At 61.6% G+C, this 56786-nt stretch carries 56 protein-coding genes and 1 pseudogene (1 of these 57 running past the window's edge); 35 read left to right on the top strand and 22 right to left on the bottom strand.

Going from position 1 to position 56786, the window contains the following annotated elements; genetic code table 11:
• Window positions 1-871 carry the 5' portion of an N-acetyl-gamma-glutamyl-phosphate reductase gene (gene argC, locus X751_RS163060; RefSeq protein ID WP_023743592.1) on the bottom strand. Its footprint begins 56 nt before the window's first position, so 871 of the gene's 927 nt are visible here — the first part of the coding sequence; it begins with the start codon at window positions 869-871; its stop codon lies off the left edge, out of view.
• A gap of 29 nt (window positions 872-900) precedes the next feature.
• Entirely contained in the window at window positions 901-1902 is a 1002-nt protein-coding gene (gene speB / locus X751_RS163065) for an agmatinase (protein WP_023669405.1), read from the bottom strand.
• Between the two features lie 98 nt (window positions 1903-2000).
• Between speB and X751_RS1000000167745 the strand changes: the two are divergent.
• Window positions 2001-2220 (top strand): annotated as a pseudogene (locus tag X751_RS1000000167745) (glycerophosphodiester phosphodiesterase); the annotation flags it as partial.
• Between the two features lie 200 nt (window positions 2221-2420).
• Here the strand turns inward: X751_RS1000000167745 and X751_RS163070 are convergent.
• Complete coding sequence (locus tag X751_RS163070; protein WP_023743591.1) at window positions 2421-3293, bottom strand: aldo/keto reductase family oxidoreductase; 873 nt, start codon at window positions 3291-3293, stop codon at window positions 2421-2423.
• A gap of 91 nt (window positions 3294-3384) precedes the next feature.
• Here X751_RS163070 and X751_RS163075 point away from each other — a divergent pair, with 91 nt between their 5' ends.
• Window positions 3385-4284: a LysR family transcriptional regulator gene (locus tag X751_RS163075; protein ID WP_023743590.1), complete on the top strand. Its 900-nt coding sequence runs from the start codon at window positions 3385-3387 to the stop codon at window positions 4282-4284.
• Window positions 4285-4551: 267 nt separating this feature from the next.
• Here X751_RS163075 and rpsI read toward each other — a convergent pair whose 3' ends face one another.
• The 3 genes from rpsI to X751_RS163090 all read right to left on the bottom strand — a co-directional run bounded on the left by rpsI (window position 4552) and on the right by X751_RS163090 (window position 6181).
• Window positions 4552-5034, bottom strand: a complete 483-nt coding sequence (rpsI, locus tag X751_RS163080; RefSeq protein WP_023669408.1) for a 30S ribosomal protein S9 — start codon at window positions 5032-5034, stop codon at window positions 4552-4554.
• Window position 5035: 1 nt separating this feature from the next.
• Window positions 5036-5500: a 50S ribosomal protein L13 gene (gene rplM / locus X751_RS163085; RefSeq protein WP_023669409.1), complete on the bottom strand. Its 465-nt coding sequence runs from the start codon at window positions 5498-5500 to the stop codon at window positions 5036-5038.
• 216 nt (window positions 5501-5716) lie between these two features.
• A complete protein-coding gene (locus tag X751_RS163090) occupies window positions 5717-6181 on the bottom strand; it encodes a PaaI family thioesterase (RefSeq protein ID WP_023743589.1) in 465 nt (154 codons plus the stop codon).
• Window positions 6182-6327: 146 nt separating this feature from the next.
• On the opposite strand from X751_RS163090, the gene X751_RS163095 reads away from it, so the two are divergent.
• The 6 genes from X751_RS163095 to X751_RS163120 all read left to right on the top strand — a co-directional run bounded on the left by X751_RS163095 (window position 6328) and on the right by X751_RS163120 (window position 10846).
• Window positions 6328-7149 carry an enoyl-CoA hydratase gene (locus tag X751_RS163095; RefSeq protein ID WP_023743588.1) on the top strand — a complete coding sequence of 274 codons (822 nt, stop codon included), beginning with the start codon at window positions 6328-6330 and terminating at the stop codon, window positions 7147-7149.
• A 12-nt stretch (window positions 7150-7161) separates the two neighbouring features.
• Complete coding sequence (locus tag X751_RS163100) at window positions 7162-7584, top strand: VOC family protein (RefSeq protein WP_023689472.1); 423 nt, start codon at window positions 7162-7164, stop codon at window positions 7582-7584.
• Window positions 7585-7592: 8 nt separating this feature from the next.
• Complete coding sequence (locus X751_RS163105; protein ID WP_023736498.1) at window positions 7593-8375, top strand: AAA family ATPase; 783 nt, start codon at window positions 7593-7595, stop codon at window positions 8373-8375.
• A complete protein-coding gene (locus X751_RS163110) occupies window positions 8372-8893 on the top strand; it encodes a CoA-binding protein (protein ID WP_023711525.1) in 522 nt (173 codons plus the stop codon). Before X751_RS163105 ends, X751_RS163110 begins: the two co-directional genes overlap by 4 nt.
• Before the next feature lie 167 nt (window positions 8894-9060).
• Window positions 9061-10341, top strand: coding sequence for an O-acetylhomoserine aminocarboxypropyltransferase (locus X751_RS163115; RefSeq protein ID WP_023743587.1), 1281 nt, complete (start codon window positions 9061-9063; stop codon window positions 10339-10341).
• Window positions 10342-10498: 157 nt separating this feature from the next.
• Window positions 10499-10846: a cupin domain-containing protein gene (locus X751_RS163120; RefSeq protein ID WP_023669416.1), complete on the top strand. Its 348-nt coding sequence runs from the start codon at window positions 10499-10501 to the stop codon at window positions 10844-10846.
• A 21-nt stretch (window positions 10847-10867) separates the two neighbouring features.
• Here X751_RS163120 and X751_RS01000000163335 read toward each other — a convergent pair whose 3' ends face one another.
• The 4 genes from X751_RS01000000163335 to X751_RS163130 all read right to left on the bottom strand — a co-directional run bounded on the left by X751_RS01000000163335 (window position 10868) and on the right by X751_RS163130 (window position 13546).
• Window positions 10868-11395 (bottom strand): transporter substrate-binding domain-containing protein, encoded by a 528-nt coding sequence (locus tag X751_RS01000000163335; RefSeq protein ID WP_280790547.1) that lies wholly within the window; start codon window positions 11393-11395, stop codon window positions 10868-10870.
• On the bottom strand, window positions 11280-11570 hold the full coding sequence (locus tag X751_RS1000000168385) for a transporter substrate-binding domain-containing protein (protein ID WP_280791137.1): 291 nt from the start codon (window positions 11568-11570) through the stop codon (window positions 11280-11282). Before X751_RS1000000168385 ends, X751_RS01000000163335 begins: the two co-directional genes overlap by 116 nt.
• Before the next feature lie 30 nt (window positions 11571-11600).
• Window positions 11601-12848, bottom strand: coding sequence for a cytochrome P450 (locus X751_RS163125; protein WP_023743586.1), 1248 nt, complete (start codon window positions 12846-12848; stop codon window positions 11601-11603).
• 107 nt (window positions 12849-12955) lie between these two features.
• Window positions 12956-13546 carry a hypothetical protein gene (locus X751_RS163130; RefSeq protein WP_023689466.1) on the bottom strand — a complete coding sequence of 197 codons (591 nt, stop codon included), beginning with the start codon at window positions 13544-13546 and terminating at the stop codon, window positions 12956-12958.
• Between the two features lie 310 nt (window positions 13547-13856).
• On the opposite strand from X751_RS163130, the gene clpP reads away from it, so the two are divergent.
• The 4 genes from clpP to X751_RS163150 all read left to right on the top strand — a co-directional run bounded on the left by clpP (window position 13857) and on the right by X751_RS163150 (window position 19210).
• Window positions 13857-14486, top strand: a complete 630-nt coding sequence (gene clpP, locus X751_RS163135) for an ATP-dependent Clp endopeptidase proteolytic subunit ClpP (protein WP_023682306.1) — start codon at window positions 13857-13859, stop codon at window positions 14484-14486.
• 295 nt (window positions 14487-14781) lie between these two features.
• Entirely contained in the window at window positions 14782-16056 is a 1275-nt protein-coding gene (gene clpX / locus X751_RS163140) for an ATP-dependent Clp protease ATP-binding subunit ClpX (RefSeq protein WP_023682305.1), read from the top strand.
• 273 nt (window positions 16057-16329) lie between these two features.
• Window positions 16330-18741: an endopeptidase La gene (gene lon, locus X751_RS163145; RefSeq protein ID WP_023682304.1), complete on the top strand. Its 2412-nt coding sequence runs from the start codon at window positions 16330-16332 to the stop codon at window positions 18739-18741.
• Between the two features lie 196 nt (window positions 18742-18937).
• Window positions 18938-19210 (top strand): HU family DNA-binding protein, encoded by a 273-nt coding sequence (locus X751_RS163150; protein WP_023669423.1) that lies wholly within the window; start codon window positions 18938-18940, stop codon window positions 19208-19210.
• 90 nt (window positions 19211-19300) lie between these two features.
• Here X751_RS163150 and X751_RS163155 read toward each other — a convergent pair whose 3' ends face one another.
• Window positions 19301-20323 carry an aldo/keto reductase gene (locus X751_RS163155; RefSeq protein ID WP_023669424.1) on the bottom strand — a complete coding sequence of 341 codons (1023 nt, stop codon included), beginning with the start codon at window positions 20321-20323 and terminating at the stop codon, window positions 19301-19303.
• Window positions 20324-20507: 184 nt separating this feature from the next.
• On the opposite strand from X751_RS163155, the gene X751_RS163160 reads away from it, so the two are divergent.
• Together X751_RS163160 and X751_RS163165 are read left to right on the top strand one after the other, a co-directional pair.
• Window positions 20508-21074: an SIS domain-containing protein gene (locus X751_RS163160; RefSeq protein WP_023689464.1), complete on the top strand. Its 567-nt coding sequence runs from the start codon at window positions 20508-20510 to the stop codon at window positions 21072-21074.
• Between the two features lie 3 nt (window positions 21075-21077).
• On the top strand, window positions 21078-21821 hold the full coding sequence (locus X751_RS163165) for a creatininase family protein (RefSeq protein ID WP_023689463.1): 744 nt from the start codon (window positions 21078-21080) through the stop codon (window positions 21819-21821).
• Between the two features lie 235 nt (window positions 21822-22056).
• Here X751_RS163165 and X751_RS163170 read toward each other — a convergent pair whose 3' ends face one another.
• The 3 genes from X751_RS163170 to X751_RS163180 all read right to left on the bottom strand — a co-directional run bounded on the left by X751_RS163170 (window position 22057) and on the right by X751_RS163180 (window position 25862).
• Window positions 22057-22974 (bottom strand): carbohydrate ABC transporter permease, encoded by a 918-nt coding sequence (locus tag X751_RS163170; RefSeq protein ID WP_023669427.1) that lies wholly within the window; start codon window positions 22972-22974, stop codon window positions 22057-22059.
• 9 nt (window positions 22975-22983) lie between these two features.
• On the bottom strand, window positions 22984-24099 hold the full coding sequence (locus tag X751_RS163175; protein ID WP_023689462.1) for a sugar ABC transporter permease: 1116 nt from the start codon (window positions 24097-24099) through the stop codon (window positions 22984-22986).
• Between the two features lie 98 nt (window positions 24100-24197).
• The gene (locus X751_RS163180; RefSeq protein WP_023669429.1) at window positions 24198-25862 is read right to left on the bottom strand and encodes a sugar ABC transporter substrate-binding protein; all 1665 of its coding nucleotides are present in this window, start codon (window positions 25860-25862) and stop codon (window positions 24198-24200) included.
• 272 nt (window positions 25863-26134) lie between these two features.
• Here X751_RS163180 and ugpC (X751_RS163185) point away from each other — a divergent pair, with 272 nt between their 5' ends.
• The 5 genes from ugpC (X751_RS163185) (at window position 26135) to X751_RS163200 (ending at window position 30465) form a co-directional block, all read left to right on the top strand.
• Window positions 26135-27190, top strand: coding sequence for a sn-glycerol-3-phosphate ABC transporter ATP-binding protein UgpC (ugpC, locus tag X751_RS163185; RefSeq protein ID WP_023697414.1), 1056 nt, complete (start codon window positions 26135-26137; stop codon window positions 27188-27190).
• A gap of 42 nt (window positions 27191-27232) precedes the next feature.
• Window positions 27233-27685, top strand: coding sequence for an RbsD/FucU family protein (locus tag X751_RS163190; protein WP_023743585.1), 453 nt, complete (start codon window positions 27233-27235; stop codon window positions 27683-27685).
• Window positions 27686-27689: 4 nt separating this feature from the next.
• Window positions 27690-28619: a ribokinase gene (gene rbsK / locus X751_RS163195; RefSeq protein WP_023689460.1), complete on the top strand. Its 930-nt coding sequence runs from the start codon at window positions 27690-27692 to the stop codon at window positions 28617-28619.
• Window positions 28620-28892: 273 nt separating this feature from the next.
• Entirely contained in the window at window positions 28893-29699 is an 807-nt protein-coding gene (locus tag X751_RS01000000163330) for an alpha/beta hydrolase (RefSeq protein ID WP_050592337.1), read from the top strand.
• A gap of 130 nt (window positions 29700-29829) precedes the next feature.
• Window positions 29830-30465: an SGNH/GDSL hydrolase family protein gene (locus tag X751_RS163200; RefSeq protein WP_023743584.1), complete on the top strand. Its 636-nt coding sequence runs from the start codon at window positions 29830-29832 to the stop codon at window positions 30463-30465.
• 61 nt (window positions 30466-30526) lie between these two features.
• Here X751_RS163200 and X751_RS163205 read toward each other — a convergent pair whose 3' ends face one another.
• Entirely contained in the window at window positions 30527-31540 is a 1014-nt protein-coding gene (locus X751_RS163205; RefSeq protein ID WP_023743583.1) for an NADP-dependent oxidoreductase, read from the bottom strand.
• Window positions 31541-31632: 92 nt separating this feature from the next.
• Between X751_RS163205 and X751_RS163210 the strand changes: the two genes are divergently transcribed.
• The 5 genes from X751_RS163210 (at window position 31633) to X751_RS163230 (ending at window position 36638) form a co-directional block, all read left to right on the top strand.
• Window positions 31633-32565 carry a LysR family transcriptional regulator gene (locus X751_RS163210; protein WP_023742812.1) on the top strand — a complete coding sequence of 311 codons (933 nt, stop codon included), beginning with the start codon at window positions 31633-31635 and terminating at the stop codon, window positions 32563-32565.
• 194 nt (window positions 32566-32759) lie between these two features.
• The gene (locus X751_RS163215; RefSeq protein ID WP_023682292.1) at window positions 32760-33164 is read left to right on the top strand and encodes an MAPEG family protein; all 405 of its coding nucleotides are present in this window, start codon (window positions 32760-32762) and stop codon (window positions 33162-33164) included.
• A 645-nt stretch (window positions 33165-33809) separates the two neighbouring features.
• Window positions 33810-34715: an SMP-30/gluconolactonase/LRE family protein gene (locus tag X751_RS163220; protein ID WP_023693321.1), complete on the top strand. Its 906-nt coding sequence runs from the start codon at window positions 33810-33812 to the stop codon at window positions 34713-34715.
• Between the two features lie 68 nt (window positions 34716-34783).
• On the top strand, window positions 34784-35956 hold the full coding sequence (locus X751_RS163225) for an alpha-hydroxy acid oxidase (protein ID WP_032892357.1): 1173 nt from the start codon (window positions 34784-34786) through the stop codon (window positions 35954-35956).
• Window positions 35949-36638 carry an aldolase gene (locus X751_RS163230; RefSeq protein WP_023743581.1) on the top strand — a complete coding sequence of 230 codons (690 nt, stop codon included), beginning with the start codon at window positions 35949-35951 and terminating at the stop codon, window positions 36636-36638. The genes X751_RS163225 and X751_RS163230 overlap by 8 nt, the downstream gene beginning before the upstream one ends.
• A 13-nt stretch (window positions 36639-36651) precedes the next feature.
• On the opposite strand, the gene X751_RS163235 is transcribed toward X751_RS163230, so the two are convergent.
• The 7 genes from X751_RS163235 to X751_RS163270 form a co-directional block, all read right to left on the bottom strand.
• Complete coding sequence (locus X751_RS163235; RefSeq protein WP_023669440.1) at window positions 36652-37605, bottom strand: PleD family two-component system response regulator; 954 nt, start codon at window positions 37603-37605, stop codon at window positions 36652-36654.
• A gap of 64 nt (window positions 37606-37669) precedes the next feature.
• Window positions 37670-38689 carry a chemotaxis response regulator protein-glutamate methylesterase gene (locus X751_RS163240; RefSeq protein ID WP_023682287.1) on the bottom strand — a complete coding sequence of 340 codons (1020 nt, stop codon included), beginning with the start codon at window positions 38687-38689 and terminating at the stop codon, window positions 37670-37672.
• A gap of 22 nt (window positions 38690-38711) precedes the next feature.
• A complete protein-coding gene (locus tag X751_RS163245; protein WP_023669442.1) occupies window positions 38712-40985 on the bottom strand; it encodes a hybrid sensor histidine kinase/response regulator in 2274 nt (757 codons plus the stop codon).
• The gene (locus X751_RS1000000165025) at window positions 40982-41686 is read right to left on the bottom strand and encodes a chemotaxis protein CheW (protein ID WP_081726107.1); all 705 of its coding nucleotides are present in this window, start codon (window positions 41684-41686) and stop codon (window positions 40982-40984) included. Before X751_RS1000000165025 ends, X751_RS163245 begins: the two co-directional genes overlap by 4 nt.
• Window positions 41686-42927, bottom strand: a complete 1242-nt coding sequence (locus X751_RS163260) for a protein-glutamate O-methyltransferase CheR (RefSeq protein WP_023734098.1) — start codon at window positions 42925-42927, stop codon at window positions 41686-41688. Before X751_RS163260 ends, X751_RS1000000165025 begins: the two co-directional genes overlap by 1 nt.
• Window positions 42924-43391 carry a chemotaxis protein CheW gene (locus X751_RS163265; protein ID WP_023700505.1) on the bottom strand — a complete coding sequence of 156 codons (468 nt, stop codon included), beginning with the start codon at window positions 43389-43391 and terminating at the stop codon, window positions 42924-42926. The genes X751_RS163260 and X751_RS163265 overlap by 4 nt, the downstream gene beginning before the upstream one ends.
• Before the next feature lie 23 nt (window positions 43392-43414).
• A complete protein-coding gene (locus X751_RS163270; protein ID WP_023743579.1) occupies window positions 43415-45052 on the bottom strand; it encodes a methyl-accepting chemotaxis protein in 1638 nt (545 codons plus the stop codon).
• A 1103-nt stretch (window positions 45053-46155) separates the two neighbouring features.
• Here X751_RS163270 and nanR point away from each other — a divergent pair.
• The 11 genes from nanR to X751_RS1000000168560 all read left to right on the top strand — a co-directional run.
• Complete coding sequence (gene nanR, locus X751_RS163275; RefSeq protein WP_023743578.1) at window positions 46156-46863, top strand: transcriptional regulator NanR; 708 nt, start codon at window positions 46156-46158, stop codon at window positions 46861-46863.
• The gene (locus X751_RS163280) at window positions 46863-47168 is read left to right on the top strand and encodes a putative quinol monooxygenase (protein WP_023743577.1); all 306 of its coding nucleotides are present in this window, start codon (window positions 46863-46865) and stop codon (window positions 47166-47168) included. The genes nanR and X751_RS163280 overlap by 1 nt, the downstream gene beginning before the upstream one ends.
• Window positions 47169-47215: 47 nt before the next feature.
• On the top strand, window positions 47216-47992 hold the full coding sequence (locus X751_RS163285) for an aldolase/citrate lyase family protein (RefSeq protein WP_023749392.1): 777 nt from the start codon (window positions 47216-47218) through the stop codon (window positions 47990-47992).
• Window positions 47993-48006: 14 nt separating this feature from the next.
• Complete coding sequence (locus X751_RS163290) at window positions 48007-49059, top strand: NAD(P)-dependent oxidoreductase (protein WP_023743576.1); 1053 nt, start codon at window positions 48007-48009, stop codon at window positions 49057-49059.
• A 120-nt stretch (window positions 49060-49179) separates the two neighbouring features.
• The gene (locus tag X751_RS163295) at window positions 49180-50835 is read left to right on the top strand and encodes an extracellular solute-binding protein (protein WP_023682276.1); all 1656 of its coding nucleotides are present in this window, start codon (window positions 49180-49182) and stop codon (window positions 50833-50835) included.
• 87 nt (window positions 50836-50922) lie between these two features.
• Window positions 50923-51864 (top strand): sugar ABC transporter permease, encoded by a 942-nt coding sequence (locus X751_RS163300; RefSeq protein WP_023743575.1) that lies wholly within the window; start codon window positions 50923-50925, stop codon window positions 51862-51864.
• On the top strand, window positions 51864-52712 hold the full coding sequence (locus tag X751_RS163305; protein ID WP_023827582.1) for a carbohydrate ABC transporter permease: 849 nt from the start codon (window positions 51864-51866) through the stop codon (window positions 52710-52712). The genes X751_RS163300 and X751_RS163305 overlap by 1 nt, the downstream gene beginning before the upstream one ends.
• A gap of 12 nt (window positions 52713-52724) precedes the next feature.
• The gene (gene ugpC, locus X751_RS163310; protein WP_023705660.1) at window positions 52725-53819 is read left to right on the top strand and encodes a sn-glycerol-3-phosphate ABC transporter ATP-binding protein UgpC; all 1095 of its coding nucleotides are present in this window, start codon (window positions 52725-52727) and stop codon (window positions 53817-53819) included.
• A complete protein-coding gene (locus X751_RS163315; RefSeq protein WP_023743574.1) occupies window positions 53816-55789 on the top strand; it encodes a hypothetical protein in 1974 nt (657 codons plus the stop codon). Before ugpC (X751_RS163310) ends, X751_RS163315 begins: the two co-directional genes overlap by 4 nt.
• A gap of 199 nt (window positions 55790-55988) precedes the next feature.
• Window positions 55989-56192: a hypothetical protein gene (locus tag X751_RS1000000166705; protein WP_156936346.1), complete on the top strand. Its 204-nt coding sequence runs from the start codon at window positions 55989-55991 to the stop codon at window positions 56190-56192.
• Window positions 56193-56473: 281 nt separating this feature from the next.
• Window positions 56474-56786, top strand: a 313-nt coding sequence (locus tag X751_RS1000000168560; protein WP_348524573.1) for a YidB family protein, incomplete at its 3' end; no start/stop codon positions are given.

The following is a 56786-nucleotide window of genomic DNA, read 5'->3' as shown; positions in this document are numbered from 1 at the left end:
CGAGATTGTCATAGACCGCAATCAGCAGCGCCTGCGCCCGGTCGTCATTGGCAAAGACATAGACCTTCATGCGGTTGGTGCCGTTATAGACCTCGGGATTGATCTCGGGCAGGCGCTCCACGTGCTCGTAAGGAGCTACCTCGACCACGCCGCCCTTGATGGCGGCAAAATGGTCGGCGATTGCCGCGTGCAGTTCGGCCCCGGCCGGCACATGGTCGAGCCCGCCGAGCTGCAGCGGCACCACTGTGATCATGCCTTGGGCGAAATTGCCGACCGCCGGCTGCATGATCGGATCGTGCGACAGCTTCGCATAGGTGCGCAGCTCCGGCACATGCTTGTGCTGCAGGGTCAGCCCATAGACCTGGAATTCAGAGGCATCCTCGCCCTTGGCGACATAGTCCTCGATCATCGGCCGGCCGCCGCCCGAATAGCCCGAAATGCCATTGACCGTGATCGGGAAATCCGCCGGCAGCAGACCGGCAGCGACCAGCGGCCGCAGCGTCGCGATCGGCCCTTGCGGCCAGCAGCCGGGATTGGCGACGCGTTTCGCATTGGCGATGATCTTGGCCTGATCCTTGTCCAGCTCGGCAAAACCGTATTCCCAGCCCTCGGCGACGCGATGCGCCGTGGAGGCGTCGATCACCTTGGTGGTGTCGTTGGCAATCAGCGACACGCTTTCCTTGGCAGCCGCATCCGGCAGGCACAGGATGGCGACATCGGCTGCATTGAGGAACTCGGCGCGCGCCGCCGTTTCCTTGCGGCGCTCGGCCGGGATCGAGATGATCTCGAGGTCGCCGCGCTCGGCCAGCAGCGCCCGGATTTGCAGGCCGGTGGTGCCGTGTTCGCCATCGATGAAGATTTTCGGTTTCATGTGCCCGTCAATTCCCTGCTAATTCAGGCCTATATGCCCTGGCCATGGTTTGCCGCGCCATGGTTGCCGCTGTTCAGCTCTTCCGCCCGCGCTTTTCGCTCGGCCACCAGGCCGAGATAGTGCATGGCCACCATCGAGCCGGCGATCGCCGTTATATCGGCGTGATCATAGGCCGGCGCAACCTCGACGACGTCGGCGCCGACAATATCGACCTGGCCGAGCTGGCGCAGCGTCGACAGGATTTTCGCCGAGGACGGTCCGCCGGCAACCGGCGTGCCGGTGCCGGGCGCAAAGGCCGGGTCGAGGCAGTCGATGTCGAAGGTGAGATAGGTCTTCCTGCCGCCGGTGCGGTCGACGATCGCATAGGCGATGTCGGAAGCCCGCATCTCCTCGATCTCGTGACCGTAAAGGATCTTGATGCCGAACGTATCGGGGGCATGCGTGCGGATGCCGATCTGGATCGAGCGGTCGGGGTCGATGATGCCTTCATTGACGGCGCGGCCGACGAACGAACCATGGTCGATGCGCTTGCCATCGTCAGGCCAGGTGTCCTGGTGCGCATCGAACTGCACCAGCGCCAGCGGCCCGTGGATGGCGGCATGTGCCTTGAGCAGCGGCCAGGTGACGAAATGATCGCCGCCGAGCGACAACAGGAAGGCACCCGATTTCAGGATCTTCGCCGCCTCGCGCTCGATCGTGCCTGGTGTCTTCTGGTGATTGCCCGAATCGAGCAGGCAATCGCCATAGTCGATGACGGCGAGATGCTCGAACAGGTCGCGCGAGAACGGATATTGCGGGTCGTTGTCGAGGATCGCCGAGGCGCGGCGGATCGCCTGCGGCCCGAAGCGCGCGCCCGGCCGGTTGGTGACGGCGGCATCGAACGGAATGCCCCACACGACGGCGTCCGCGCCCTTTGCATCCTTGGTGTATTTGCGCCGCATGAACGACAGCGCGCCGGCATAGGTCGGCTCGAAGGAAGGCCCCGTCTTGGAGCGGGCGGTGAACGCGTTGTCGATGGTCTGGTTCGCCATTACGGGTCCTTCTTTGTTCATCGGGCTGCCACAACTACAGAACCGGCACGCAAGATGCCAGTCACAGCTTGGCGAAGGACTTGTATCGCCAAGGTGCAAGGCCCGGCGGCTTCCTCTCCGGCGGCTGCGGCGATGAACTGGCGGTGCAGGCCGGCATGCCGGCCGAGACCACGGTTTCTGGGCCGAACGCGGCGCCACCATCATCCAGACCGACGAACCGAAGGCTGCCATTGGCTGGCTGGGGGCCAACGGGTTTAGGGTGCCTTATGTGGATGAGGCGAAGCCGGCCGAGCCGCGAATACGGCGAGTATCAATTAGAAATCGTACGTCGGCGCCATCACCCCACCCGGCGCTGCGCGCCGACCTCCCCATCGAGGGGAGGTAGGGCGTTGGCGCTTTAGATTCCGACAGTCGTAGCGATTGCGAGGCATGCAAGGCTGCCGCGACCTCCTACCTCCCCTCGATGGGGAGGTCGCGCCGAAGGCGCGGGTGGGGTGACAGCGCCGCCCGCAAAATCTTCACGCCGCTTTCGCCACCCCATCCAATTCCCTTAGCACATCGGCCGACAGCTCCAGTTCCGCCGCCGCCAGGTTCTCTCTCAAATGCCCGATCGACGACGTCCCCGGGATCAGCAGGATGTTCGGCGAGCGGCGCAGCAGCCAGGCGAGCGCAACCTGCAAGGGTGTGGCGCCGAGCCGCGCGGCCACATCCGACAAGGTCGACGACTGCAGCGGGCTGAAACCGCCGAGCGGGAAGAACGGCGTGTAGGCGATACCGGCGCGCGCCAGTTCATCGATCAACCCGTCGTCGTCGCGATGCGCCAGATTGTACTGGTTCTGCACGCAGACGATCTCGGCGATCCCACGGCCTTCCTCGACCTGCGCTGGGGTGACGTTGCTCAGGCCGATATGGCGCACCAGACCCTTGCGCTGCAGTTCGGCAAGCGCGGTCAACTGCGGCTCGATCGAGCCCTCGGCGGGACCCATCACCCCGAACATGACGCGCAGATTGACGACATCCAGCACCTCAAGGCCGAGATTCCTGAGATTGTCGTACACGGCCTGCTCAAGTTCCTTGGCGGAATAGGCAGGCAGCCAGGAGCCGTCGCTGCCGCGCCGCGCCCCGATCTTGGTGACGATGACGAGGTCTTGCGGATAGGGCGCCAGCGCTTCGCGGATCAGCTGGTTGGTTACATGCGGGCCATAGTAGTCGCTGGTGTCGATGTGGTTGACCCCGGAGGCCACCGCTTCGCGCAGCACTGCAATGGCCGCGTCATGATCCTTCGGCGGACCGAAAACGTGCGGGCCGGCAAGTTGCATGGCGCCGTAGCCGAGCCGTTTCACGGTGTGGCTGCCGAGGGTGAATGTGCCGGATTTTTGGATGGTGGACATGGTCGGTCTCCTTTGAGGAGGCGAAGATAGACGCTGCTCAACCTCGGGATAATAAGGTACAATCCGTACAGCTTGTGCGGAATGGCGAACAATGATGGACCTTGGCGATCTGAACGCTTTCGTGACGGTGGCGCGTGCCGGCGGTTTTCGGGAAGGGGCTCGCGCCAGCGGCGGCAGCGCGTCGGGCCTGAGCGAAGCGGTGCGCCGCCTGGAGACGCAGCTCGGCGTCAGGCTGTTCAACCGCACCACACGCAGCGTTGTTCCAACCGACGCAGGCCTCAGCCTCTTGGGAAGGCTTGGCCCGGCGCTGTCGGAGGTGGAGGCGGCCCTCGACGTGGTTAATGGCTTTCGCGACAGGCCGGCCGGTTCGCTGCGCCTCAACGTCCCGGTCAGCGCCGCGCGGCTGATATTGCCCGACATCGTTCCGGGCTTCCTCGCCGCCTATCCCGGCATTCGGCTGGAGGTCATCGCCGATGAGAACTTCGTCGACGTGTTGGCGGCCGGCTGCGACGCCGGCATCCGCTATGACGAGCGACTGGAGCAGGACATGATCGCGGTGCCGATCGGACCGCGCGTCCAGCGCTTCGCCACTGGCGCCAGCCCCGCCTATCTCGATCGCCATGGGCGGCCGCAGCACCCGAGCGATCTGCTTGGCCATGCTTGTCTGCGCGGCCGTTTTGCCAGTGGTTCGATGCTGCCGTGGGAATTCGAGCGCGACGGCGAGGTGGTGCGGGTCGACACGACGGGGCCGTTGATCGTGCGCATCGGCGGGGCGAGCGATCTTGCCGTCCATGCGGCGATTGCCGGCAGCGGCATCGTCGCTCTCTTTGAAGGGTGGCTTCGCCCTCACTTCGAAAGCGGCGCCCTGGAGCCCGTGCTCGAACCGTGGTGGCAGAGCTTTCCCGGGCCATTTCTGTACTATCCCGGACGGCGTCTGGTTCCGGCGCCGCTACGGGCGTTTATCGATTACATCAAGGCCGGCAAGTTCTGAGACTTGAACCGAGGCCGGCGCCATCACCCCACCCGGCGCTTCGCGCCGACCTCCCCATCGAGGGGAGGTAGGGTGCCGCGTTTTTATGGTCGAACTGGTTTGCTAGCCGCTGGACCATCGTGGATTGTCCGGGCGGCAAAACTGCCGCGACCTCCTACCTCCCCTCGATGGGGAGGTCGGCGCGAAGCGCCGGGTGGGGTGACTGCCGAGACCCAAAAGAAAAGGCCGCCCGGAGGCGGCCTTTCGATGTCTGGAACGTCGCAGCGCTTAGCGCTTCGAGAACTGGAAGGAACGGCGGGCCTTCGCCTTGCCGTACTTCTTGCGCTCGACGACGCGGCTGTCGCGGGTCAGGAAGCCGCCCTTCTTGAGCACGGCGCGCAGTGCCGGCTCATAGTAGGTCAGCGCCTTGGAGATGCCGTGACGAACGGCACCGGCCTGGCCGGACAGGCCGCCGCCGATGACGGTGGCGACGATGTCGTACTGGCCGGCGCGGTTGGAAGCGATGATCGGCTGGTTGAGGATCATCTGCAGGACCGGACGCGCGAAATAGGTCGCGAATTCCTTGTCGTTGACGACGATCTTGCCCGAACCCGGCTTCACCCAGACGCGGGCGATGGCGTTCTTGCGCTTGCCGGTGGCATAGGCGCGGCCCGACTTGTCGAGCTTCTGGACATGGACGGGTGCTGCCGGCTGGGTGTTGGTGTTGCCGGTGGCGGCGCCCAATTCTGCGAGCGAGGAAAGCTCAGCCATCTTATGCAACCTTCTTGTTCTTGGCGTTCAGCGCGCCGACGTCGAGGGTGACGGGCTGCTGGGCGACATGCGGATGTTCCGTGCCTGCATAGACGCGGAGGTTCTTCATCTGGCGACGGCCGAGCGGCCCGCGCGGGATCATGCGTTCGACGGCCTTCTCGACGACACGCTCGGGGAAACGGCCCTCGAGCAGCTGGCGCGCGGTGCGCTCCTTGATGCCGCCGGGGTGACCGGTGTGCCAGTAATAGACCTTGTCGGTGAACTTCTTGCCGGTGAACACCACCTTGTCGGCATTGATGACGATGACGTTATCGCCGTCGTCGACATGCGGGGTGAAGGTGGGCTTGTGCTTGCCGCGAAGATGATTGGCGATGACAGTGGCGAGACGGCCGACGACGAGACCCTCGGCGTCGATCAGCACCCACTTCTTCACCACATCCGCAGGCTTCTGCGAAAAGGTTGCCATGGATTTCTGCTTTCGATTTGGACCTTCCGAAGAAGGCGTTTCTTGTTGCTTGGATTGGCGACAAGACACTTGCCCGCCGCCAATAACAAAAACGGCGGCCTTTGCGGGCCGCTGCTTCGTGACGGCTTATAGGCGAGGGGAGTGGGCACGTCAAGGCGCGGGAAAAGCACGTCTGCTCGTAAAGTGCAATAAAAACAAAGGTTTGACTAAAAGGTATTATTTTACCACATCGGCGGCGAGCTTCGGCGGGATCGAATAGGTGCCGGTCGCATGCGCAACCGTGTGTTCCTTCGGTCCGGCGACGATGTCGATATCGAACACCATCAGGCTCTTGCCCAGCTTCAGGATGCGGCAATGGCCGTCGATCGGGCCGGCCTCGGCCTTGCGGACGAAATTGATGTTGAGGTTGACCGTAACCGAAAGCGCATCCGGCCCGGCATGGCTGAGCACGCAGACATAGCCGCCAATGTCGGCCAGCGTGAACAGCGAGGGCCCGGACACCGTGCCGCCGGGACGCAAATGCCGTTCGCTGGCGTTGAGCCGCACCGTGCAGCCGCCCGGAAACACATCGAGCGCCTCATACGACGTGAACTCGTCGTTGAGCTGCGGGTAGACGCTGGCCATCAGCGCATTGACTTCAGCCGCCGTCAGCACCGGCTTGAGATTGTCCTGGGCGGGCATGTCGGTCTCTCGTTCTATGCCGGGCCTGTATGAACGCAATGATGCGCTTCTGGCAACACCTCTGGCGCAAGCGATGGGTGTTGATGAAACTCGATCCGATATTAGATAGTCTGGCGGCGCCCGGCGGAATCGCGGAGACCCTTGTCATGGCCGAAATCCTTTCGATCAAACCTGTTGCCATAGACGGGCCGGTCATCGCCGGGCTGGACAAGGGCGTGCTGCGCCTGACGCTCGCCAATCCGCCCGCCAATGCCTTGTCGCTTTCCGTCATGGCGGCATTGAGCGCCGAGCTCGACCATGCCAAGGCCAACAAATCGGTCCGCGTCATCGTCCTGGCGGCCGCCGGGAAAGTCTTTTGCGCCGGCCACGATCTCAAGGAAATGACCGCGCGCCGCGCCGACGCCGACAAGGGCAAGGGGTTTTTCGAGCAGACATTTTCGGCTTGCGCGGCGTTGATGCAGCAGATCGTGCGCCATCCGCTCCCGATCATCGCCGAAGTCGATGGCCTCGCCACTGCTGCGGGGCTGCAGTTGGTTGGCAGTTGCGACCTCGCCATTGCCTCGCATGAAGCGACCTTCTGCACGCCGGGCGTCAATATCGGCCTGTTTTGTTCGACGCCGATGGTGGCGCTGTCACGCAACGTGTCTCACAAGCACGCCATGGAAATGCTGCTCACCGGCGAGACCATCGATGCCGCAACCGCCAAGGAATTCGGCCTGGTCAACCGCGTCGTGCCGCGCGAATACCTGAATCAGATCGTCACCAAATACGCGCAAACCATTGCCTCCAAATCATCTCTGGTGGTCAAGACCGGCAAGGAAGCCTTTTACGCGCAGGCCGAGATGGGGTTGGCGGACGCGTATGCCTATACCGGCCGCGTCATGGTCGAGAACATGCTGGCCCGCGACGCCGAGGAAGGCATCGGCGCCTTTATAGGCAAGCGTAAACCGGAATGGACGGACGAATAGGCTTTTCGATCCATGGAACCGCGCATCTCCATCATCACCATCGCCACCGACGATCTCGAGCGCGCCGTGCGCTTTTACGAGGGCATGGGCCTGAAGCGCCACGCCGGCATCACCGATGGCGTCGCCTTCTTCCAGATGGGCGGCGCCATTCTCGGCCTGTTCCCGAGGCCAAGCGCCGAGGAGGATTCAGGCATTGCCTTCGCCGCAGCACCGTCGGCGGTCTACCTCGCCTACAACACCCGCTCCGATGCCGAAGTCGACGACGTGCTGGCGGCCGCCGAGAAGGCCGGCGGCAGGATCGTCAAGCCGGCAGGCCGCGCCTTCTGGGGCGGCTGGTATGGATATTTCGCCGATGCCGACGGCCATGTCTGGGAAGTCGCACACAATCCGGCCTTCCCGATCGCGGATGACGGCACCATCTCGCTGCCGGACTGAGCGTCCGCATGGGCTATCGCAAGCAACTGACCCGGCTTAAGGCGCCTTATCTCAAACGCATCCTGATTGACCCCGAGCGCGTGGAAGATTGGGAAAAATATCCATGGAACCTGCCGCTGTTTCGCGGCCGTGAATTCGAGCTCGAATTCACCACGCCGATCACCATCATTGTCGGTGAAAACGGCACCGGCAAATCGACACTGCTGGAAGCCATCGGCGCGCTGGCCGGTTACGACGAGGCCGGCGGCGGCAAGGGCTATCGTCCGGTCGATCATTCCATCGCCATCGACAAGAGCGGTGCGGCACTGGCGAATACATTCCGCGGCCACTGGCTGCCAAAAGTCACCGCCGGTTGGTTCTTTCGTGCCGAATCTTTTTACTCGGTCGCGCGCTATCTCGACCAGGCGGCACTCGAAGACCCGTTCGGACCGCCGCCACCGGACTTTCTATCGTGGTCGCATGGCGAAGGGTTCATTCGCTTTTTCGAGGAGCGCTGCCGCCGGCAAGGCATCTACATCCTCGACGAGCCCGAAAGCGCGCTGTCGCCGTCGCGGCAGATCGAATTGTTGAAGATGCTGCGGCGCATGGACCAGTCAGGCACGGCGCAAGTGATCATGGCGACGCATTCGCCGCTGCTGATGGCTTGTCCCGGCGCGCGGCTCTTCCGAATCAGCCGTTTCGGCCTCGACCCCACAGATTTCACCGATACCGATCATTTTCGCATGATGCGCGACTTCTGCACGGACCCGCAGTCCTTTATGGAGGAAGCACTGAGGGAGACCGACGAGTGAATCACGATAGCTACGACAATGCCTATATCGGCGGCATCCTCAATTCTGTGAAGACCATCGCCATGGTCGGCGCGTCGGCCAACGATGTCAGGCCGAGCTTTTTCGTGCTGAAATATCTGCTGGCCAAGGGCTTTTCGGTGTTTCCGATCAATCCTGGGCAGGCCGGCAAGGAAATCCTCGGCCGCATGACCTATGCCAGCCTTGCCGATCTGCCGGAGCCGGTCGACATGGTCGACATCTTTCGCGCCTCTGCATCGGTGCCCGGCATTGTCGATGAGGTGCTGAAGCTCGACCCCTTGCCGAAGGTGATCTGGATGCAGCTTGGCGTGCGCGACGACGAGGCGGCCGCGCGTGCCGAGGCGGCCGGTATCAAGGTGGTGATGAACCGCTGCCCGAAGATCGAATATGGCAAGCTGTCGGGCGAGATCGGCTGGACCGGCGTCAACTCCGGTGTGCTTTCGTCGAAGAAGCCGCTGATGCGGTCGGGATTCCAGAGTTTCGGTGTGCGCCAGAAGTAAGGCAGTGAATGGTGAATGGTGAATAGAAGGATTTTCCTGGAAGCCGGGTAAAGCCGCATATGAGCGGCTTGCAATCAAGGTGGGACTGGCCGACTTTGCGACCACCATTCATCGCTCACCATTGACCATTTCATCATTCACACGTTTACCGCTCAGAGAGGTTTTCGATGACCCGCACGCCCGGTTTCAACACGCTCGCCGTCCATGCCGGCGCCAAGCCCGACCCGGCGACGGGCGCACGCGCCACGCCGATCTACCAGACGACCTCCTTTGTGTTCGACGATGCCGACCATGCCGCCTCGCTGTTCGGGCTGAAGGCCTTCGGCAACATCTACACCCGCATCATGAACCCGACCCAGGCGGTGCTGGAAGAGCGGATCGCGGCGCTCGAAGGCGGCACGGCTGCACTTGCCGTTGCTTCCGGCCATGCCGCACAGGTGATCGTGTTCCACAATCTCATGCGGCCTGGCGATAATTTCGTCGCCGCCACAAGGCTTTACGGTGGTTCGATCAATCAGTTCGGCCATGCCTTCAAGAATTTCGGCTGGGAGGTGCGTTGGGCCGACACCAACGACATCTCCACTTTCGAAAGCCAGATCGATGGCAAGACCAAGGCGATCTTCATCGAGAGCCTGGCCAATCCCGGCGGCACCTTCGTCGACATCGAGAAGATCGGCGACATCGCCCGCAAGCACGGCTTGCCGCTCATCGTCGACAACACGCTGGCCTCGCCCTATCTGGTGCGGCCGATCGAGCATGGCGCCGACATCGTCGTCCATTCGCTGACCAAGTTCATCGGCGGCCACGGCAATTCGATCGGCGGCGCCATCGTCGATGGCGGCACGTTCGACTGGTCGAAATCCGGCAAATATCCGATGCTGTCGGAGCCGCGCCCCGAATATGGCGGCCTTGTCCTGCACGAAACCTTCGGCAATTTCGCCTTCGCCATCGCCGCGCGCGTGCTTGGCCTGCGTGACATCGGCCCGGCCATTTCGCCGTTCAATGCCTTCCTGATCCTGACCGGGCTGGAGACCCTGCCGCTCAGGATGCAGCGCCATTGCGACAATGCGATCACCGTAGCCGGCTGGCTGTCCAACCACCCCAAGGTCGCCTGGGTCAACTATCCCGGCCTGCCCAGCGACAAGAACAACGCGCTGCAGAAGAAATACTCGCCGCAAGGCGCCGGTGCTGTCTTCACCTTCGGCCTGAAGGGCGGCTACGAGGCCGGCATCAAGTTCGTCGAGGCGCTCGAACTGTTCTCGCACCTCGCCAATGTCGGCGACACCAAGTCGCTGGTCATCCATCCGGCATCGACCACGCATCGCCAGCTTTCCGACGAGCAGAAGGTCAAGGCGGGCGCGGGACCGGACACGGTCCGGCTTTCCGTCGGCATCGAGGATGTCAACGACATCGTCGCCGATCTGGAACAGGCTTTGACCAAGGTTTGATTTTGAGCGAGTAGTGAGTAGTGGTCGGTATTCACTAGTTAGCAGTGACTAGTGATTAGCCACCCGTTCGAGGGAGCGCTTTCCGCTCACTACTCACTACTCACTACTCACTACTCACTGCACTACTCACTACTCACTAATCTGTTGGAGGCAAACCCTGTCCGCGCATTACTTGGCAATATCGACCGACAGCGTCGACGCCGAACATGGCGCCCCGGCGCCGGATCGTCTGATTGCGGGCGATCCGAAGTTCCGCACCTGGAATGTCGAGGAGCGCGATGGCCGCCTCTATGCCGGCATCTGGGAAGCGACGCCGGGCAAATGGCGCATCGAATATGACGAATGGGAGTTCTGCCACATCCTGTCCGGCGTCTCGGTGGTTGCCGAGGATGGCGGCGAGGCGCGCACGGTGCGCGCCGGCGACAGCTTCGTGCTCAGGCCAGGCTTCAGGGGCAGTTGGGAAGTGCTTGAAACGACCCGCAAGGAGTATGTGATCAAGCTCTGACCGCTCGGTCGCGCTTGGACTTCACAAAAGCCGATCGATGTCAGTGTCGGAAAAGCCGTATCCGCTCATCATCTCCCTGTGCCAGGGACTTCCAAGCAAATCACTGAGACATAAATCAACGCGCTGGAGCAGGGTGGCACTGCCTTTGGCGAGAGCGAAAGCGCCGGGCGCTGGCTGTTTTTCGACTGCCGGGACGTCGACGACGTCGAGAGGCGCGTCGGGTCGCCGGCTCAGATAGCCGCGATGCGCGAGCGCTACACTCGCATAGGCATGCACCACGCCGGCCGCGACGGCGTTAGCTGCTTCGGCCTGGGTGGCAAATATCCTTAGCCGTTCGGGCTGAATAGCGTTTTGCAGGGCCGTCCGGTGCTGGATCTGGCCCGATATGACGCCGATCAGCGCCGTCCGATCATTGGCGACGGACCGATAGCCATCAAAGGCGCGGGGATTGTCTTTCGCGACCAGCAATCCATCCGCCAGCATCCAGATCGGCCTTGTGAAGTCGACCAGCTTCCGGCGGTCTTCGGAAATGAACAGGCCGGTGGTCATGTCCCACCCCTTCGGCAAGCCCAGGCAGCAGCTCGGCAAACTCGGTCTCGATGGGCAAAAGTTCCAGCCCGAGCGTCAGGCAGACCCTCTTGGCCAGTTGGGCATCGCTGCCGCCCAGACGTCCCGATCCGTCGATAAAGCAGAAGGGTGGTTCCTGTAGAAAGGCGAATCTCATTTTCTCGGGCATGCGTCGGCTCCGCCGTCCTCACAAGCTCACAGTGAGCTTTTCCAGCCCATGGAAATGATAGGTGTCGCGGAAGCGCGGCTCCTCCGCAAGATGGAGTTGCGGCTGCCGCTCGAACAGGGTTTTCAGCGACACCTGCAACTCCAGCCGCGCCAGCGGCGCACCGATGCAGAAATGGATACCGGCGCCGAACGAGACATTCTTCTGGTCTGGTCGGCCGGGCCGGAAGGCGCCAGGTTCGGCAAGGGCAAGCGGATCATGATTGGCCATGCCGAGCAGCAGGCCGACCGTCTCCCCCGGTTGTACGACAACCCCGGATGTCACCTCGACCTCCTGATAGGCGTAGCGGGTGAACATGTGCAGCGGCGCGTCGAAGCGCAGGCACTCCTCGACCGTCGCAGCGGTTGCTTCCGGCGAGGTGAAGAAACGGCCGGGGTCGCCGCCTTGCGCCAGCAACGTGCGCACGGCGTTGCCGGTTTGATGGACGGTCGCCTCGTGGCCGGCATTGAGCAACAGAACGGCGGACGAGACCAACTCGTCTTCCGACAGCTTCTGGCCATCCTCTTGCGCCGCGATCAGCAGCGACAGCAGGTCGTCGCCAGGCTTCTTGCGCCGCTCAGCGACATAGCCACGCAAAAAGTCGGAAAAATCGTGCGCGGCGCGATTGGCCGCTTCTTCGATCTCGCGCGTCCGGCCATGCATGTACATGGCCACCATCCGGTGCGACCAGTCGAGCAGTTGCGGCCCCATTTCGACCGGCACACCGAGCATTTCGGCAATGATGGTGATCGGCAAAGGTGCGGCGAAGCTGGGCAATAGATCGACCTGGCGCGGTTCGAAACGGTCGATCAGCTCATTGGCCAGCGCCTCCACGCGCGGCCGCAGCCGCTCGACCTGGCGCGAGACGAAGGCGCGGTTGACCAGGGTTCTGAGCCTGGTGTGCACCGGCGGCTCCAGCTCCAGCATCGAATTGCTCTCGATGCCGTCGAAAGCGGCCAAATGCGAGCGATCCTCGCCGATGCCGCGGCTGTCGGGAATGCCGGCCGGGTTCTGGCGACCGAAGCGGCGGTCGCGCAACAGCCGGTTGACGTCGTCGAAGCCGCCAAAGCACCAAAAGCCGAATTCCTCCCAGAAGAAGGCAGTCGATGCGCCATGCAGGACGGCATAGGCGTCGTAGGGGTTCTGGAAAAACGCCGGTTCGTGCGGATCGAGCCGCAGGCGGCGCGTGGCTGGATCAAAGGCGAGGTAGGGCGGCATGGATGTGGTCATGCCAGACCATTACCGCGGCTTGCCGGCTTGGTGCCAGACCGGATGTTGGCACCCGACGGCCCTATGGATTGAGCCAACCGAGGCGGACCTCGGCGAAGTACCGAAGTCTAATCCTCGCAATGCCTGGCAATATGCACGCGGCGCCAGCTGGTCGAGCCTTCCTGCACCACCACCCGGCGCGCCATCCTCTGGTATGACGGCGCTATCTGGGTGACGTGCCGCCGCTCGGGCCGCACCAGCACTTCATGGGCGACGCTCTCATATTCGGCCGGCAGCACAACCCGGCGGGTGCGCTCCGGTTCAACCACCACTGTTTCGGCCACACGCGCGTAGCGGGCCTTGCGCCACACCTTGCACAGCACCTTGCGGCCGTGGATGACGCGCCATTCCCAGGCATAGCCGCCATCGTCGACCTGGACCGTGCGGTAAACGGTGCGGGTTCTCGCCGGTACGATGTCATAGGTGACTCGGGGCGGCGCGATCTGCTCGACGCGCTCCATGGTGCCATAGATCGGCGGATCATAGTCGACCAACTGCCCGCCGGGACTGACCATGACGTCTTCATAGACGGTGTCATAGAGCGCCGGCCTGTGCACCGGCTCATAGCATTCGGCGGCCCGGCCGCCGGCAACCGCATCGGACACCATGCCGAGACCGGCAAGGCCGGAGATGGCGAGGCAAGCAGTTTTCCTGATCATGGCACTCCCCCTGTTTGAACCCGAAACGTGAGGTTCAATGTTGAATTGTAGGGGAAGGTTCTCCGGGGGAAAGCGGTTTCGCCGCATTTCGTTAAGCGACGCGGTTAAGGAATTGCTACACCGCAAAAACGCCGCTGGCCGCGTTCGGACTTTCCCTTGCGCGGAAACCTTGATTCGACTTAACCAGATGGCTAGGAGGAGGCGGCCTTGCGCTAGGGTGAGCCGGCATCCTATTTACATTCTAACCATCAAGAACCGATTCTGCCCGATGTTCCGGCGCCGGAATCCCCATCTCCAAAAAGGGTAGTCCATGAAGAACCCCGTCGAAACCTACATGAACCTCGTTCCGATGGTGGTCGAGCAGACCAATCGCGGCGAGCGGGCCTACGACATTTTCTCGCGCCTGCTGAAAGAGCGCATCATTTTCATCACCGGCCCGGTCGAAGACGGTATGGCGACGCTGGTTTGTGCACAGCTTTTGTTCCTCGAGGCCGAGAACCCGAAGAAAGAGATCAATCTCTACATCAACTCGCCGGGCGGCGTGGTGACCTCGGGCATGGCGATCTACGACACCATGCAGTTCATCAAGCCGGCGGTGTCGACGCTGTGCATCGGCCAGGCGGCGTCGATGGGCTCGCTGCTTCTGACCGCCGGCCACAAGGACATGCGTTTTGCCACGCCGAACGCCCGTATCATGGTTCACCAGCCTTCCGGCGGTTTCCAGGGCCAGGCCTCCGACATCGAGCGGCACGCGCAGGACATCATCAAGCTGAAGCGCCGCCTCAACGAGGTCTACGTCAAACACACCGGCAAGAGCTACGAAGACATTGAAAAGACGCTTGACCGCGACCATTTCATGACAGCCGACGAAGCCAAGGATTTCGGCCTCATCGACAAGGTCATTTCGTCGCGCGAGCCGGTCGAAGGCGCTGCGGCATAATCGCTGCATGGCAGTTGGGTGGCGGGATAACGCGCTTTTGCTGGGATTTGCGGCATTTCGGCCACAATTGGCTGTTCCCTCGGTGGATGGGATTGCCTACGTTAAGGCTATGTTGATTTTCGACGGCTTAGCTTTGTGCAGGGTTGGCGCGAATCATTGCGACGTTTTCTGATTTGTGTTTCGTACGGAATGCGTTGCGGGAGCCGGGACACTGGCGGCGGCGAATTCCCGCGATAGATAGAATATGCGCCCTTTCAGCCAGACCATCGGCGGGCGGCCATGAAAGGACAGGAAAATGAGCAAAGTCGGCAACAACAGCGGTGATTCGAAGAACACGCTTTATTGCTCGTTTTGCGGCAAAAGCCAGCACGAGGTGCGCAAGCTGATCGCCGGCCCAACGGTGTTCATCTGCGACGAGTGCGTCGAGCTATGCATGGACATCATCCGCGAGGAGAACAAGACCTCGATGGTGAAGTCGCGCGAGGGCGTGCCGACCCCGCAGGAGATCCTGAAGGTTCTTGACGACTATGTCATCGGCCAGCCCTACGCCAAGCGCGTGCTGTCGGTGGCGGTCCACAACCACTACAAGCGCCTCGCGCATGCCGGCAAGAACAACGACGTCGAATTGGCGAAGTCCAACATCCTGCTGATCGGCCCGACCGGCTGCGGCAAGACGCTGCTTGCCCAGACGCTGGCCCGCATCATCGACGTGCCCTTCACCATGGCCGACGCGACGACGCTGACCGAAGCCGGTTACGTCGGCGAGGACGTCGAAAACATCATCCTGAAGCTGCTGCAGTCGGCCGACTACAATGTCGAGCGCGCCCAGCGCGGCATCGTCTACATCGATGAAATCGACAAGATCTCGCGCAAGTCCGACAACCCATCGATCACCCGCGACGTGTCGGGCGAGGGCGTGCAGCAGGCGCTTCTGAAGATCATGGAAGGCACCGTTGCCTCCGTGCCGCCGCAGGGCGGCCGCAAGCATCCGCAGCAGGAGTTCCTGCAGGTCGACACCGCCAACATCCTGTTCATCTGCGGCGGCGCCTTCGCCGGGCTGGACAAGATCATCTCGGATCGCGGCAGGAAGACTTCCATCGGCTTCGGCGCCATCGTCGCTTCGCCCGAGGATCGCCGCACCGGTGACGTGTTCCGCCTGGTCGAGCCCGAGGATCTCTTGAAGTTCGGCCTCATCCCCGAGTTTGTCGGCCGTCTGCCGGTCCTGGCGACGCTGGAAGACCTCGACGAGCCGGCTCTGATCCAGATCCTGACCGAGCCGAAAAACGCGCTGGTCAAGCAGTATCAGCGGCTGTTCGAGATGGAAAGTGTCGACCTGACCTTCCATGAGAATGCGCTGTCGGCGATCGCCAAGCGCGCCATCGAGCGCAAGACCGGCGCCCGTGGCCTCCGCTCGATCATGGAAGCGATCCTGCTCGACACCATGTTCGAACTGCCCGCCCTGGAAGGCGTGCGCGAAGTGGTGATTTCGGAAGAAGTGGTGACCGGCAGCGCCCGGCCGCTCTACATCTATTCCGAGCAGAAGGAAAAGAAGGGCAACGTCAGCGCCTGATCTGGCATCTGGCCTAACCTTTTTATGGAACGGCGCCCGCGGGGCGCCGTTTTGCTGTGGTGAGGTACCGATCCTTGTGACGGAGTGGATGAACGAACGTGTCGACCCTTGATCTTTGCCCCTCGTGCATCCAACTAACATCGGAAGGCCGTGGTGCCGAATTCTGTGCTGTAAAACTCCCGTCACAAACGGTGGTAGGCGGAACGATCCCCGGTCGTTAATATGAGATTCGCGGTTGGCTCGATTAGCGGCCGCGACATGAAAGGTTGGACAATGGCCAAAATATCCAAGGCTCCCAGCGACGGCGTCTTCGCAGTCCTCCCACTGCGCGACATCGTGGTGTTCCCGCACATGATCGTTCCGCTCTTTGTCGGGCGTGAAAAGTCGATCAAGGCGCTGGAAGAGGTTATGGGTCAGGAAAAGCAGATCCTGCTTGCCACCCAGATGAATGCCGCCGATGACGATCCCGAGCCCGATGCGATCTTCGACATCGGCACGCTCGCCAATGTGCTGCAATTGCTGAAGCTGCCCGACGGCACCGTCAAGGTGCTGGTCGAAGGCGCTTCGCGTGCCAAGATCGTCTCGTTCACCGACCGTCCGGACTTCCACGAAGCTACCGCCACGGCGCTGGTCGAGCCGGAGGAGGAAGAGGTCGAGGTCGAGGCGCTCGCCCGTTCGGTCGTCACCGACTTCGAAAACTACGTCAAGCTGAACAAGAAGATTTCGCCTGAAGTGGTGGGTGCCGCCAGCCAGATCGACGACTATTCCAAGCTCGCCGATACGGTTGCTTCGCACCTCGCCATCAAGATCCCCGAGAAGCAGGAGATGCTGGCCACGCTGTCCGTCAAGGAACGGCTGGAAAAGGCGATGGGCTTCATGGAAGCCGAAATCTCCGTCCTGCAGGTGGAGAAGCGCATCCGCTCGCGCGTCAAGCGCCAGATGGAGAAGACGCAGCGCGAATATTACCTCAACGAGCAGATGAAGGCGATCCAGAAGGAACTCGGCGAAGGCGAGGACGGCCGCGACGAGGCCGCCGAGATCGAGGCGCGCATCAAGAAGACCAAGCTCTCCAAGGAGGCCCGCGAAAAGGCGGAAGCCGAGTTGAAGAAGCTGCGGACGATGTCGCCGATGTCGGCGGAATCGACCGTCGTGCGCAACTACCTCGACTGGATCCTGTCGATCCCGTGGGGCAAGAACTCCAAGGTCAAGCAGGACCTGGCGTTTGCGCAGAACGTGCTCGACACCGATCATTTCGGCCTCGACAAGGTCAAGGACCGCATCGTCGAGTATCTCGCCGTGCAAAGCCGCCAGAAGAAGCTGAAGGGGCCGATCCTGTGCCTCGTCGGCCCTCCCGGCGTCGGCAAGACCTCGCTCGGCAAGTCGATCGCCAAGGCGACCGGCCGCGAGTTCATCCGCATGGCGCTTGGCGGCGTGCGTGACGAGGCCGAGATCCGTGGCCACCGCCGCACCTATATCGGCTCGATGCCCGGCAAGGTCATCCAGTCGATGAAGAAGGCCAAGAAGTCCAACCCGCTCTTCCTGCTCGACGAGATCGACAAGATGGGCCAGGACTTCCGTGGCGATCCGTCATCGGCTTTGCTCGAGGTGCTCGATCCCGAGCAGAACTCGACGTTCATGGACCATTACCTCGAGGTCGAATACGACCTATCGAGCGTGATGTTCGTGACGACGGCGAACACACTGAACATCCCTGCGCCCCTGATGGACCGCATGGAGATCATCCGTATCGCCGGCTACACCGAGGACGAGAAGATCGAGATCGCCAAGCGTCACCTGATGCCCAAGGTGATCCGCGATCATGCCCTGCAGCCGAAGGAATTCTCCGTCGGCGAGGACGCGATCCGCGGCATCATCCAGACCTACACCCGTGAAGCGGGCGTCAGAAGCCTGGAGCGCGAGCTGATGAAGCTCGGGCGCAAGGCGGTGACCGAGATCCTGAAGACGAAGAAGAAGACGGTGAGCATCACGGCGGCGAACCTCGCCGATTACCTCGGTGTTCCGCGCTTCCGCTTCGGCCAGGTCGAGGCTGACGATCAGGTCGGTGTCGTCACCGGTCTTGCCTGGACGGAAGTCGGCGGCGAGCTGCTGACGGTCGAAGGCGTCATGATGCCCGGCAAGGGCCGCATGACGGTGACCGGCAATCTGCGCGACGTGATGAAGGAATCGATCTCGGCGGCGGCCTCTTATGTCCGCTCGCGGGCCATCGATTTCGGCATCGAGCCGCCGCTGTTCGACAAGCGTGACATCCACGTCCACTTGCCCGAAGGCGCCACGCCGAAGGACGGTCCGTCTGCAGGTGCTGCCATGGCGACGGCCATCGTATCTGTAATGACTGGTATTCCGGTCCGGGCCGATGTGGCGATGACTGGCGAGATAACGCTTCGCGGCCGCATCTTGCCGATCGGCGGCCTCAAGGAGAAACTGCTCGCCGCACTGCGCGGCGGCATCAAGAAGGTGCTGATCCCGGAAGACAACGCCAAGGATCTGGCGGAGATACCGGACAATGTGAAGAACGGTATGGAGATCATTCCGGTCTCACGTGTCGGCGAGGTTCTGAGGCACGCGCTGGTGCGCATGCCGGAGCCAATCGAGTGGGTCGAGCCAGTCAATCCGCCGGCTTCCACCGATACCGTTGACGATGCTGGAAAGTCGCTTGCACATTAGAAACTACTAAAGTTGCAGTGCACAAAGAGAGAGCCGGGCCTTGAGCCCGGCTTTTTCATGTGAAAAACCCACCATTTCCGGGCTTTTTTCAACTTTTTTCCGGCTTTTTGACTTGGGTTTGCGAGCGCTTCTTTCTAAAGTCCCTCTCCTGCCGGATGAGTCGAAAGTTCCGGTTTTCTCATGGAAGGGAATTTTTATGAACAAGAACGAACTGGTTTCCGCTGTCGCTGAATCCGCGAGCATTTCGAAGGGTGACGCACAGTCGGCGGTTGAGGCGGTGTTCTCCGTCATCACTGGCGAACTGAAGAAGGGCGGCGATGTACGGCTCGTCGGCTTCGGAAATTTCACCGTCTCCAAGCGTGCGGCATCGACTGGCCGCAACCCGCAGACTGGCGCGGAAGTGAAGATTCCGGCGCGTACCGTGCCGAAGTTCTCGGCCGGCAAAGGCCTCAAGGACGCGGTCAACTAAAAATTTTTCAGAGAATGTTGAAAAGCCGGGTTCGCCCGGCTTTTCTTTTGCCTCGATGGCGGCAGGCCGTCAGCCCGCTGAGGCGAGCCTTCAGCCCACCGGCGCATCCGCGCGCATCAGGCCTTCCTGCTTGAGGTCCGCCCACAGCGCCGCAGGCAGCTTGGCATCGAGCAGGGCGCGGTTGCTTTCGACTTCACTCGGCCGCTGGCCGCCGGGGATGACCGACACCACGGAAGGGTGCAGCAGCGGAAACTGCAGCGCCGCCTCGATCAGCCTGACGCCATGGCGCTGGCAGACGGCCTCGATGCGCCCGACGCGATCCATGATGTCCCTTGGCGCCTCGGAGTAATTGTAATAGGCGCCTGGCTTCGGCCCGGTCGCCAGGATGCCGGAATTGTAAGGACCGCCGAGAACGATGCCGATGCCGCGTTGCTCACAGAGCGGCAGGAAGGTGGCAAGCGCTTCCTGTTCCAGCAGCGTGTAGCGCCCGGCCAGCAGGAACAGGTCGAAGTCGCCACGCTCCGCCAGCGTCTGGCAAACCTCCCATTCGTTGATGCCGCCGCCGAAGGCCTTGATCACGCCCTGGTCGCGCAGCGCAACCAGTCCGTTGTAGCCCGAGGCCATGAATTCCTCGATGCGCTGGTCTGACGCCTCCTTGCTGCCATGGGTGAAGATGTCGAGGTCATGGACGAAAAGGATGTCGATGCGGTCGACGCCAAGCCGTTCCAGCGACGCCTCGAACGAGCGCATGACGCCGTCGTAGCTGTAGTCGTAGACCTCCTTGCGCGTCGGTGTGTCGAAGAACTTGCCGATGCCGGTTCGTTCCTCCGGCGGGCAGGCGCGCAACAGGCGACCGACCTTGCTCGACAGCACATAATCGTCGCGCTTCCTGCCGCGCAGGAAGGCATTGAGCCGTGTTTCGGCAAGGCCCAGGCCATAGAGCGGCGCGGTGTCGTAGTAACGGCAGCCGGTCGCCCACGCCGCCTCCAGCGTGGCGTTGGCATCCGCGTCGGGGACGGCGCGGTAAAGGTTGCCGAGCGGCGCGCTGCCGAAGCCAAGCTCGGTGAAGTCGAGGCCGCCATTGCCGATGCGGTCGAAATGCCGTGTCTTCATGTCGTGCTGATTTCCTGGATTGATTGTCTGACATGACACTATCACGCCGCTGGCTCAGCAAAAGCCGCCATGGCCGTTGGACAGGCATTTTCGCGGTGATAGCATGAACAAAAACAAGCCTTTTTCCGAAAGCGCGCAACCCGAAATCACCGGCCACAAACCCAGCCGGACAGATGGGACTCTCATGACGAATGCCGGCTCGGATATGTTTTCGACCGCCCTGCAAGAGCTGGGCGCCGTACTGGCGCGCGTCGACGAAGCCGGCATCGACACCGCCTGCGAAACCCTGGCCCGCGCGCAAAAGATCGTCGTCTATGGCTGCGGCCGCGAGGCCTTGCAGCTCAAGGGTTTCGCCATGCGCCTCTATCACCTTGGCCTTGAGGTGTCGGTGGTCGGCGACATGAACACGCCACCGCTTCGCCCAGCCGATGTCTTCCTGGTCAGTTCCGGCCCGGGCGAGACGACGACGGTGCTTACCTTGATGCAAGTCGCCCGCCAGGCCGGCGCCACCGTGCTTTTGCTCACCGCCGAGGCAGGCAGTAGTGCGGTCGCGCTTGCCGACTTCACCTTGCTGATCCCGGCGCAGACCATGGCGCGTGACCAGGGGCCACAAAAGACATCGCTGCTGCCGATGGGCTCGGTCTTCGAAGGGGCGCTGTTCCTGCTGTTCGAGGTGATGGTGCTGAAGCTCAAGGCGCTGACCGGCCAGTCGTCCGAGGCCATGCGCACCCGCCACACCAACATGGAATAGATCATGCGCTACGAACTGATGTTGCCGCACCAGATCCGCAAGGCGATCGCCGAGAACTGGCCGGTCGCTCTCCCGCTCGGCGTGCTCGAATATCACGGCGAGCACATGGCTGTCGGCATGGACACGCTGGCCGTCGTCAAGACGCTGGAGCTCTACGAGAAGGAGGCCGACATCGTCATCCTGCCGGCTTTCTACTACGGTGCGGCGAGCTATGTGGTGGCAGCACCTGAAGGCAACGGCTCGGTGCAGGTCGGCGGCAACCAGCTGGCGCCGTTCGCCGAAGAATTGTTCTACAGCCTGCTGCGCATCGGCTTTCGTAACATCAACGCCATCATCCACCACCAGACCGAGAACTTTGCCGCCGGCATGCCGACCGATCTCGCCTTCAAGGCCGCCGGCCGCCAGGCGATTTTCCGCTTCCTCGAGAAGCAGCGCGGCGAGGGCTGGTGGGGCTCAGACGAGATGGCCGATTATTATGCCGGGCACGCCGCCGGCGAGAATTTCTTCAACTGGGTGCAGGTGCACCCGCTAATGTCGGCTGCCATGAACGGGAAGTATCCGTTCGATCACGCCGGTGTTGGCGAGACATCATTGATGCTGGCACTGTGTCCGGAAGCGGTCGATGCCGGGCGTTTTGGCGAGAATACCGCGTGGTATACGGCCAGTGCGCCGGAGGCCTCGGCGGAGCTAGGGCAGAAGGGCGTCGCGATGATCATGGATCACCTGAGGGCGATATTGGGGCGCTAGCAGACAAAGTCGCTCTGTAGCGATCCTTCACACCCCCTCTGTCCTGCCGGACATCTCCCCCGCAAGGGGGGAGATCAGATGTCATTTCCGCTTTCGCCAATCACCTACGTCGCAAGAAAAGCGATGCAGCCAAAGCTGCCGATCTCCCTCCTTGCGGGGGAGATGGCCGGCAGGCCAGAGGGGGGGTGCTGTCCCGCCGAGGTCAACAGTAGAGGGGCACGCGCCGCCTCTCGCCCTACTTCACCGCGCCCGCCGTCATGCCCATGATCAGATACCGCTCAAGCGCAATCCCGATGACCGCCAGCGGTGCGATCGCGGCGGTGGCAAGCGCCGCCATCGACCACCAGTTGATGCCTTGCGAGCCGGTCTGGCTCGCCACCATGACCGGGATGGTCTTGGCGTCGGTCGAGGTCAGCAGCGCGGCGAAAAAATACTCGTTCCAGCACAGCACCATCGCCAGGATGAAAGCGGCGACCATGCCCGGCAGCGCAATCGGCATGACGATGCGGAAAAAAGCGCCCCAGATCGAGAGGCCGTCGACCAGCGCTGCCTCCTCGAGCTCGACCGGGATCGAGTTGAACTGGTCGCGCATGATCCAGATGACGATCGGCAGCACCATCAGCGTGTAGAGCAGGATCAGGCCGATGCGTGTGTCGAGCAGACCGACTTCCCGGTAGAGCACCAGGAAGGGCAGGGCCAGCACCACCGGCGGCAGGATCAGCTGCGACAGGAAGAAGAAGGAGATGTCCTCGTTCTTGAACCAGGCGAACTGATAGCGGTAGCGGGTCAGCCCATAGGCGGCGAGGCTGCCGATGACGATGGCGAGGCTCGACGCGCCGACCGAGGTGATGACCGAATTCATGAAGCGCTTGAAAAACTCCTCGCGCACCGTCGAGGTCTGGAAGATCGAATCCGGCGACAGGCCGAGCGAGCGCCAGCCCTTCCAGTCCGGCTGGAAGTCGACGAACGGGATGAGGTGTCCTTGCGTGACGTCGACCGCGGTCTTGAACGAGGTGGTGATGGTCCAGTAGATCGGGAACAGGCAGATGAAGGCCCAGAACGCCAGCGCGCCATAGATGAAGATGCGATTGGCCAGAAAACCCAGCGGTGAGCGGATTTCCGAGGCAGCATAGTCGGTGGTCTGGACGCTCATTGTGCCTCGTCAGTTCACGTTGCGCACGAAGCGATTGGCGAATTTCAACAGCCAGGTCACGAACACGACGATGATGACGAGATAGGCCATCGCCAGCATGGTGCCGTAGCCGACATTCGAGCGGTCGCGGTATTCGCGGTAGATGAAGCTCGACACCGAATCGGTGGCGCCGCCAGGCCCGCCGGAGGTCACGGTGATGATGATGTCGGCGAGCTTCAACTTGAAGATGATGCGCAGGATCACCGCCGTGACCGACACCGGCAGCATCAGCGGGAAGGTGACCTGCCAGAAAGTCTGCCAGGGCGTGGCGCCATCGACGCGCGCCGCTTCCAGCACGTCGCGCGACATCGCCTGCAGGCCGGCAAGCAGCATGATCATCATGAACGGGATGAAGGTCCAGGCGTCGAGCACCATGATCGAGATGCGGGCGGTGATCGGGTTGGAGAAGAAGGCGGGGTTCTCCCAGCCGAGATGGCGCGCCAGCGTCGCCGCCGGCCCGAAACGGTACTCCATCAGCGATTTGCCGATCATCCAGGATACCGCGACCGGCGACAGCATCAGCGGCATCAGGAAGACGACTCGGAAGAATTTGCGCGCCCGGATCTGCGCGTTGAGCAGCAGCGCCAGGCCGAAGGCAATCACATACTCAACCAGCACGGCGAGCACATAAAGCACCATGTTGAACAGCGCGTTGCGGTAGTAGGGATCGGCCAGCATCTGCCAGAAATTGTCGAGCCCGTTGAACTTGCGGCCGGAAAAGGACGACAGGTTCCAGTCGGTCAGCGCGATATAGAAGCCGAACAGCGTCGGGAAGATCACCATGGCGATGGTGAACAGCAGCGCCGGCAGCAGGAACAGCGCGCGCTGGCCGTCCTCGCCGCGCGTCAGCACCTGGCCGATGCCGAGCGCCACGCCCCACAGAACATAGGCGTAGACGATCGGACGCCAGGTCTCGAAGCCGAGCGTGGTGATCTCGTTCTTGTAGAGGATCTCAAACGCGATCACCGCCAGCAGGCCAAGCGTGGCGGCCGCCATCAGGGCAAAACCCGCCCGCTTGCGGGCCGGCGAGATCAGATCGGCTGGGCCGGCGTTGGCCGGCCATGCATTGGTGGTCTGGTCTGCCACGCGTCCCCGTCCGTTTAAAAAATCAAGCCTGCGACCGGCCCGAGCCGGTCAGGTCCGGCGGCTTGCACCGCCGGACCTGTTGTCACGATAGGATCAGCCTACACGCCGAGCGAGGCCTTGTAGAGCTTGATCTGGTTTTCGCGGCCGATCTGGTCGGTCAGCTTCTCCCAGGCCGCGGCAATGGCGTCGGCGCCTTCCTGCGCCTTCATCTTGCCGGCGAATGTGTTGGCCAGAATGTCCTCGGCAGCCGAATAATACTGGAAGATGCCGGGGATGCGCGGCTCGATCGCCGCGTTCGGATGGTTGTAGCTGTCGGCTTCCGACTTCAGATACGAGGTGATGAACGCCTCGTCGTAGCCTGCCGCCACCCATTCGGGAATGTCGAAATGCGAGTTGCGGTAGGGCTGGAAGCCGGACGGATACATCGCCGTCCAGATTGACAGGTCCTTGCCGCCGAGATGAGCGGCGGCCGACCATGCCGCTTTTTTCTTCTTTTCGTCAGTATCGACGCGGGCCATGACGTAGACGCCCCAGCCGAGATAGGCGCAGTTCGGCGCATAGTTCGGGCCGCTGGCGAGTTTGTCCCAAGCGCCGGTCTTGGCATTGTAGACGTCGTCGGACCCCGGCAGGATCGAGAAGCCGGTGACGTCGCCGATGACCGAGCTATCATTGGTCTTGACGTTGGAGCCGACGTCGCCCCACCAGGTGACCATCGAACCGGTGCCGGCCAGGAACTGCTGGAAGGCTGTCGTGTTCGGGTCGGCGTTGATCTGGTCGGCGGGCTCCGACGGCAGCGCGTCGATGACGTCCTGGATGGCGCGCACCCAGGCCGGATTGTTGATGCGCGGCTTCATCGTGTCGGCATCGAACAGCCAGGCCTTGTCGTCGGGATGCTTGGCATAGGCGGTGGCGCGGCTGCCGAGGAAGTAGAAGCCGAAACCGCCCCAGGCCTTGGGCGCATCGAGATAGCCGAAGACGTCCTGATCCTTGAACTTCTTGCCCTTGAGGAATTTTGTGACGGCCTGGACTTCCTGCCAGGTCTTCGGCACACCCCATTCGGTGGCCGCGCCGCCGTCCTTCCACGCCTTGGCGAGGTCGGCATCGGCAAAAACGTCGGTGCGGTAATTGAAGTTGTGCGCATCGCCATCGACGGTGATCCGGTACTGCTTGCCGTCCCAGGTGCCGACCGGCGGCTGCAGATAGGCCACGACATCCTTCATGTCGATCTGCTCTTTGACCCAGTCGGGCATCTCGGACGTCAGGCCCTTGCCGCAGACATCGCCTTCGAAGGGCGCGCCCATCTCGATGATGTCGAAGTCGACGGTGCCGGTGGCGATCGACTGCTGCAGGCGGGCATTGTAGTCGGCCTGCGCCAGGTCGATCCAGCTGATCTTGGCGCCGGTATAGGCCTCCCATGGCTTCAGGAAGCCGCGGAACAGCACATTGTGCAGGTTCTGGTTGTTGAGGCCCATGAAGGTGAGCTCGACGCCGGCGAATTCGCCTTCCTTGACGTTGGCCTTGGTGGCTTCCAGGCAGAGTTCGCCGACCTTCTGGAAATCGGCATCCGTCGGCTGACCCTTGCCGACGCCGGGGATCTGCAGAATTTTGGAGCGTAGCTCGCTGGCGGCTTCAGCCGGGCGGGTGAAAGCGCCGAGCCCAGCGCCCGATGCGGCGGCGATCGCGGCCATCGAGGCCGCGCCTTTGAGTATGTCACGCCGGGTGGCACCCGCGCGGACGAGTTTTTCGTACAGACCGACTCTCATCTATTCCTCCCAGAACAACAGTCGTGAATTAAATGCCAATCCCTCCGACGCCGAAACGTCGGCGGTTCTCCTTTATCATACGGGGACGTGGGACCCCACCCTGCGTCGCCTGGAGCTCCGATTTTCGGATAAAAATCCGACTGCCGGATTGGCAACAGCTAATATTTGCGTAATCGATTACCTTGTCAACACGAATGGCTTTTTATCGATAACATACCGACTTGCCCTTGCCGTTGGCAATGGCTAGCTTCACCGCGAGAAAAGGGGGGACGATGGCTCAAGTCGCGATCAGCAATGTGGCCAAGGCGTTCGGAACCGTCAAGGTCCTGCACGAGGTCAGCGTCGATATCGCCGATGGCCAGTTCGTGGTGTTGGTAGGCCCGTCGGGCTGCGGCAAGTCCACGCTGCTCAGGATGGTGGCCGGGCTGGAGACCGTCTCCGGCGGCACGATCGCCATTGGCGAGCGCATCGTCAACAATCTGCCGCCGGCCAAGCGCGACATCGCCATGGTGTTCCAGAACTACGCGCTCTATCCGCACAAGACGGTGGAGCAGAACATGGCGTTTGCGCTGAAGCTGCGCAAGACCGATCCGGCCGTGGTCGCCGAGCGGGTCAAGCGCGCCGCCGACATTCTCGACCTCAATCCGTACCTGAAACGTTATCCGCGCCAGCTCTCCGGTGGCCAGCGCCAGCGCGTCGCCATGGGCCGCGCCATCGTGCGCAATCCGCAGGTCTTCCTGTTCGACGAGCCGCTCTCCAATCTCGACGCCAAGCTGCGCGTGCAGATGCGCACCGAGATCAAGGAACTGCACCAGCGGCTGAAGACCACCACCATCTACGTCACCCACGACCAGATCGAGGCCATGACCATGGCCGACAAGATCGTCGTCATGCGCGATGGCCGTATCGAGCAGGTCGGCGCGCCATTGGAATTGTTCGACCGGCCGGCCAATCTGTTTGTCGCCGGCTTCATCGGCTCGCCGTCGATGAACCTGCTCAAAGGCGTGGTGCGCAAGGGCGACAAGGTCGAGATAGCAGGCACGCTGTTCCCGATTGCTGCCGGCAGCGCCGCCAAGGAGGGCCAGGCCGTGGTCTATGGCGTGCGGCCCGAGCATCTCGAAATCCATCCCGACGGCGTGCCGGCAAAGATCTCGGTGGTCGAACCCACGGGTTCCGAAACGCTGGTCTTCGTGCGCTTCGGCGACAGCGGCGAGATGGTGGCGCTGTTTCGCGAGCGCCACGACTTCAAGCCCGGCGACACGCTCAATCTCAAGCCGCGCCTCGACCAGGTCCATCTCTTCGACGCCGAGACCGGCAACCGGCTCTGATTTCCAATCGACTTTGACCAAACCTGTTTGACGAGGACTGCCATGCTCAAAGGGATCAACCCATTGCTCAATGCCGATGTGCTCCAGGCGCTCAGGGCAATGGGACACGGCGACGATCTGATCATCGCCGACACCAATTTCCCCGCCGATTCGGTGGCGCGCCAGACCGTGCTCGGCAAGCTGCTGCACATCGACGCCTCGGCGGCCGATGTGGTCAAGGCGGTGCTGTCGCTCTATCCGCTGGACACTTTCGTCGACGATGCGGCCGCGCGCATGGAGATCGTCGGCAAGCCGGACGAGATCCCGCCGGTGCAAAAAGAGGTGCAAAAGGAGATCGACAAGGCCGAGGGCAAGGCCTGGCCGATGATCTCGGTCGAGCGCTACGCCTTCTACGAGCGCGCCAAGAAAGCCTATTGCGTCATCCAGACCGGCGAGCGCCGCTTCTATGGCTGCTTCGCCTTTCGCAAGGGCGTCGTGCCGCCGGACGCCGAGTAGGGCCATGGCGTCGGGCAAACCTGTCGTCATTCTGGGCGTTTTCGTCGCCGACACCGCCTACCGCGCCGATCGACAGCCGCGCATGGGTGAAACCATTCTTGGTAATTCCTTCAAGCTGGGACCGGGCGGCAAGGGCTCGAACCAGGCGGTGGCGGCAGGCAAGCTCGGCGCGGACGTCACCTTCCTGACCCGGCTTGGCGTCGATGCTTTCGCCGACATGGCCAAGGCGACCTGGGCAGAGGCGAGCGTCAAATCCGCCGTCATCGAGACGCCGCAAAGCTATACCGGCGCGGCCTATATCTTCATCGAGGAGACAACCGGCAACAACGCCATCATCGTCAGCCCGGGTGCGGCGATGCTGATCTCGCCTGAAGACATCGAGGCCAACGCCGGCCTGATCGGCGGCGCCGGCGTCTTCGTCACCCAGCTCGAGCAGCCGATCGACGCGGCACTGCGCGCACTCGAAATCGCGCGCGGTGCAGGGGTGACCACCATCCTCAATCCGGCGCCGGCGGCCAAGCTGCCGGACCGCATCTATACGCTTTGCGACTATGTCACCCCCAACGAGACCGAGGCCGAAGAGCTGACCGGCATCAAGGTTTCTTCGATCGACGAGGCTCGCCGCGCCGCCGACAGCCTGCTCAAAAAGGGCGTCGGCTCGGTCATCATCACGCTCGGCGAAAAAGGCGCGCTGCTGCACACGGCCGCTCGGTCCGACCATGTTCCCGTGGTCAGTGCCGGTCCGGTGGTCGAAACCACCGGCGCGGGCGATGCCTTCAATGGCGGCCTGGCCGCCGCACTCGCCAAAGGCGTGGAGCCGCTGCAAGCCGTCCGCTTCGCCTGCGCCGTCGCCGGCATTTCGGTGACAAGGCCGGGTACGGCGCCATCCATGCCGACGCTGCATGAGGTCGAGGCGCTGCTGGCCGAGGGGTGAGGTCGTTGCGGGAGAGATCGAGTTCAGATCCGACCGGATCTGAATTGCCTCATGCAAGACCATGATTCTAGACCATTATGTCACATTTCTCCTGAGGAGAAATGGCGCGAGTGACGGGGCTCGAACCCGCGACCTCCGGCGTGACAGGCCGGCGAAAACCCCTGATTAATCAACGAATGGTTTCAATTCCTTACGCTCTCGAATTTGCGGGAAAAAGCGCGAAATTGAAACTTGCCTATCAGAACTCCTCGTCAACTCCGCGAGGTATTCACTTTGATCGACGCCTCCGCTGCTGCCAGCCTAGCGGCTGGACCGGGACAGACTGCTCCCGGCGACTTCTGGATCGGCTGGAGACGGCAGATCGATGCGCTCGCTTCCGCCGGATTCCGGGTCATCGTTCCCGACCAGAGGGGCTACGACACCAGTGACAAGCCGAAAGCCATCCGTGAATACACGCTCCCCAAGCTCGTCGGCGATGTCGTTGCCATCGCCGACGCGCTCGGCATCGGAAGGTTTCACCTCGTCGGTCATGACTGGGGCGGTATCGTCGCCTGGGCCGCAGGCGCAAAGCTGCCGCACCGCCTGGAAAGGCTCGTCATCCTGAACGCGCCCCATCCCGAGGTGCTGCTTGCCCATTCCTTGCGATCTCCGACCCAGTTCCTGCGGAGCAGCTATGCCGCCTTCTTCCAGTTCCCCTTGCTGCCGGAGGCTGTTCTGGGAGCAGGGCACTCGGCTCTGCTGGCACGGGCGCTCATCAAATCCAGCCGAACAGATGCCTTCACGGCGGAGGAAATCGCAGAGTATCGGCAGGCCTGGGAACGGCCGGGGGGCGCTGACCGGCATGCTCAACTGGTATCGGGCGCTGCGCTTCCGCCCAGGCCTGAAGCAGCGGATCACGACACCGACCCTTGTACTGTGGGGGATGCAGGACCAAGCTCTGGAATATGGCCTGGCCGAGCGCAGTCTGGCCCTTTGCAACGATCGCGGGGCCTGCAGACGTTCGAGAAGCCGACGCATTGGGTACAGCGCGAAGAGGCCAGCGCGGTGAATGCCGCGCTTCTGGCGTTCCTGGACGGCTGAGATGCCGCTCCGTTCTGCAGGTGGCCTGACTCGCCGTGATCTCCTGACCGTGCTCGCTGCCGCGGTCACAACCCACCACCTTACCTCCTCTGCTGATGCAGCATTGGCAGAGGCCTCAACGGAGCATCCGATGCCACACGTCGTCCTTCTCGGGGATTCGATCTTTGACAACGCTGCCTATGTCGCGCACGGGTCCGACGTAGTGCGGCAGCTGCGGGAGCGGTTGCCGGAGGGGTGGCGTGCAACGCTAAACGCCGTCGACGGCGCCATCACAAGCGGCGTCGAGCGGCAGCTTGAACGGCTCCCCCAGGATGCTAGCCATCTTGTCGTCAGCGTCGGTGGCAATGATGCTCTTCGTCATGCAGGGATTCTGGAGCAGGGGGCCTGTTCGGTGGCCGAGGTTCTGGACAGGATCAGCGATATCCGGGAGGAATTCGAGCACGACTACTGTACGATGCTCGAGGGGGCGCTGGGCCAAAACCTACCCACCGCTGTCTGCACGATCTACGAGGCGCGCTTTCCCGACTCACAGCGTCGTAGACTTGCCGCAACTGCCCTGACGGTCCTCAACGACGTCATCACCCGGGCGGCGTTCTCGCGCGGTTTGCCGCTCGTCGACCTGCGCTTGGTATCGAATGAGGACGCGGACTTCGCCAATCCTATCGAACCGTCAGTGCAAGGTGGCGCGAAGATCGCGGCAGCCATCGCGGCACTTGTAGTCGAGCACGATTCAGCCGGACGTCGGTCGTTGGTCTTCGTCGGCTAAACGGCGTAATCCCGCCCGATCGTCTGCACTCCCGATGGTCGGTCGGACTGAAAGCAACAATTCAGACGGCCAGCACGATCTTGCCTTGAATACTGCCGTCGGCGGCGCGCTCATGTGCGCGCGATGCCTCGGCCAGCGGGAATGTGCTGTCGATGACGACACGCACAAGGCCGTCGTCGAGCAGGCGGGCGGCTTTTGCCAACTGCGCGCCATTGGATCGAACCTGTGTGGATGAGACCGTGATCCCCAGCCTCTCTGTCTCTTCGTGACCAGCGAAGCCCAGTGGGTTGACCAGGAACAGCGCGCCGCCCGGCTTCAGAACATGGAAGAAGCGCTCCATGTCCGCGCCGCCCACCGCGTCGAGGACAAGGTCGACGTCTCGGACGACATCTTCCGCCGCGGTTGTCTTGTAGTCGATGAATTGATCCACGCCGAGATCGCGCATCAGCGCCTCGTTCTTGGCCGATGTCACCGCGATGACGCGCGCGCCCCGCCATTTCGCCAACTGGACGGCCAGATGCCCGACACCGCCTCCGGCACCATTGATGAGCACCGTCTTGCCGTCGAGGGGCACCGGCTCATGCGGTAAGGGCTGGAACGGATTCGGCTCGTCGTGGCCAAGTTCGATCAAGAACTGCCATGCCGTCAGAAGCGACATCGGCGCACCAGCCGCATGAATATGGTCGATGCCGGCTGGTTTCAACGCAACATGCGATGCCGGCACACTGACATAATGCGCGTAGGCATTGCTACCCGTCATCAAGTTATCGGGGAAGCGAACCATTGCGTAGACCTCGTCACCGATGCTGAACTCAGCGACGTCAGCGCCAACCGCTTCAATGACGCCCGACACGTCCGTGCCGAGAATCAGTGGGAAGGACGCGTTGGGTCGCCATTCTGGCGGCAGTGCGCGATAGCCATCCCGCAGATACCAGTCGGGCGGATTAAGCCCGGCCGCCTGGGCTCGGACAAGCACCTCGCCGGGCTTCACACCCGGCCTAGGAGCGTCTTCGTACACCAGCATCTCGGGACCACCGAATGCGTGCAGACGGACTGCCTTCATCTTATCGCTCATTGGTGAAATCTCCGCTCATCCATGTCATTGGAGCGAATCTAGCGGCATGACCGCCGGTTGATAATCGGTGCCGATGGCGGTTAAGTAATGCCATGGCGGAACATATCACTTTGGATCGGCTCACTGGCATCATCGCCTTCGCGCGTGCGGGATCGCTGGGCAGCTACACGGCAGCGGCGCGCGCGCTGTCGATTTCCCCGTCGGCGGTCAGCAAGAGCGTCCAGCGGCTCGAGCGGCATTTAGGAGTGTCGCTGTTTACCCGTACAACGCGCTCGCTCACCTTCACGCCCGAAGGGCGCGACCTGCATGAGCGCGCGCTGCGTCTGCTACGCGAGGCGGAGGAAATAGAGCAGGCGGCAATGACCGCGCGCTCCGAACCATCGGGCACGTTGCGCGTGGCCGCGTCGCTGCCGATCGGACTGCATCTGATCGCTCCGGCTTTACCGGCTTTCCGTCGGCTCCATCCGAACCTGATCGTCGATCTCAGGCTGGGTGACCAGATGGTGGACATGATCGAGGAAGGGATCGATGTCGCCATACGCATCGGTGATCTGGCTGACACCCGGCTACTATCACGCAAGATCGCACCCCATCGGCTTTGCTGCTTCGCCTCGCCAGCCTATCTCGAGGAACGCGGCACACCGACCCATCCCGATCACCTGGAAGGGCACGACACCGTCAACCTTCGATATCAGAGCACAGGCCAGGCCTTTCGCTGGCCCTTCCGGATTGGCGACCGTGAAATCGAGATCGTGCCCAATTCCGGTGTGGTCGCCGATGCCAGCGATGCCGTGCTCATCATGCTGGCAGCCGGCGGTGGGATAGGCATAGGCGCCTCCTTCATGGCGGCTCCCTATGTGAAGCGCGGCGAACTGGTCCCAGTGCTGTCCACGTTCGCGGTCGAGCGAAACAATGTCACCGTGCTCTGGCCGGCAAGCCGACGCGCCAACCCCGCCGTGCGCGCCTTTCTGACCATGCTCGACGCCGCTTTCACTCTGCGAATGGCAGCTTCAAGCATCGACTGATCTGGCGCGGAAGGGTCGCTAACGGGCGAAAGCGGTCAATCCTGCTGATTGGCTGAACGGCAGCTATTCCGGGCACAACGTCCAAAAGCTGCTATTCCGTTTCGGCCCCACTACAGGCCGCCCCTCCTCGTCGAATAGCATTAGACTAGTTGATCGGCTACAACGACCTAGATTGCTAGCAACGGGGAGGGCACATGTCGGCGAGTGCTTACGCATTGACTGGCTTCATCTCGTGGGCGCTGGCCCTGCTGATCGTGATGGAAGTTATCCGGAGCTACCTGGTGATCTCTGGGCAAGTCCCGGCAAACGGCTTTACGCCAGATAACGGAGCCCTCTCCCCGTTTATGCGGAGGTTAGCCCGTGCCCACGCCAACTGCATTGAAGGGCTTCCAATCTTCGGAGGTCTGCTCGGAGTCGCGATCATCATTTCAAAGACAGATGTCACGGATCCCTTGGCCTCCACGATGTTAGGCGCACGTATAGTGCAGTCGGTGATCCACCTCGTCTCAACCAGCCAACTCGCGGTCAGTCTCAGGTTCACCGCGTTCGCTGTGCAAATGGTGATTGGTGCGTATTGGTGCTGGTTGCTGTTGATCTGAAGAGTGGCGGAGCCCCGACGCAAAAGTGGGCCACCTCGATTCCGGGAGCCTTGGCAAACCCACTCCGGATCGTGACCCGAAAGACTGTCCCTTTTGACAGGCGAGCGAACCGCAAAACTGGCAGTGGCAAAACCGCCGTTGAGGCATGATATTGCTGTTGGATTTTGGGGCTACTCCCCAGCTTCGGAGAAGGATCGGCGTTCAGAGAGCAATTTGCACGCCTGGGCGCTGCGGCGCTCCCCAGCTTTTGGCCACACGCACGCCCTGCAAACGCTCGGCTCAAGAGCGCCTGGCAGCGGAGCAGAGAATTGTTGGACTTTGTGAGTGTTAGAGGGAGAGGAACTGAGATTCAACCTTCTCCACCTGCACTTGTTCCTGGCACGCTGGCCTCAGCAGCACCTAATCCTGCCACCCAACCTGGAGGAGCAAGCCAGTGCTACCGAGCTATGTAGACACCGATCGGCTCGCGCTGTAGCCAGGCCTCCGCCCGTCGGGGTTCACCGGCGCCGGGGTGGGGGGGCGGCCTAGGGGGGGCCCAGCAACGCGCACGTCAGCCAAGCTATCTTTGAGTCGCCGGGTCCGGAGACCGCCAGGCTGGATTATACCCGACAAATCTTGTTAGGCTGCCGTTCTGGGGGTCGCACGATGAACGAGGTTGAAAAGCTGGCCGTCGAGGTTGTCGCGACCGGCCTTGGCTGGCCCGAGGGCCCGACGGTGCTGCCCGATGGCCGAATTGTCATCGTCGAAAGCTATCGCAGCCAGCTGACGGCCATAGATCGCGACGGAAGTGCTCGCCAGTTCGCGTATGTTGCCGGAGCGCCCAACGCCTGCGTTCTCGGATCGGATGACCTGCTCTATGTCTGCCAGAACGGCGGCACGACCGGACCTTGGCGGGCTGCGGACATGACGACGCCATCGATCCAGCGGGTTGCCGAAGGCGGAAAGCCGGAAATCCTGCTGAGCGAAGTCGCGGGCATTCGGCTCAATGGGCCAAACGATCTTGTATTTGCTGCTGACGGCCGGCTCATCTTCAGCGATCCCGGCACATACAACCCGGGGAATCCGGACCCAAGCTACATTTTTGCCGTCAACCCCGATGGCAGTGCTTACCTTGCTCTCGGTTTCGACAAGCCGACCTTCCCCAATGGTGTGGCGATCGAAGCCGACGGCTCGATCATTTGGGGGGAGTCCTATACGGGGCGCGTCAAGCGGCAGCGTCCGGATGGTTCCGTCGAAGACCTGGGCCGCCTGCCTGGGGCCAATCCGATCCCGGACGGGCTGAAGGTCGGAGCCGATGGCCGCCTTTATGTCACGGATATTGCCGCCAACGGCATTCACGTTCTGAAGCCCAACGGCACAGCGGAGGGTTTCTTCGTCTGCGGCAAGGCAACGACCAACTGCGTCTTCTCGGGCGAGATGCTTTGGGTGACAAATGCCGGCGTGCTGGCGACCGGCAGCGATCCCTCCTTTGAGGGAACACTCTCCTGCGTGCGTGTTCCGGGAGGCGGTGGACCGACGCATCATGGTCGCATCGGCGGAAAGCAACCGTGAGTAGCTCCTCGTCCGCCTCAAACACAGGCGATGACCGCGGTGCCGGCGGTGCGGCATCGTCTGCTTCGATGGCGGCGTTGAAGTGCCTGTACAGCGTGGCCGCGGTCCGCGTCGCCGCGCGGCGGACTTTGCCACGCCCGGTGTTCGACTTCGCCGATGGCGGTGCCGAGGATGAGCGAACGCTGCGCCGGAACGAGCAAGCTTTTAACGAGGTTGCCATTCTGCCGCGACCACTCAACGGTGCAACGACGCGAGACCTTTCCCTTGACCTCTTCGGCGCGAAACTTGCCATCCCGCTGGGCATCGCGCCAACCGGCCTGGCTGGGCTGTTCTGGCCCGACGGCGAGCGCGCAGCCGCCCGAGCCGCAGCGGCCGCAGGGACATTCTACTGCGCCAGCCACGGATCGGTCTGCACGCTGGAGGATATAGCAGCCACCGGAAGTAGCCCACGGTGGATGCAGGTGTTCGTCTATACCGATCGCGGCTTCACCCGAGAAATGGTGGATCGGGCGCGTGCCTCAAGCTACGACGCGCTGGTGCTCACCATTGATAACCAGATGCTTGGCAACCGTGAACGCGACATCCGCAACGGTTTTGCCATCCCGCCGCGCTTCGGTGTGGCCGGAACCCTCGCGGCCGCCACCAAGGCGGCGTGGCTTCTTCGTATGCGCACCCGACTCCCGAAACTGACTTTCGGCAACTACGCGCGCCCCGGAGATACGGCGACGGTCGGTGCATTGGCGGGCCGAATGGCCGCAATGCTCGATCCCGGACTCTCCTGGGCCGATGTCGACTGGCTGCGCACTCTCTGGTCCGGACCGTTGTTGCTGAAAGGCGTCCTGCATCCCAGCGAAGCCGCCGAGGCTGTAGCCCGAGGAATCGACGGCATCATCGTATCCAATCATGGGGGACGTCAGCTTGACGGCGCCGCCGCATCCCTGGACGCGTTGACGGCGGTTGTCGCGGCTGTCGCCGGCCGCGTACCAGTGCTTATCGACGGCGGCATCAGGCGAGGCTCTGACGTCGTCAAGGCCCTGGCGCTCGGCGCCTCGTGCTGTCTGATCGGGCGGCCGCAGTTGTGGGGGCTCGCGGTCTCCGGCGAGGAGGGGGTACGCCACGTGCTCGAACTCTACCGCAAGGAGATCGACCGCGTCATGGGACTGATGGGCGCGCGGAGCCTGCGCGACCTCGGGCCGGACTGTATTTCGTTCGTTCAGGGAATGGGGCCGCTACATGATTGAAGACCCACCACTGCTCACCATCAAGCGCCGTTTCGAACGGCCCGCAGCAGAAATCATCAGTGCTTTTGCGGACGTGCCGGTTAGCCAGGTCGTAGACGCGATGGGGGGACGCGGCGCCTTGCATTATGCGATCAAGCCACTGTCGCCAGCTACTGCGACGATGGTCGGCGTCGCCGTGACCTGTCACTGCGGTCCCGCCGACAACCTCGCCCTGTTTGGAGCACTGGATGCCGCAGCAAGTGGCGATGTCATCGTCGCGGCCACCGACAGCTTTGCCGGTACCGCGGTAACTGGCGATCTCGTGCTCGGCATGGCGCGCAACAAGGGGGTCGCCGGCTTCATCACTGACGGCCTGGTGCGCGACGTTGTCGGGATCGAGGCGGTCGGGTTGCCGGTTTACTGTGCCGGGGTCATTGCGAATTCGCCTGCGCGAAATGGTCCAGGCACGGTCGGATTCCCGGTGGTGCTGGGAGGAGTGACTATCTCGCCGGGAGACATACTGGTCGGCGACCGCGACGGTGTCGCCGTGGTGCCTCGCCTGGAGGCTGAGACTGTGCTGGCCCGACTCTCCGCCATCAGGGCGGCTGAGAAAACTCTTGATGGCCTGGTGCGGCAAGGTCTCGAGATGCCCGACTTCGCCAAGGTCGTCCTCAAATCGAACAGGGCGCGCTTCGTTGACTGAGATGTGAGCTTCTCTAGCTGCGGGACATATGAAGCGCAACACGATTTCGTCCTTCCGATTTGGCACGAAACAGAGCCAAATCGGCGGCATTGACGAAATCGTTTGGCGTCTCGTTCTCGGTGGGCACCGCTGTTGCGACGCCGACGCTGATGGTCACGCGATCCGGGCCGTGGGGTATGTTCAACTCTCGCACGCTCTGGACGAGCCGCTCGGCGATCGCACTGGATTGTTCCAGTATGGTGTCGACCAGCACGATGACGAACTCTTCGCCTCCGTACCGCGCAGCGAGATCGGTGGAGCGGCCCGAACCGCTCTGGATTACGCGGGCGATTTGCTTCAGCACATCGTCGCCGGCCATATGGCCATAGGTATCGTTGTATCGTTTGAAGTTATCGGCATCGATCATCAACAGCGACAGTGGGGACTGTGCGCGAAAAGCGCGTTTCCATTCAGCCGCCAGATATTCGTCAAAATAGCGCCTGTTACCGAGACCTGTCAGGCCATCGATCCGCGTCAGACGTTCAAGCTCTAGATTTGCACTGATCAGCTGTCGCTGGCTTTCCCTCAGCGCTCGGTGTGCCGAGTCTCGCTGGACGTGATCCAGATAGGCCCGCGTGTGATATCGAATGCGTGCAATCAACTCGATACGATCCGGCAGTTTGACGAGATAGTCGTTCGCGCCCGCAGCGAAGGCTTCGCCCTTGGTGGCTGGATCTTCCTTGCTCGACAGCACAATGACTGGAACCGCGCGTGTCGACGCATGCTTCCTGTATTCTCGCACCAGATGTAGCCCATCCACCCCGGGCATGACGAGATCCTGCAGGATGACGGTTGGCTTTACCTCATCCGCGACCGTCATCGCTCTCAACGGGTCGGTGCAGAAGTGCAAGGAAATATCGGGCTCGTTGGCTAGAGCGCGCCTGACCGCCTCGCAAACCATGATCTGATCATCGATGAGCAGAACCATGGATGAATAGTTATCTGCGAGTGGCGGGACCAACTCTGGTTCTTGCGTCATCGGAAGGGGCCTTTCACGTGGAGCGCTCGCAGGCTTCGATTATACGTGAGCCGATCGCACCCAAAGGAAGAATATCAACAGCCGCGCCGATGTCGGCGGCGGCCTTCGGCATGCCATAGACGGCACTTGTTGCTCTATCCTGCGCGATTGTGAGATGTCCCTTGTCACGGAGCTGTCTCAGCCCGCGCGCACCATCCCTGCCCATGCCTGTGAGCAGAACACCAATCACCGAGCCAGGCCACCATTGCGCCGCACTTTCGAAGAACACATCTACCGACGGCCGATAAACATTGTCCTTGGGGCTGGGCGTATAGCCAAGTTGCTGAGCTGACTTGAAAACCAGATGATCCGCAGAACTGGCAACGAGAACGGTGCCCGCTTGTGGACTATCCCTTTCCCCCGCGGGACGGATCGGGAGACGCGTATGCTGCCCTAGCCAATCAACAAGGCCTGGAACGAACTGAGCATCGAGATGCTGGACGAGCACAATCGCGCCGCGAAAATCAACGGGAAACGCGCTCAGGACTGCGGCAACGGCAGCCGGCCCGCCCGCAGAGGCGCCGATTGCTATCACGTGTCGAGTTGACGGCTCAGCCGCACGTGACATCCGCCTTTTTGCCTGGGTAGGCGCGTCGCCGATCAACTTGCCTATCGTTCGTATCTTGTTCGTCAAAAGCCGGGCGGATTGCGAGGACGCGTTGCCTTCGATGCCCACTGACGGAATATCGACTGCGTCAAGCGCGCCATGACCCATTGCTTCGTAGACGCCGGCGAGGTTGGCTTCGATACTGGCGGTCACCAGCAAGATTGAGCACGGGGTTTCCGCCATGATTCTGCGGGTCGCTTCCACGCCGTCCATCTCTGGCATCGCTAGATCCATGAGTATCAGATCCGGCAGATCACGTCTGCAGACCTCGACCGCCTCACGCCCATTAGTCGCGATCCACGCGACCTGATGTTCGCCGGTCAACAGAACCAGTCGACGCAGAAGTTCAACCGCCATCGGCATGTCGTTAACTACGCCGATTCTCATTCGCTGGCTTCCAATCTCGATCTCATTCAGCCGCCTCGCCAATCATGTCCACGACGGCATGGATCAGCGCCTCGTCCTGAAAACTACTCTTGGTCAGATAATAGTCCGCACCTGCGTCGAGCCCGCGCGCGCGATCTTCTTCCCGATCCTTGTATGAAACGATCATAATGGGTGTGTTCTTGAGATCAGCGTCCTTTCTGATCAAACTCACCAGCTCGATGCCATCCATGCGAGGCATGTCGATGTCGGTGACGACGAGATCGAAAGGACCAGACCGGACGGCATTCCACCCGTCCATGCCGTCTACCGCCACTTCGACCTCATAACCGTAATTGCCGAGCATCTTGCGCTGGAGTTCGCGAACCGTCAGTGAATCGTCAATCACGAGCACGCGCTTGCGCCTGCTCGCTTCGGGACCGCCCGCGGCGCGCCGAAGAGCTCGAAATCCGCTGGACGATGCAAGCTTTTCCACCGATCGGATCAGATCGTCGACGTCGAAGATCAGAACAGGCGAACCGTCTTCCATCAGGGCCGCTGCGCTGATGTCCTTGATCTTGGCAAACCGTGGATCGAGAGGTCTGATCACTAACTCGCGTTCCCCGAGAAAACGGTCAACGATCAGGCCGTACGCATCGCCCCGACCCGCATCCACGACGACGACCGATAGTTCGTTCGGTTCCGATCCGGGCTCACCTCGATCGAGCACCTCGCGAGCGGTGACCAGCCCGATCTGTCGATCGTTCAATCGAAAATGCGGCCGGCCCTGCAGGACGTTGATCTCCGTCCGCTGCAGTTTCAAAGTCTTGGAAATGGCAGCGAGTGGAAAAGCATAGGGCTCTCCATCGACATCGACGAGCAGCGTGCGCAGGACCGACAATGTCAGCGGCAATTGCAGTTGAAATCGGGTTCCGTGGCCAAATTCTGAGGAGACGCTTGCGACTCCCCGGACTTCCTTCGTCATGGCTTGCACTGCATCGAGCCCCACACCGCGACCTGAGACGTCGGTAAGGCCCGCTTTCATGGAAAAGCCTGGCAGAAACAGAAATGCGAGCAATTCGCTTTCGCTGAGTGTTTCAGCACTTTCCCTGGTTGCAAGTTGCCGGGCGACGACGGTCTCGCGCAGCTTCGAGAGCTCTATCCCCCTGCCGTCGTCCACCACGGCTATCTGCAGCAGCCCGGCATTGTGCCTCGCTTCGAGCCTGATGAGCCCCTCTTCGGGTTTGCCCATCGCGAGGCGCTCCTCAGGCGGTTCAAGCCCATGGTCTACAGCGTTGCGCAGAAGGTGCCCCAAAGGGGCATCGAGCTGCTCGAGGATATCGCGGTCGATGCCGGTCGAGCCGCCTACGATCTCCAGTCGCACCCGCTTGCCAAGGGTACGACCGAGGTCGCGGATCATTCTCGCATAGTGTCGCACGCCGTCCTCAAAAGGCCGCATCCGGCTCGCCAACGTTTCGTCGTACAATCTGTTGGCAAGATCGGTCGCTTTCCGATCCACTGAATCCAACTCATCGAAACGCTGCGCCAGGAACGCTTGGCTCAACCGAAGCTTTCGCTGCGCTTCAGCCAGCGCCTCCACCACCGCCGCATCGTTTGAAACCGGCGGCAGCACTGCATGAAGATTGTCGAACGCACTTGCGAGGTCCGATTGAAGTCGCTTCAGCCGTAGCAGCCCGTCAGCGAATGGCCTGAGCCGCCGAGCTTCCATCAGCGACTCGCCAGCCAGCCCGAGCAATCGGTTCAGGCTGTCTGCCGTCACCCGAACCATTCTATCAGAGCCGATGCTGCCGTGGGCTTGCGGTACCGCCCCAACGAGGAGGTTCGCTGAAGAGGTCGTCGCCAGTTGCTCCTGGGCGTGATCTGGAGTTGCGAAATCAGCTGCAGAATCTTGGGGCCCGGGCTTTGCCTGGGGGAGGGACAACCCCTCGAACTTCGCGAGAAAGGTTTCGACTTCTGAGTTGGCGCTCTCGCTCGATGATCCCGATGCGATCAATTTCAAAAGGTCAGAACCTTGCAGAAGCGCATCTATATGCTCCCGTCGCACCCTCAGATGCCCGCGTTGCGCTGCGACCAGGCAGTCTTCCATCGCATTTGCAACTTTGACTGCGGGCATCAGGTCGATGATGCGGGCAGCTCCTTTCAGAGAATGCGCGGCACGCATGCATGCTTCCAGGGCGTCGGCGGCGATAGGATCGCGTTCGAGTGCCAGAAGTCCAGAGGTTAGAGCCCGTGACTGCGTCTCCAGTTCGGCCTGGAAGAGGCTGAGCATCGAAACCTGGCTGAAGTCTTCATCTGTCATGCGATGCTCCGATCCAGCATCGTGAGCAGTTGTCGTGGATCGAGACAGCCAACGGCTCGTCCTTGCCATGGCAGCACGGCAACCGTAGCGGCCGACAGTGCCTTGCCAATCATGGCCGGAACAGCGAGAGTGTCGCGTTCCTGGTACCGATGTAAGCCGTGGATCTCATCAACCATAAAAGCAACCCGCTTGTCGCGCTCGCCTACCACGACAAGGCGGCGAAATACCTTGGTTCGTGTGCCTTGTTCCCCTTCCTTGCGCTCGTCTATCCCGAGCAATTCGGCCAGGGAAAGGCAAATGAGCAATTCACCACGGACATTCGCAATGCCGAGCAGTGCACTGTTCCTGCGATGTGGAAGTGAATGAACGCGACGAGATTCAGCCACTTCATGAAAAATACCGACTGGAAGTGCCAGCCATTCCTCCCCCAAACGGAAGAGAACGGCCGTCTGCAGCGCGTCGTTGTCTGCCGAATCGATCGCTGCACGACCAGCGTTGTCAGGCCATTCGTCGCGAGATGCCGAGGGAGCTGCACGGTCGAGGAGGCGTCGTGCGATCTTCTTGTAGGTCGGGCAATTGCGGCAGTGGAGATGCTGCTCTAGTAGCGGACATGACTTGTCACCCCGTACGCCTATTTGCCGCCAGCAGTCGTTGATTTCGATCTGCTCCACCGGCTGAGCGATCCTTGTCGAAGCCGCCATCAACTGCCGCTCCTTTTCTGGACCCGACCCAGCCGGCCGGCCAGCGCCTCGGCGCCGTTATGGTCGCCTTGCTTGCTAAGCAGCAAGGCCAGATGGACAAGAGCTTCTCGATGATTTGGCGCGAGATAGAGCGCCTTGCGATAACTTTGCGCGGCTTCGGGTGCAGAACCATCCGCATCCTGGACGAGGCCCAGCAGGTAGAAGATTTCTGCGGAAGGACCGAACTCCCTGAGATGCGCCAGGGCGACCTCCTGTGCCTCCTTTACGCGTCCTGCATTGGCGATCCGTTCAACCGCGATGAGGCTTTCCGAGGCGCGTGCAAGCGGCTTGGCCGGAGCCTGCCCGCGGCCTTCATTGCCAATTGTCGGTCGGAACGGACGAAGAGGCTCGCTCTTGTTGACCTTAGGGCTTGGCGTCCGCACCGGGACGGCGGCCGAAACCTTCGGCGCCGTGGTCTTGACGGGCTCCGATTTCAGAAAGGCGAAGGCCAATGGCCATTCAGCGGAAAGAAAGCCATGCACCCTTGGAAGAGCTGCTTCCGCCGGACCGACCAGAAGAAGTCCGTCTTTGGCCAGCAGGTCCTTCAGGCAGATCAATGCGCGATCCTGCAGCTCTCGATTGAAATAGATCAGCAAATTGCGGCAAAGCAGGATGTCATAGACCTCTTGCCCGAAAGGCGCGTGAGAACCGAACAAGTTTCCTACCATGAACCGAACCTGTTTCAGCACCCCAGCAACAGGCCGCAACCCGCCCTCGGCCGCTTCGAAATAGCGATCCTTGAATTCTAAATGGCTGCCGCGAAACGAATTGCGGCCATAGATGGCGTGTTCAGCCGTCGCGATATTGCGGCTGCTGACGTCCACGCCATCGATCTTGAACTCATGTGCCTCAAAGCCGGCATCGAACATGGCCATGGCGACCGAGTAAGCCTCTTCGCCGGTTGAACATGGCAGGCTCAGGATTCTTATCGGCTGAGCAGGCTTGTGCGCGCGCGCATGCCGCGCCAGCATCGTGAACGCTTCTCGGTCGCGAAAGAACCAGGTCTCTGGGATCACCACCGCATTGATCAGCTCCTGCAGCTCCTGCGAGGAACCGGCCAAGTGTTGCCTATAGGCCTGAGGGTTGGTTATCCGGCATGCTTCCATCCGTTCTCTGACCGCCTGACGAACCACTGTCGGACCAACGCTGGCACTGTCCAGTCCAATGGTTTCCGTCAGGAGCTTTTCTATTGCTCCGGTCATTGATCACCAATTGCCGCCTGGCGGAGCAAAGCGGTACGAATCTCTTCCGAAAGCAGCGCTTCCACTTTGACCCACTGAATGATCTCCAAACCATCGGAAGCCACCGGCCCAAGATAGGGCGGGGTTCCTGGTTCCAGTCCGAACGGCGCGAAATCGGCCGGGTCTCGCTCGATCGTATCCGTCACCCGTTCCGCGATCAGCCCCAGCAGGCGTCGCTCGCCATCATCCGCCGGATAGCGCGTCACAACGATCCGGGTGCTCAACAGGCGCTCCGATGGTCGGCCAAGCGCAAGAAGGGTGACATCGATCAGGGGGATGGGTATTCCGTTATAGCTGACCAAACCCACCACACCAGTTGGCGCACCCGGAAGAACTTTCACGTCGATATAGGGCAGCACCTCTTCAATTTTGTGGACATCGATCAAGTAGCGATCCGGACCCATGCTGAAGGCGAGGAATAGCATTGTCACCTCCTACTGCCGGCTCGCTATGCTCGTAGCTTGAACCTCGATATGCTACTTCGCATGCCGCCTGAGACTTGATTGAGCTCGTCGATCGCGAGCGTCGATTGCTGAAGGGACTCGACTGTTTGCTGAGCTGCCTCGCTTAGCTGGGTTAGCGTGTCGCTGATCTGACCCGCGCCGGTCGCCTGTGCTTGCATGCCTTCATTGGCGGTTTCGAAACGTGGCACCAGCCCCTGAACCTGCTGAATGATCTCGAAGAGTTGCCCGCCGACCTGCTGGATGTCCTGCATACCCCGACGGACCTGCTCGGAAAACTTGTCCATGCCCATCACCCCGGCCGCGACTGCCGACTGGATGTCCTTGACCATTTGCTCGATATCGTAGGTGGAGACAGCTGTCTGGTCCGCGAGCCTTCGGATTTCCGTCGCCACCACTGCAAAACCCCGGCCATATTGGCCTGCCTTCTCCGCCTCGATGGAAGCGTTGAGCGACAACAGGTTCGTCTGATCGGCCACTTTGGTGATGGTCGTCACCACCTGATTGATGCTGCCGGCTTTCTCGCTCAGGATCGCCAGTTTGGAATTGATCGCGCCAGCCGCTTCCATGACCTGCTGCATGGTTTCTTCCATACGGGTCAGCCCCGCTTGCCCCCCGCCAGCCACGGCAGCGGTTTGTTCGGCAACTGTGGAGACCTCGTTCATCGTGCGGACCAGTTCGTTTGATGTGGCGGAGATTTCCTTGGCTGTCGCTCGGATTTCTGTTGTGGTCGCTGCGATTTCAGTCGCAGTTGCCTGCTGTTGCTTGGAGGTGGCGGCGATCTCAGTTATCGACGTGCCGACCTGTATGCTGGACCTTTGAACCTGACCAATGAGGGTTGTGAGATCGTCCGCCATTGCGTTGAAGCCGTCGGCAAGCACGCTGAATTCGTCTCGGCGCCTCAGATCGAGCCGTTCGCTGAAGTCGCCTTGCCGCATCAATTGAACCGCGTCGACCAAACGGGTGAGCGGACCTGTAATGGCGCGAAACAGCTGGTAACCCAAAAGAAGGGCTAGCCCGAGGGCTATCAACAAGCCAACGCTCAAACCGACTTCGGCCGTTCTGACGATAGAGCTGATCCGCTGCGTCGCGCTGTTTGCCTCGCCTCTGTGATCCTCAACCATGGCCTGCAGAGCGGACTGCAATTTTACAAAGATCGGCTCTACTTCGTTCTTGATAGCTGGGCTTTCATTGGGAGTTTCACCTTTCGACAAGGCAGCCCGGCTTGTTTCCAGCACAGCAGTTTCAGCCAGACGGAATTGGTTGGCGAGTTGTTTGACGGCTGCATAATTCTGCTTGTCGATATCGGAGACGATCGTTGCCTCATAGTCGTCCATCGACCGCTGCACCTGGTTGCGATTGGTCGTGATCGCGTTTTCAACCGTGCTTCTGTCTGACGGGTTGTCCTGAAGGGCATATTCCTGAAGCAGACTATGGGCCGCCATCTGGCCCGTCATGATCTCGGTACTGTGATAAAGGTCCGGAAGGATGCCCCTCTCGACCTCAGTCGCCTCCTCCCCCGCCTGAAGAAACCAGGCGTACGCGATGAGGGCTATCACGGACATGACCACCAGAACGGCTGCGAAACTGACGAGGATGCGGTGGCGTATTGTCAGACTCTTCATGGAACCGGTTCACCAATGGGGGGCATCGTGGGCTGCGCGACAAGCGCTCGTTCCGACATATTCGAAAAGGTGCGTCGAAAAGCGGTAGTCTGATGCTGAATGGTTTCTTTTCCGTTCCATAGCTAATGATGGCGAGGCGGCTCGCCAATCGGCGCCGCCAGAAGCGGTGGTCAAAGGACGACTGCCGTCCACGCACATCAGCCCGAGATCGGCTGGATGGCACGCCGCGTCAGGAGGAGCGTGGATGAGCTGCTTGAGGCCACGAATTGAATGACTGCTTAGGCCAGGTCGAGGCAAGAAAGCCGACGTCCTGCTTGCTGCCCCTAAGCTGCCAGGCGGGAACGCGCCTCATATCAGCCGTCCAGCATGACCGTCGCACTGAAAGCGGATCGCCGAAACCACATGTCGCAAACTGGCCAGCGCGTAGATTGGCGCCGAGTACGGGTTCGACATGCGCAGGTGACGATAACTAAATGGCAAGCGCCCCCGCCTGAGGCCCCTCAGGACTAAAATGATCTTGAGACAGTTTCAAATGCGCATCCTCAAGCGGCGGCCGCCAACCGCACAAGGATGAGCACAACGTGACGAGCGCTCTGGAGCGTAGAGGGGACTAACCCGACAATCCCTTCCTTTGCGACATTGCGGCGGGGAAAAAGATTACGAGATGGAGCAGGCGTATTGCCAAAGGGGTCCAGCAGCGAGAGTTCGCGTTTTCCGCCTCGGCTGTGAACCCGCTTCCATTCGCTGATCTTGCTCAGGTCGAGGTCTACTTGCCATCGAGGGCTCATGTCCCAGCTCATAAGCAGGCGGTTGGGTAGGTCTCGGCCAGCACACGGCCCGGTGGCACTCCTGGGGTCCACACCGCAGGTTCAAACTGACCACCGACCCAGGGTTCGAAGACCGTTCCCGATCGGAACACCGAGCAGATTGTGCTCGCTCTCCCGCAAGTTACTGAAATCTTCGTGAAGACATTGAAGGCGTCGCAAAGGACGCCTCGACAACGACGGAGTGCTTTAAGGGCCCGGCCACCGGATGCTTAGATCTCGTTGACAAGGGGTGCTATGGGATCATAACGTACCTGATTGGTATAACAGGTATGCCACATGATCGGAGTTCTGATCAAACAGCGGAAGCTTTCGGACGAGGTGGCAGCGCACCTCGAGCGGATGATCCGAGAGGGAGAGTTGGCCGAAGCCGACCGTCTCCCATCTGAACGGGAACTCATGCGGCAGTTCGGGGTAGGGCGGCCTTCCATCCGTGAGGCGCTGCTGCATCTGAGCAAAATGGGCCTTGTCGAGGTAAAATCGGGGGAGCGTGCCCGCGTCACTCGACCCACTCCTCAATTCGTGATCGACGCCCTTGCAGGGCCGGCTCGGCACATGATTTCGGCGCCGGGAGGGGTTCACGACTTCCAGAGCGCGCGGTTGTTTTTCGAGGTCGGCCTTGCCCGCAACGCCGCTGTGCATGCTACCCCGGAAGACATTGAGAGCCTCAAGGAGGCGCTCGAACTCAACCGTCAATCAATCGGCGACCTGGCGCGCTTCGAGCGCACGGACGTAGACTTCCATTACGTGCTGGCGGTAATCACCCGCAATCGGATCTTTACAGCTATTCACGCGGCGTTGGCTGAATGGTTGCTCGAACAGCGTCGCACCACATTGGCCAAGGGTGAAGACCGCAAGGCTTACCAGGCTCATCGCGAAATCTTCGAGGCCGTCGCCGCGCGCGATCCAGACGCGTCAGAGACGGCCATGCGCAGCCATCTCGAATATGTGGCCAAGCGGTATCTGCAACTTGCGAGGCCCAAGTGATGACCGGATTTGTCGTCTGGGTCGATTTCCGCCTGAGGCCTGATGCCCGGGACAGGTTCCGAGAACTTGTCGACGCCAATGCAACCGCGTCGATGCGCACCGAGGCCGGCTGCCGCCGCTTTGACGTGACGGAGGCGCGTGGCGAACCGGATCGGGTCCTGCTCTATGAAATTTACGATAGCGAGGCCGCATTCGAGGACCATTGCCGCACCGCTCATTTCGACGAATTCAATACGCGGAGCGCGCCGCTCGTCGTGACCAAGTTGGTGACGACCTGCGACCTCGTTCTTGAGGCCACGCATTGAAGAGAACGTAGGCGGATTGCCCCATTGGGGCGAACGGGAGGAAGTGCATGTCGGAGCCAAGTCTCAGGGCGTTAGTTTCTCACCGGCGGGTCAAGCTCGGCACGCTCGTCGCCGAGTTCGCCACGCCGGGAATCGGTCACATCCTGAAGTCCGCTGGCTGCGATTTCGTCTTTTTCGACATGGAGCATTCGGGATTTAGCTTGGAAACGCTGAAGAGTGCGATCCGTTATTTCGAGGCGGCCGATCTGCCGGTCATGGTGCGTGTGCCGTCGCAGGACTACCATTTCCTCGCCCGCGCCATGGACATGGGCGCCGAAGGCCTGATCGCGCCGATGGTGAGCAGCGTCGAACAGGCGCAGCACATCATCAACTCCATGAAGTACCACCCTGCCGGCGCCCGCGGTGTGGCGCTGCAGATCGCTCATGACCGCTACCGCCCAGGCTCGGTCGCTGATAAATTCGAGGCCGCCAACAAGCGCTCCACGTTCATCTGCCTGATCGAGACCGCCGACGGCGTCAAGAACATTGACGGCATCGCGGGACTGGACGGGGTTGATTGTCTTTGGGTCGGGCATTTCGATCTGTCCGTCTCGCTCGGCATTCCTGGCGACTTCGCCCACCCCACTTTCACTGCTGCAATGGCCAAAATCGTTGCCGCCGCCAAAAAGCACAACAAATCGCTTGGACGCTTGGTGCCCAACGTCGCCCAGGGACACGAGTTCTACGCACAGGGCTTCGATTTCATTTGTTATTCAGGCGACGTTTGGGTCCTGCACGACGCGATCGCCGACGCGGTTTCCAAGATCCGGGCCGGGTGCCAATAGGAGCGGAGGAGACGATGGACGGCGTAGAATTCAGGGTGGCGCTTTCCGGTGATTTCCGCAAGCCGGACGGCTCGCCGACCTACCCAGATTTCGATCTGGAGCCGCTGCGCAATGCGACAGGTGTCGAGATGGTGTTCCTGGAGTCAAACAGTCCGCTTCGCGCCGACCAACTTGAGGATTTCGATGCGCTCATCCTCCTCGCCCATCGTTTCGATGCCACGAGTGTCCCCAGGAGCGGCCGCCTGGCCGTCGTTGCCCGCTTCGGGGTCGGCTACGACACTGTCGACGTTGAGGCATGCACCGCAGCCGGTATTGCCTTGGTCATCACGCCCGATGGCGTGCGACGGCCCGTCGCCGTATCCGTCATCACCTTCATGCTGGCGCTGACCGGCAAGCTGCTGACAAAGGACGCGCTCACCCGCAAAGGGTCTGTTGGTTTTGAGAAGCGCTCCGAACATATGGGGGTCGGCCTCGTCGGGCGTACGCTTGGGTCGCTGGGCATCGGCAACATCGGTGCCGAGGTCTTCCGCTTGGCGAGGCCCTTTGACATGCAATTCATCGCCCATGACCCGTTTGCCGACAAGGGGGTCGCTGCCGACCTGGGCGTCGAGCTGGTAGGGCTGGAGGATCTGTTTCGCCGCGCCGACGTGCTGTCGGTGAGTTGCCCCCTGTCGCCCCAGACCCACCACATCGTCAATGCCGAGCGGATCGCCCTGATGAAGCCGACAGCTTACCTGATCAACACCGCGCGCGGCCCGATCGTCGACCAGAAAGCGCTGACGAAAGCACTGCAGGAGCGCCGCATCGCCGGCGCCGGTCTCGACGTGCTGGAACAAGAGCCTCCCGACGCAGACGATGCGATCCTCAAACTCGACAATGTCATCCTGGCGCCGCACGCGCTTTGCTGGACCGACCAGTGCTTTGCCGGCAACGGTGCCGCGGACGTCAAAGCGGTAATGGAGGTGCAGCGCGGTCGCGAGCCGCGCGGCATGGTCAATCGCGAGGTGCTTTCGAGCGAGCTGTGGAAGACCAGGCTGTCTGGGCTCGCCGCCCGCTTTGGAACCTAGGAGGACACTGATTTTCGGCGCGCCGCCGCGGCCTGTTTGCGGCGACCTTACGGGAGGAAATGCTTGACCGCTGCGCCGGCGGACGAGTGAAGCAAAAGGAAAATGGGAGGACCAAGCATTATGAACGATCGTGAAAAACGTGACTTTCAGGCAGGTCTCGAAGCAGAGGTCGACGCCTTCATGCGCGGCGAAACCACCCGCCGAACTTTCATCACCCGCTTCGGTCAGATGACCGGCATGTTGGCCGTGTCCGGCCCGCTGCTGGGGATGATGACCGATTGGGCGCTGGCGCAGCAAACATTGGAATTGGCGGACGGCACGTCGCCGCTCGGCCAGGCGCAGGCCGCAGCCCTGAAAGCATCGAAGGAAGGGCCTGCGGACGGTTCCGCCTTTCGCGCGGCGGAGGCGGCCAAGGCGCATTCGGGCGTCACCCTCAACATGACCTACGAGGCTGGCCTGCAGGCACTCGACCCGCGCAATTTCAGTGGGCCGATGTGGGAGCAGCTTACCGGGATGAAGTCGAATGTCGTCGAGCTGTCGAACCCGGACCAGTACTCCAAGGCAGTCGCCGAGCACATCGCCGGCTCGGGTGCCTATGACGTCCTCGACATCTCGCCGGCCTGGACGCCGTCGCTTGCCGATGGCGGCGTCATCGCCCCGCTAGACGACTACATCGCCAAATACATGAACCCGGCAGACCTCGAGGACTATCATCCCCTGTACAAGGCGCTGCCGACCTACAAGGGCAAGATCTGGGGGTTCTTCGACGACGGCGACATGTTCGCTCTCTACTACCGCAAGGACATTTTCGAGGATCCGAAAATGATGGAGGCTTACCAGGCGAAGTTCAACGCCAAGCTTGGACCGCCCAAGACATGGGAAGAATATGCCCAGATCGCCCAGTTCATCACCGACCAGATGGCGCCAAAGGTCTATGGCGCGGGACATTTCCGCAAGGCAGGCAGCCCCGGCAATCAGTTCGACTTTCTGCAGCAGTACCGGGCCAACGGCGGAAAACTCTTCGGCGACGACATGAAGGCAGGTTTGGTTTCGGATGCCGGCGTCAAGACGCTGACAAACATGCTCGCCGCAAACAAGGCCTCGATCCCCGGCAACAACGAGCTCGACGCCGTCTCCTTGTGGGCGGCTTTCCTGACCGGCAAAGTCGCGATGATCTATTCCTGGCCTCCTAGCGGCCGTATGGCGGCGAACTATTCGCAGTCGGCCACGGCAATCAACTTCATTCCGCAGTCTCAGATCGCCGGCAAGGTCGGCTATGCCGTGGTTCCGGGAAATCCGGAACATGCCACCGGCTACAACAAGGCACTGTCGGCCGACTCGCCCAACCCCGAGGCGGCATATCTGTTCATGCAATGGGTATGCTCGCCACCCGTCTCGCTGGCACGTTGCATGCTGCCCTACGCGCTACGCGACCCGTACCGCATCTCGCACTTCAAGTCCGAGCTCTACGGCGCGCTCTTCCCGAGTGCCAAGGAGTACCTTGCCAACCTCAACAACTCGGCAAATGTCGGTCTGCTCGACCCGATCATGCCAGGCGCGCAGGACTACTTCTTGAGCATCGATCGCATGTGCACGGCGGTGTGGGCTGGTGCGGATCCGAAGGCGTCGCTTGAAACGGCGGCCGCCGAGTGGAACGAGACGACCGACCGACTGGGTGTGGATTCGCAGAAGGGCTTCTACACCGAGTTCTTGAAACTGCCTGGCGCCACCGCCGACAACACGGTGGAAAAACTTGGCATGGCGGTCACCCTCTGAGGGCAGGCGGACTTCTCTGGAGCAATCGGTGTTGCGGGCGCTTGGCTCGCAACACCTCCCCGCTAAGCGGCGATTTTGGATACGCCTATGCAGCCCACCGCCACGATCCGTCGTTTGAAGGCAGCCGGCGCACCGCCCCGGCTGTCTGCCTTTGCTCAATGGGCAGACCGTCATTTCAAGTGGCTGCTGGTCGGCCCCGCTGTGCTGCTGATATTGGCACTGTCGATCTATCCGCTTCTGTTCTCGCTGGTGGTATCCTTCATCAACTACGACTTCCAGGTGCCGGGCCACGCCTTTGTCGGATTGAACAACTTCGAGCGGGTCGTGTTCGATCCCGTAGCACGTTGGTCCCTGTTGCTGACAGCATCGCTGTCGGGCATCAGCGTCGCTATAGAATTCGTTCTCGGCCTCTTGGTGGCGCTGACAATGGTGCGCAGCTTTCCGGGCCGCGGTGTGATCATGTCGATCCTGATCGTGCCGCTGTTCATCAGCCCGGTCATCGTCGGCCAAGCCTGGACGCTGCTTTTACAGCGGCCTTTCGGACCGACGAACTATATCCTGACGCAACTATTGGGGCAGGAGGTTACGATCGGCTGGATGACGGAGCGCCCGTGGCTCTACGTCTCGCTGATCATCGCCGATGTCTGGCAGTGGACGCCGTTCATGTTCGTCATCCTGCTCGCCGGGCTGACCGCAATCCCACCCAATCTCTATGAGGCGGCAGAACTCGACGGCGTCAACGCCTGGCAGGTTTTTTGGGCGATCACGCTCCCGCATCTCGGGCCGATGATGCTGCTGGCGCTGACCTTCCGTCTGCTCGACGCAATCCGTATGTTCGATACCATTTTCATCATGACAGGGGGTGGCCCGGGAACACAAACCTACACGGCCTCCTATTATCTTTATACCATCGGCTTCACACAGTTTCATCTGTCGCAGGCAACAGCAGGAAGTTGGCTGTTCCTGATCTTTACGGCGCTCATCGTGACGTTGCTGGTGCGTCGGCTCTTGAAGGTAGAACCGGTCTGATGGCCGCCGTCGCGCCCGCCCGCCGCAGGAAACGCCGGTCGTTGCCGATCGGCCGAATTCTGCTGCTGGGGTTCTTCCTGGTGTTCGTGCTGTGGCCGCTCTACTGGATGTTCAACACCTCCATCAAGCCCAGCGACGACTACCTCACCGTACCGCCTGTCTGGTTCCCCGCCGCTCCGACGCTTGTCCACTACAAAGCTGCGCTGTTCGCCTATCGTGGTCTCGACGGGCTCATCAACAGCCTGATTATTTCGCTTTCGGCCACGGTGCTTTCGGCGCTGCTCGGCACGCTAATGGCCTATAGCCTGGCGCGCTACGACACCGGCGGCAAGCATCTGTCTTTCTGGGTGCTGTCGCAGCGCTTTTTGCCGCCGATCGGGATCGTGCTGCCGGTGTTCCTGATCTATCGCCAGGTCGGGCTCTACGACACTCATGTCGGCCTGATCATCGCCTATACGGTCTTCACGCTGCCGGTCTCGGTGTGGATGATGTTCGCCTATTTCCGCGGCATGCCGAAGTCGATGGAGGAGGCGGCCCTCGTCGATGGCTGCACGAGATGGGAGGCGTTCTGGCGCGTTGCCGTGCCGCTCGCAGCACCGGGCATCGTCGCGGCGGCTGTCTTCGCCTTCATTGCATGCTGGACGGAGTTCTTCTTCGCTCTGATCTTGACCAGCCGAACTGCCTTTACACTGCCAACGGTCTTCCGCGCCTTCATCGGCTTCCAGGGCGCGCAATATGGGGAAGCCGCGGCCCTTGCCATCGTCTCCCTTGTGCCATCGATCGCCCTCGGGGTCCTTGCTCAACGTCATCTGGTGCGCGGGCTGACGCTCGGCGCCGTTCGCGGTTAGGAAAGCTCCCGCATGGCCGAAGTCAAAATTACCGGCTTGCACAAGCGCTACGGCGCGTTCCATGCCGTGCGCGGCATTGACCTCCACATCCGCGACGGCGAGTTCACCGTCCTGGTTGGACCGTCCGGCTGCGGCAAGTCCACGCTGCTCCGGACCATCGCCGGCCTGGAGGAGATATCGGAAGGCACGATCGAGATCGGCGGCGAGGTGGTCAATGATTTCCGGCCGCGCGATCGCGACGTGGCAATGGTGTTTCAAGATTATGCGCTCTATCCGCATATGAGCGTGGCCAAGAACATTGGCTTCGGCCTCAAGGCTCGCAAGATGCCGAAGCCAGAGGTCGAGGTGCGCGTGGCCGAGGCGGCACGCATGCTTGGCATCACTCCCTTGCTGGGGCGTTTTCCGCGCCAATTATCCGGTGGCCAGCGCCAGCGCGTCGCCATCGGCCGCGCCATAGTCCGCAACCCCCGCATCTTTCTGTTCGACGAGCCGCTGTCCAACCTCGACGCACAGCTTCGCGACGAAATGCGCGGCGAAATCAAACGCCTTCACCAGGACATTGCGACAACGATGATCTACGTCACCCATGACCAGATCGAAGCGATGACGTTGGCTGACCGTATCGTGCTGATGCGCGACGGGTTGATAGAGCAGCAGGGCGCGCCACTCGAGTTGTTCGAGCACCCGGCCTCAACGTTCGTCGCTGGGTTCCTGGGTTCGCCGCGGATGAGCTTCCTGCCAGGCACCCTTGCCTTGGACGCAGGCGCCGCTGCCATCCGGCTCGCAGATGCACTGCTACCCTTAGCGCCCGGCAGGGGGCTGAAGGGCGTCGCGGACGGACAGCAGGTGCTGCTCGGGTTGAGGCCAGAACACCTCACTCGTGCGCACACTGCCATGCCGGAGCAGGGCACGTTTCGCTATGAGGCAACGATCGACCTGCTGCAGCCGACCGGCTCGCGCAGTTACGCGACATTCCGACTGGCCGGCGCGCCGGTGATGGCTGAGCTGCAGGCGCACGATGTCAGCCGTCCGGGCGAGAAGCTTGCGATCGACATCAACATGAACCGGGCCTCGATCTTCGACGCCACGACGGAGCGGGCAATTTGACCTCGACAGCTTCCCTGGCAGTCCGCTTGTGTGGCACCGAACAGCTCGAGGCACCGCTGCGCACACTGCGCGCCGGATCATTGTCGGTCGCGTTCGACAATGGCGCCTTGCGTTACATCCGCATCGGGACGATCGAGATCTTGCGCGGAATCTCGTTTCTTGTACGGGACGCAAACTGGGGAACATGTACCACCGTTCTCGATGATCTGCGGATCGACGAGAGGCCGGATGCGTTCGCCATTGAATACCGTGCAACATGTGCCGCAACATCCGGCCGCCTGGTTTACCGGGCGCGCGTCTCAGGCAGTGGCGATGGTGCGCTGTCGTTTGTGGCGGAGGCAGAGCCCGAGACTGACCTTTTGACGAATCGGACCGGCTTCGTCGTCCTTCATCCGATCGAGGGCTTAGCCGGCAAGCCGATAAAGGTGCTGCATGAGGATGGTCACGACGAGCTATCGTTCTTTCCGGACCACATCGATCCAAAATGTCCGTTCACCGACATCCGGGCGTTGTCGCACGAGATCGCGCCTGGGATCTGGGCGACATGCACCATGGAGGGTGATGCCTTTGAGATGGAGGACCAACGCAATTGGTCTGACGCCTCCTATAAAACATATGTCCGCCCTCTGCGTCGCCCGTGGCCTTACAGACTGCCCAGGGGCCAGAAATTCACGCAGGCCGTCCGGCTTCACGTGTCAGGAACGCTCCCTGCCGGGACGTCTGAAAATCGCAATCCACTCATCAACCTGACGATCGGCGGACCGGTCGGCCGAGTGCCCCGCACTGGCGTCGGCGTCGCCGCCGACGAGGGAAAGCACGCGCTCGAAACCCCCGAGCTCCTACGACGAATGGCTCCCCAGTGGATGGTCTGCCAGGTCGATCTCCGGATCGCACACGGCCAGGACGAACTAGAAAGCTACGCCGCGCTCGCACGGCTGACCGGCGCTGGCGTGGTCCTCGAGATTATCACCAAGGGCACGCGCGATCCATTCGGCGAATTGGCGCCGGTCGCGGATGCTGTCGACTCACTCGGCCTCAAACTAGAAGCTGTCTCCGTCTTTCCGGCGCAGGACATGAAATCCGTACAGCCGGGAGCACCGTGGCCGACTATGCCCAGCTTCCACGAAAGCTACTCCGCCGCTCGCCGGGCTTTCCCGGGCATCGCGCTGGGCGGCGGCATGGCCGCTTACTTCACCGAACTCAACCGCAAGCGTCCGCCAGCCGAAGCGCTCGACTACGTGACCTTCACCACCTGTCCAAGCGTGCACGCCGCAGATGATGTCTCGGTGATGGAGACACTTCAGGCAATCCCACATCTAATCCGCTCCGCGCATGCTTTCATGGGGGAACGCTTGCCACTGCGTATCGGTCCCATCCAGCTCGGCTGCCGTGAGAACCCATACGGAAAATCCACTGCGCCGAATGAAGCGAACGCTCGCGTCTGTCTATCGCGCATTGATCCTCGTCAGCGCGGGCTGTTCAATGCGGCTTGGACTGTCGGATATATCGCGGCCTGCGCTCGGGAAGGGACCGAGGCCGTCGCATTCGGTGACTTCGCCGGCCCCTTTGGCCAAATCCACAGGAAGGCTGATTTCGAGCAGCCATGGTATGACCAGCAGGATGGCCCAACGGTCTATCCCGCTTTCCATGTCTTGGCTGGTCTCTCAAAGCTCGGCGGAGCCACCTTGCTGTCCGTAGGAACTTCCGCCGCTGACGGCGTCGCCACGATCGCAGCTGAAAAAGATCGGCGCGTGGCCCTGTGGGTCGCTAACCTTACCGCCGAGACGCAATCTGTGCGGCTTTCGGATGCGCCGAGCAGCGCCCGTATTGCTCTTCTCGCCGCCGAGCAGTTCGAGCGGGCGGCAACCGATCCCGACTTCATGGAAAGTTCCGCAAGATCGCTGGGTGATCAAATCATCTCGCTTGGCGCCTACGCCGTCGCGCGAGTCGAGCTCGATCGATCGTCTTAGGCCTAGCCGATGTTCGCTGTTTGGCCAAACCCCCGTCAAGGATGAGGGTGGTAGTTCCATACTCTAAGGCAGCGCGTGGGATCCATCTCGCTTATACGTTCTACTATCGCGACGGCGACCAGGCTCGCCAGGTTCCGCCTGCCGAGACGCCAAGTTTTGAGGCCGCTCGCGCCGAAGCGATCGTTGCGGAATCGGCCTGTTGGCTGATCTGGGCGATGGCGATATGACCGGATGGTTAGTGCGCATGCGCGATCAGGCAGGCAACGAGCTTTGCACGATCAACGTCTGCGAGGCCGAAGCCGCACCGCAAACGGAAACAAGCCGGTTAGGAAGCACCGCTCACGTCTGTGTCGATACGCCAGCCCTTATTCAATTAGATCGTCGCCGGTCGGAACTTTTGTGATGTTGAGCCCTTGTCCATTGAACAGTGGAGGTACCAATGGCTAACCTGGGAAAATTGGCGATCGCGATGCTCGGCGTCTTGGCATACCAAAATCGCGACAAGATCGGCGACATGATCCGTGGAGCGGGTGATCGCAANGCGATGCTCGGCGTCTTGGCATACCAAAATCGCGACAAGATCGGCGACATGATCCGTGGAGCGGGTGATCGCAAACCAAATGATCCGCAAGGCGGGATTCTGGATCAGCTTTCAAAAGGCGTTCGGGGACCGCGCTTAGCGATATTCTCGACCGGTTCAGAGGGACAGGCGCAGGATCGAAGGTCGATTCGTGGGTAGGCACCGGGCCGAACGAGCCGATCCAGCCAAGCGAGGTGGAAGCAGCCATAGACGAAGACACCCTGACTTCCCTCTCGATGCAGACCGGCCTTTCGCGCGAGGAGCTCATTAGCCGGATCACGCGAGATTTGCCTGAGGCCGTCAGCAAAATGACGCCTACTGGTGAATTGCCCGTTGAGGCGCCGAAAAGCTCCGGTGAGACGACCTTGCTCGACGACGTGCCATCGCACAGGACGCAAGCGAATTCAGGCGGTCAAA

It is taken from the genome of Mesorhizobium sp. LNJC394B00 (assembly GCF_000502555.1).
Taxonomy (GTDB): Bacteria; Pseudomonadota; Alphaproteobacteria; order Rhizobiales; family Rhizobiaceae; genus Mesorhizobium.
Note: the sequence above shows the minus strand (reverse complement) of the source record. Positions and strands in the feature narration are given on the sequence as shown.

Bases quoted from the DNA above. Each gene is read 5' to 3' on its own strand.
- speB (WP_023669405.1), bottom strand. From the start codon at position 1,902: ATGGCGAACCAGACCATCGACAACGCGTTCACCGCCCGCTCCAAGACG.
- X751_RS163070 (WP_023743591.1), bottom strand. From the start codon at position 3,293: ATGTCCACCATCCAAAAATCCGGCACATTCACCCTCGGCAGCCACACC.
- X751_RS163075 (WP_023743590.1), top strand. From the start codon at position 3,385: ATGATGGACCTTGGCGATCTGAACGCTTTCGTGACGGTGGCGCGTGCC.
- rpsI (WP_023669408.1), bottom strand. From the start codon at position 5,034: ATGGCTGAGCTTTCCTCGCTCGCAGAATTGGGCGCCGCCACCGGCAAC.
- rplM (WP_023669409.1), bottom strand. From the start codon at position 5,500: ATGGCAACCTTTTCGCAGAAGCCTGCGGATGTGGTGAAGAAGTGGGTG.
- X751_RS163090 (WP_023743589.1), bottom strand. From the start codon at position 6,181: ATGCCCGCCCAGGACAATCTCAAGCCGGTGCTGACGGCGGCTGAAGTC.
- X751_RS163095 (WP_023743588.1), top strand. From the start codon at position 6,328: ATGGCCGAAATCCTTTCGATCAAACCTGTTGCCATAGACGGGCCGGTC.
- X751_RS163100 (WP_023689472.1), top strand. From the start codon at position 7,162: ATGGAACCGCGCATCTCCATCATCACCATCGCCACCGACGATCTCGAG.
- X751_RS163105 (WP_023736498.1), top strand. From the start codon at position 7,593: ATGGGCTATCGCAAGCAACTGACCCGGCTTAAGGCGCCTTATCTCAAA.
- X751_RS163115 (WP_023743587.1), top strand. From the start codon at position 9,061: ATGACCCGCACGCCCGGTTTCAACACGCTCGCCGTCCATGCCGGCGCC.
- X751_RS01000000163335 (WP_280790547.1), bottom strand. From the start codon at position 11,395: ATGACCACCGGCCTGTTCATTTCCGAAGACCGCCGGAAGCTGGTCGAC.
- X751_RS1000000168385 (WP_280791137.1), bottom strand. From the start codon at position 11,570: ATGAGATTCGCCTTTCTACAGGAACCACCCTTCTGCTTTATCGACGGA.
- X751_RS163125 (WP_023743586.1), bottom strand. From the start codon at position 12,848: ATGACCACATCCATGCCGCCCTACCTCGCCTTTGATCCAGCCACGCGC.
- X751_RS163130 (WP_023689466.1), bottom strand. From the start codon at position 13,546: ATGATCAGGAAAACTGCTTGCCTCGCCATCTCCGGCCTTGCCGGTCTC.
- clpP (WP_023682306.1), top strand. From the start codon at position 13,857: ATGAAGAACCCCGTCGAAACCTACATGAACCTCGTTCCGATGGTGGTC.
- clpX (WP_023682305.1), top strand. From the start codon at position 14,782: ATGAGCAAAGTCGGCAACAACAGCGGTGATTCGAAGAACACGCTTTAT.
- lon (WP_023682304.1), top strand. From the start codon at position 16,330: ATGGCCAAAATATCCAAGGCTCCCAGCGACGGCGTCTTCGCAGTCCTC.
- X751_RS163150 (WP_023669423.1), top strand. From the start codon at position 18,938: ATGAACAAGAACGAACTGGTTTCCGCTGTCGCTGAATCCGCGAGCATT.
- X751_RS163155 (WP_023669424.1), bottom strand. From the start codon at position 20,323: ATGAAGACACGGCATTTCGACCGCATCGGCAATGGCGGCCTCGACTTC.
- X751_RS163160 (WP_023689464.1), top strand. From the start codon at position 20,508: ATGACGAATGCCGGCTCGGATATGTTTTCGACCGCCCTGCAAGAGCTG.
- X751_RS163165 (WP_023689463.1), top strand. From the start codon at position 21,078: ATGCGCTACGAACTGATGTTGCCGCACCAGATCCGCAAGGCGATCGCC.
- X751_RS163170 (WP_023669427.1), bottom strand. From the start codon at position 22,974: ATGAGCGTCCAGACCACCGACTATGCTGCCTCGGAAATCCGCTCACCG.
- X751_RS163180 (WP_023669429.1), bottom strand. From the start codon at position 25,862: ATGAGAGTCGGTCTGTACGAAAAACTCGTCCGCGCGGGTGCCACCCGG.
- ugpC (WP_023697414.1), top strand. From the start codon at position 26,135: ATGGCTCAAGTCGCGATCAGCAATGTGGCCAAGGCGTTCGGAACCGTC.
- X751_RS163190 (WP_023743585.1), top strand. From the start codon at position 27,233: ATGCTCAAAGGGATCAACCCATTGCTCAATGCCGATGTGCTCCAGGCG.
- rbsK (WP_023689460.1), top strand. From the start codon at position 27,690: ATGGCGTCGGGCAAACCTGTCGTCATTCTGGGCGTTTTCGTCGCCGAC.
- X751_RS163200 (WP_023743584.1), top strand. From the start codon at position 29,830: ATGCCACACGTCGTCCTTCTCGGGGATTCGATCTTTGACAACGCTGCC.
- X751_RS163205 (WP_023743583.1), bottom strand. From the start codon at position 31,540: ATGAGCGATAAGATGAAGGCAGTCCGTCTGCACGCATTCGGTGGTCCC.
- X751_RS163210 (WP_023742812.1), top strand. From the start codon at position 31,633: ATGGCGGAACATATCACTTTGGATCGGCTCACTGGCATCATCGCCTTC.
- X751_RS163215 (WP_023682292.1), top strand. From the start codon at position 32,760: ATGTCGGCGAGTGCTTACGCATTGACTGGCTTCATCTCGTGGGCGCTG.
- X751_RS163220 (WP_023693321.1), top strand. From the start codon at position 33,810: ATGAACGAGGTTGAAAAGCTGGCCGTCGAGGTTGTCGCGACCGGCCTT.
- X751_RS163225 (WP_032892357.1), top strand. From the start codon at position 34,784: ATGGCGGCGTTGAAGTGCCTGTACAGCGTGGCCGCGGTCCGCGTCGCC.
- X751_RS163230 (WP_023743581.1), top strand. From the start codon at position 35,949: ATGATTGAAGACCCACCACTGCTCACCATCAAGCGCCGTTTCGAACGG.
- X751_RS163235 (WP_023669440.1), bottom strand. From the start codon at position 37,605: ATGGTTCTGCTCATCGATGATCAGATCATGGTTTGCGAGGCGGTCAGG.
- X751_RS163240 (WP_023682287.1), bottom strand. From the start codon at position 38,689: ATGAGAATCGGCGTAGTTAACGACATGCCGATGGCGGTTGAACTTCTG.
- X751_RS163245 (WP_023669442.1), bottom strand. From the start codon at position 40,985: ATGACAGATGAAGACTTCAGCCAGGTTTCGATGCTCAGCCTCTTCCAG.
- X751_RS1000000165025 (WP_081726107.1), bottom strand. From the start codon at position 41,686: ATGGCGGCTTCGACAAGGATCGCTCAGCCGGTGGAGCAGATCGAAATC.
- X751_RS163260 (WP_023734098.1), bottom strand. From the start codon at position 42,927: ATGACCGGAGCAATAGAAAAGCTCCTGACGGAAACCATTGGACTGGAC.
- X751_RS163265 (WP_023700505.1), bottom strand. From the start codon at position 43,391: ATGCTATTCCTCGCCTTCAGCATGGGTCCGGATCGCTACTTGATCGAT.
- X751_RS163270 (WP_023743579.1), bottom strand. From the start codon at position 45,052: ATGAAGAGTCTGACAATACGCCACCGCATCCTCGTCAGTTTCGCAGCC.
- nanR (WP_023743578.1), top strand. From the start codon at position 46,156: ATGATCGGAGTTCTGATCAAACAGCGGAAGCTTTCGGACGAGGTGGCA.
- X751_RS163280 (WP_023743577.1), top strand. From the start codon at position 46,863: ATGACCGGATTTGTCGTCTGGGTCGATTTCCGCCTGAGGCCTGATGCC.
- X751_RS163285 (WP_023749392.1), top strand. From the start codon at position 47,216: ATGTCGGAGCCAAGTCTCAGGGCGTTAGTTTCTCACCGGCGGGTCAAG.
- X751_RS163290 (WP_023743576.1), top strand. From the start codon at position 48,007: ATGGACGGCGTAGAATTCAGGGTGGCGCTTTCCGGTGATTTCCGCAAG.
- X751_RS163295 (WP_023682276.1), top strand. From the start codon at position 49,180: ATGAACGATCGTGAAAAACGTGACTTTCAGGCAGGTCTCGAAGCAGAG.
- X751_RS163300 (WP_023743575.1), top strand. From the start codon at position 50,923: ATGCAGCCCACCGCCACGATCCGTCGTTTGAAGGCAGCCGGCGCACCG.
- X751_RS163305 (WP_023827582.1), top strand. From the start codon at position 51,864: ATGGCCGCCGTCGCGCCCGCCCGCCGCAGGAAACGCCGGTCGTTGCCG.
- ugpC (WP_023705660.1), top strand. From the start codon at position 52,725: ATGGCCGAAGTCAAAATTACCGGCTTGCACAAGCGCTACGGCGCGTTC.